At 63.8% G+C, this 57671-nt stretch carries 32 protein-coding genes, 1 other RNA gene and 3 pseudogenes (2 of these 36 running past the window's edge); 21 read left to right on the top strand and 15 right to left on the bottom strand.

Going from position 1 to position 57671, the window contains the following annotated elements:
* From NDY25_RS21130 to NDY25_RS21055, 16 genes and pseudogenes are all read left to right on the top strand, one after another.
* Window positions 1-2194, top strand: partial view of a methyl-accepting chemotaxis protein gene (locus NDY25_RS21130; RefSeq protein WP_168958814.1) — the 3' portion only. 608 nt of this gene lie to the left of the window's left edge; only the last 2194 of its 2802 coding nucleotides appear in the window; the start codon falls outside the window, past its left edge; its stop codon occupies window positions 2192-2194.
* A gap of 226 nt (window positions 2195-2420) precedes the next feature.
* Window positions 2421-4724, top strand: coding sequence for a methyl-accepting chemotaxis protein (locus tag NDY25_RS21125; RefSeq protein WP_256627658.1), 2304 nt, complete (start codon window positions 2421-2423; stop codon window positions 4722-4724).
* A 389-nt stretch (window positions 4725-5113) separates the two neighbouring features.
* The gene (locus tag NDY25_RS21120) at window positions 5114-7363 is read left to right on the top strand and encodes a methyl-accepting chemotaxis protein (protein ID WP_168958812.1); all 2250 of its coding nucleotides are present in this window, start codon (window positions 5114-5116) and stop codon (window positions 7361-7363) included.
* A gap of 89 nt (window positions 7364-7452) precedes the next feature.
* A pseudogene (locus NDY25_RS21115) lies at window positions 7453-9928 on the top strand (methyl-accepting chemotaxis protein).
* 470 nt (window positions 9929-10398) lie between these two features.
* A pseudogene (locus tag NDY25_RS21110) lies at window positions 10399-12656 on the top strand (methyl-accepting chemotaxis protein).
* A gap of 528 nt (window positions 12657-13184) precedes the next feature.
* The gene (locus NDY25_RS21105) at window positions 13185-15443 is read left to right on the top strand and encodes a methyl-accepting chemotaxis protein (protein WP_168958809.1); all 2259 of its coding nucleotides are present in this window, start codon (window positions 13185-13187) and stop codon (window positions 15441-15443) included.
* Between the two features lie 350 nt (window positions 15444-15793).
* Window positions 15794-18466, top strand: a complete 2673-nt coding sequence (locus NDY25_RS21100) for a methyl-accepting chemotaxis protein (RefSeq protein WP_168958808.1) — start codon at window positions 15794-15796, stop codon at window positions 18464-18466.
* Between the two features lie 1002 nt (window positions 18467-19468).
* Entirely contained in the window at window positions 19469-20254 is a 786-nt protein-coding gene (locus NDY25_RS21095) for a flagellar brake protein (RefSeq protein WP_043889772.1), read from the top strand.
* Between the two features lie 147 nt (window positions 20255-20401).
* Window positions 20402-20887: a chemotaxis protein CheW gene (locus NDY25_RS21090; protein WP_006451575.1), complete on the top strand. Its 486-nt coding sequence runs from the start codon at window positions 20402-20404 to the stop codon at window positions 20885-20887.
* Between the two features lie 312 nt (window positions 20888-21199).
* On the top strand, window positions 21200-21583 hold the full coding sequence (locus tag NDY25_RS21085; protein WP_005993867.1) for a hypothetical protein: 384 nt from the start codon (window positions 21200-21202) through the stop codon (window positions 21581-21583).
* Window positions 21584-21667: 84 nt separating this feature from the next.
* Complete coding sequence (locus tag NDY25_RS21080) at window positions 21668-24046, top strand: methyl-accepting chemotaxis protein (RefSeq protein ID WP_168958807.1); 2379 nt, start codon at window positions 21668-21670, stop codon at window positions 24044-24046.
* Window positions 24047-24287: 241 nt separating this feature from the next.
* A complete protein-coding gene (locus NDY25_RS21075; RefSeq protein WP_168958806.1) occupies window positions 24288-25151 on the top strand; it encodes a CheR family methyltransferase in 864 nt (287 codons plus the stop codon).
* The gene (cheD, locus tag NDY25_RS21070; RefSeq protein ID WP_006448345.1) at window positions 25148-25744 is read left to right on the top strand and encodes a chemoreceptor glutamine deamidase CheD; all 597 of its coding nucleotides are present in this window, start codon (window positions 25148-25150) and stop codon (window positions 25742-25744) included. The genes NDY25_RS21075 and cheD overlap by 4 nt, the downstream gene beginning before the upstream one ends.
* Window positions 25741-26817 (top strand): protein-glutamate methylesterase/protein-glutamine glutaminase, encoded by a 1077-nt coding sequence (locus NDY25_RS21065; RefSeq protein ID WP_168958805.1) that lies wholly within the window; start codon window positions 25741-25743, stop codon window positions 26815-26817. The genes cheD and NDY25_RS21065 overlap by 4 nt, the downstream gene beginning before the upstream one ends.
* A gap of 6 nt (window positions 26818-26823) precedes the next feature.
* Window positions 26824-29166, top strand: a complete 2343-nt coding sequence (locus tag NDY25_RS21060) for an EAL domain-containing protein (RefSeq protein WP_233366541.1) — start codon at window positions 26824-26826, stop codon at window positions 29164-29166.
* A 58-nt stretch (window positions 29167-29224) separates the two neighbouring features.
* A non-coding RNA gene (locus tag NDY25_RS21055) (sX9 sRNA) lies at window positions 29225-29301 on the top strand.
* A gap of 546 nt (window positions 29302-29847) precedes the next feature.
* Here NDY25_RS21055 and NDY25_RS21050 read toward each other — a convergent pair.
* The 4 genes and pseudogenes from NDY25_RS21050 to NDY25_RS21035 all read right to left on the bottom strand — a co-directional run bounded on the left by NDY25_RS21050 (window position 29848) and on the right by NDY25_RS21035 (window position 34214).
* Window positions 29848-30695 (bottom strand): annotated as a pseudogene (locus tag NDY25_RS21050) (alpha/beta fold hydrolase).
* A 196-nt stretch (window positions 30696-30891) separates the two neighbouring features.
* Window positions 30892-33483 carry a bifunctional aconitate hydratase 2/2-methylisocitrate dehydratase gene (gene acnB, locus NDY25_RS21045; protein WP_023903862.1) on the bottom strand — a complete coding sequence of 864 codons (2592 nt, stop codon included), beginning with the start codon at window positions 33481-33483 and terminating at the stop codon, window positions 30892-30894.
* Between the two features lie 75 nt (window positions 33484-33558).
* Window positions 33559-33969: a type II toxin-antitoxin system VapC family toxin gene (locus tag NDY25_RS21040; RefSeq protein ID WP_006451233.1), complete on the bottom strand. Its 411-nt coding sequence runs from the start codon at window positions 33967-33969 to the stop codon at window positions 33559-33561.
* Window positions 33966-34214 carry an AbrB/MazE/SpoVT family DNA-binding domain-containing protein gene (locus NDY25_RS21035; protein WP_002806474.1) on the bottom strand — a complete coding sequence of 83 codons (249 nt, stop codon included), beginning with the start codon at window positions 34212-34214 and terminating at the stop codon, window positions 33966-33968. The genes NDY25_RS21040 and NDY25_RS21035 overlap by 4 nt, the downstream gene beginning before the upstream one ends.
* Window positions 34215-34365: 151 nt before the next feature.
* Here NDY25_RS21035 and acnA point away from each other — a divergent pair, with 151 nt between their 5' ends.
* Window positions 34366-37134 (top strand): aconitate hydratase AcnA, encoded by a 2769-nt coding sequence (gene acnA, locus NDY25_RS21030; RefSeq protein ID WP_168959689.1) that lies wholly within the window; start codon window positions 34366-34368, stop codon window positions 37132-37134.
* A gap of 75 nt (window positions 37135-37209) precedes the next feature.
* Here the strand turns inward: acnA and NDY25_RS21025 are convergent, their stop codons facing one another.
* A complete protein-coding gene (locus NDY25_RS21025) occupies window positions 37210-37659 on the bottom strand; it encodes a YybH family protein (RefSeq protein WP_168959690.1) in 450 nt (149 codons plus the stop codon).
* A gap of 97 nt (window positions 37660-37756) precedes the next feature.
* Between NDY25_RS21025 and rpfB the strand changes: the two genes are divergently transcribed.
* Both rpfB and rpfF read left to right on the top strand, forming a co-directional pair.
* Window positions 37757-39439: a fatty acyl-CoA ligase RpfB gene (gene rpfB / locus NDY25_RS21020; protein WP_168959691.1), complete on the top strand. Its 1683-nt coding sequence runs from the start codon at window positions 37757-37759 to the stop codon at window positions 39437-39439.
* A 178-nt stretch (window positions 39440-39617) separates the two neighbouring features.
* Window positions 39618-40487 (top strand): diffusible signal factor synthase RpfF, encoded by an 870-nt coding sequence (gene rpfF, locus NDY25_RS21015; RefSeq protein WP_168959692.1) that lies wholly within the window; start codon window positions 39618-39620, stop codon window positions 40485-40487.
* 13 nt (window positions 40488-40500) lie between these two features.
* On the opposite strand, the gene rpfC is transcribed toward rpfF, so the two are convergent.
* The 6 genes from rpfC to NDY25_RS20985 form a co-directional block, all read right to left on the bottom strand.
* Complete coding sequence (rpfC, locus tag NDY25_RS21010; protein WP_168959693.1) at window positions 40501-42675, bottom strand: sensor histidine kinase RpfC; 2175 nt, start codon at window positions 42673-42675, stop codon at window positions 40501-40503.
* Window positions 42676-42682: 7 nt separating this feature from the next.
* On the bottom strand, window positions 42683-43300 hold the full coding sequence (locus NDY25_RS21005) for an RpfH protein (RefSeq protein WP_168959694.1): 618 nt from the start codon (window positions 43298-43300) through the stop codon (window positions 42683-42685).
* Between the two features lie 10 nt (window positions 43301-43310).
* Complete coding sequence (rpfG, locus tag NDY25_RS21000) at window positions 43311-44447, bottom strand: cyclic di-GMP phosphodiesterase response regulator RpfG (protein WP_006451240.1); 1137 nt, start codon at window positions 44445-44447, stop codon at window positions 43311-43313.
* Between the two features lie 138 nt (window positions 44448-44585).
* The gene (gene lysS / locus NDY25_RS20995; RefSeq protein WP_168959695.1) at window positions 44586-46103 is read right to left on the bottom strand and encodes a lysine--tRNA ligase; all 1518 of its coding nucleotides are present in this window, start codon (window positions 46101-46103) and stop codon (window positions 44586-44588) included.
* A gap of 220 nt (window positions 46104-46323) precedes the next feature.
* A protein-coding gene (gene prfB / locus NDY25_RS20990) for a peptide chain release factor 2 (protein ID WP_104591659.1) occupies window positions 46324-47449 on the bottom strand; the annotation gives its coding sequence in 2 pieces (ribosomal slippage) (window positions 46324-47373 and window positions 47375-47449; 1125 coding nt in all).
* A gap of 222 nt (window positions 47450-47671) precedes the next feature.
* Window positions 47672-48595 (bottom strand): LytTR family DNA-binding domain-containing protein, encoded by a 924-nt coding sequence (locus NDY25_RS20985; RefSeq protein WP_218974134.1) that lies wholly within the window; start codon window positions 48593-48595, stop codon window positions 47672-47674.
* A 151-nt stretch (window positions 48596-48746) separates the two neighbouring features.
* Here NDY25_RS20985 and NDY25_RS20980 point away from each other — a divergent pair, with 151 nt between their 5' ends.
* A complete protein-coding gene (locus NDY25_RS20980; protein ID WP_168959728.1) occupies window positions 48747-49961 on the top strand; it encodes an acyltransferase family protein in 1215 nt (404 codons plus the stop codon).
* A gap of 101 nt (window positions 49962-50062) precedes the next feature.
* Window positions 50063-51100: a DUF1176 domain-containing protein gene (locus NDY25_RS20975; protein ID WP_168959696.1), complete on the top strand. Its 1038-nt coding sequence runs from the start codon at window positions 50063-50065 to the stop codon at window positions 51098-51100.
* Between the two features lie 839 nt (window positions 51101-51939).
* Here the strand turns inward: NDY25_RS20975 and recJ are convergent.
* The 4 genes in view from recJ to carB are tightly spaced (at most 43 nt apart) and all read right to left on the bottom strand, a layout consistent with a single transcriptional unit that may run on beyond the window.
* A complete protein-coding gene (recJ, locus tag NDY25_RS20970; RefSeq protein ID WP_168959697.1) occupies window positions 51940-53679 on the bottom strand; it encodes a single-stranded-DNA-specific exonuclease RecJ in 1740 nt (579 codons plus the stop codon).
* Complete coding sequence (locus NDY25_RS20965) at window positions 53676-54596, bottom strand: phosphoglycerate mutase (protein ID WP_168959698.1); 921 nt, start codon at window positions 54594-54596, stop codon at window positions 53676-53678. The genes recJ and NDY25_RS20965 overlap by 4 nt, the downstream gene beginning before the upstream one ends.
* A gap of 43 nt (window positions 54597-54639) precedes the next feature.
* Window positions 54640-55104 (bottom strand): transcription elongation factor GreA, encoded by a 465-nt coding sequence (greA, locus tag NDY25_RS20960; RefSeq protein ID WP_172453391.1) that lies wholly within the window; start codon window positions 55102-55104, stop codon window positions 54640-54642.
* Between the two features lie 8 nt (window positions 55105-55112).
* A protein-coding gene (gene carB, locus NDY25_RS20955) for a carbamoyl-phosphate synthase large subunit (RefSeq protein ID WP_168959699.1) crosses the window boundary here: on the bottom strand, window positions 55113-57671 show its 3' portion. The gene runs 684 nt beyond the window's last position; 2559 of the gene's 3243 nt are visible here — the last part of the coding sequence; the start codon falls outside the window, past its right edge; its stop codon occupies window positions 55113-55115.

The following is a 57671-nucleotide window of genomic DNA, read 5'->3' as shown; positions in this document are numbered from 1 at the left end:
GCAGGACGGCACGTATCTGGGCGTGGTCTCGGTGGATATCGCGCTGGCCGCATTGCAGCAGCGCCTGAGCGCCCTGCACCCGATGGACGGCGGCTATGTGGAACTGCTGTCGCCCGGCGGCATCGTGCTGGCCTCGCGCGACACCGCCCGCATCGGCAAGCCGGCCAACGATGCACGCCACCGCGCCATGCTGGATGCGATCAAGGCCGGCAAGGACGCCATCGACTTCACCCCGGACAGCAACGGCGCGGTGAGCGCCTATGTACCGCTGCAGATCGGCCAGGCGCAGGAGCGCTTTGCGCTGGGCGTGGTGGTGCCGTATGCAACGATCATGCAGCAGGCGCATCGCCTGTTGTGGAGCATTCTGGCGGTTGGTCTGGGTTCGGCACTGGTGCTCAGCCTTGCGCTGCTGGCGCTATTGCGCCGTCAGGTGGTGCGCCCGCTCGATGCCGCTGCAAAAGTGGCCGATGCGATCGCGTCCGGCAAGCTGGACAACCAGATCGCCGTGCAGCGCCAGGACGAGGTCGGCCGCCTGATGGGCGCCATGCGCCGCATGCAGAGCGACCTGCGCCAGCGCATCGAGCGCGATGCGCAGATCGCCAACGAAAACCTGCGCATCCGCACCGCGCTGGAGCATTCGGAGATGGAAGTGCTGCTCGCCGACGAACAGCACAACGCGGTGTTCATCACCGAAGCGCTGCACACCTCGTTGAAATGCGGCGAAGCGGCGTTTCACGCAAAGGGCCAGCAGGGCTTCAGCGCCGATGCGGTGGTGGGCAAACCGCTGGACTATGTATTCGGCGCTGACGCCGACGGCAAGGCGCGCTCGCAACGCCTGCAGCACCTGCAGTCCACCACGCTGGAGCGTTACACCTTCGGTCCGGTCACGCTGGACCTGACCATGACCCCGCTGTATGCCGCCGACGGTCATCGCAGCGGCAGCATGTTGCTGTGGCGCAATGTCAGCGCCGAGGTCAGCACGCAACAAGAAGTCGCTGCAGTGGTGCAGTCCGCCTTGATGGGCGACTTCGGGCAGCGCCTCGCATTGGACGACAAGCACGGCTTCTATCTGGAATTCGGCCGTCAGCTCAATGGTTTGCTGGACACCACCTCGCAGGGACTGGAGCGTATTTCCAGCCTGCTCAGCGCGCTGGCCGAAGGCGACCTCAGCGTGCGCATGGATGGCGACTTCCAGGGTGTGTTTGCGCGCATGCGCGATGACGCCAATGCCACCGTGGCGCAGTTGACCGAGATCGTTTCCGGCATCCAGACCTCGGCCACGCAGATCAATGCAGCGGCCAGCGAAATTGCCGCCGGCAACAACGATCTGTCGCAACGCACCGAACAACAGGCGGCCAATCTGGAAGAAACCGCCGCATCGATGGAAGAACTCACCTCCACCGTCAAGCAGAACGCCGAGAGCGCACGTCAGGCCAACCAGCTGGCGATCGGCGCCGCCGATGTCGCCTCGCATGGCGGCGCGGTGGTGGCGCAGGTGGTCACCACCATGTCCGGCATTCAAGTGTCTTCGAAGAAGATCGCCGAGATCATCAGCGTCATCGACGGCATCGCGTTCCAGACCAATATCCTGGCCTTGAACGCGGCCGTGGAAGCGGCGCGTGCCGGCGAACAGGGCCGTGGTTTTGCGGTGGTCGCCTCCGAGGTGCGCACGCTCGCACAGCGTTCGGCCGGCGCTGCAAAAGAGATCAAGCACCTGATCGACGATTCGGTGAGCAAGGTCGCGCAGGGCGCGTCGCTGGTGCATCAGGCCGGCACCACCATGAGTGAAATCGTGGCCAGCGTGCAGCGCGTCACCGACATCATGGGCGAGATTTCCGCCGCCTCGCAGGAGCAATCCAGCGGGATCGAGCAGGTCAACCTTACCGTCACCCAGATGGACGAAGCCACCCAGCAGAACGCAGCGCTGGTGGAAGAAGCCACCGCTGCGGCACGTGCAATGGAAGAACAGGCCGGCCAGCTGACCGACGCGGTGGCGGTGTTCAAGCTCACGCCTGCAGCCAGGCCCAAGCCTGTTGCATCCACCGCCAAATCGAACGTCAAACCGGCCTTCAGCGCTGCGCCTTCTCCCAAACGTGCGCCAGTAGCCGGCAAGCATGTGGCAGCGCCGCAGCCTCACTCGGCAGGCAGGACGTCGAGCAACGCGGGCAACGACAGTCAGTGGCACGAATTCTGATACAGGCGTTCGCTGCGTGCGTACTGCAGCAGCCAGGCATCTTCACCCCTACGCATGACCTGCAACTGGCGTCCCCGCCCTGCCCGCCACGGCCGCTTCTCAAGCGGCTTGATCGCGGCCCACGCAAGCCGTTCGCCGCACCGTTCATCCTTCAAAGATAAAGAATCATCGCTCCAGGCCGTTAGCCACCAGGACAGCGTTCCTGCGTAATGCTCCGGAGTAACTGATGAACAAATTCAACGATTGGCCGATCCGTCGCAAACTGATGGCTGCCTTTTGCCTGAGCGCCGTGCTGACTGCCCTGCTGGGTGGACTCGGCTTTTCACGCATGAAGCAGATGCAGCAGGAAACCGACCTGATCAATCAGGACGTGGTGCCGGTGCTGAGCCGCCTGTCCGAGTTGCGTGGTTTCGCTGGCGAATTCCGCGTTTATGAAGTGGGCCAGTTCGTCAATCTCGACGATCCGGAACGCTATGCGATGTTCTTCAAGCGCATGGACGAGATCCAGGCCAAGTACGTCGAAACGCAGAAAATCCTGGATACCAAGATCGGCGCCGCTTCGCCGCTGAAGGCCGAGTACGCCAAGCTGACCGATGCCAGCGCACGCTACTTCGCGGCCAACCAGCAACTGCGCAAGCTCTACACAGACCCTGACCGCACCGCAGCGATGGAATTTTCGCGCAAGCAGTCCGGCGAGATCCGAAAGGAACTGTTCGCCTCGGTCGACAAGCTCTATGCACAGCAGTCCAAGGCACTGAGCGATATGGTCGCTGCCAGCGCATCCTCGTTCAAACTCACCAGCGCGGTGCTGTTGCTCGGCACGCTGCTGATGGCAGCGTTGTCGGTCACCTTCGGCTGGTTGATCGCACGCAGCATCACCACCCCGCTGTCCAAGGCACTGGGCGCGATCAAGGCGGTCTCGCGTGGCGATCTGAGCGTGCAGGTCAGCAAGACCAGCAACGACGAAATCGGCCAGATGCTGGAGGCCACCGGTGGCATGACGCAAATGCTGCGCCGCTTCAGCGACGAAACCGCGCGCATGTCGCATCTGCATGCGGCCGAAGACATCACCCACCGCATGCCGGAAGATTTCCCCGGCGTGTACGGCAACCTGGCCGGCGGCATCAACACGATGATCTTCGAGCATCTGGATGCCATCACCGATTCGGTGCGCATCCTCAATCAATACGCGCAAGGCGACCTGACCCAGGACGCACGCCGTCTGCCGGCCAGCCGCGCGATCCTGCATGAAGCGATGGATGCGGCCAAGGCCAGCCTGTTGTCGATCAACACCGAGATCAAGCAGCTGGCACAGGCCGCCGCCGCCGGCGATTTCAGCGCACGTGGCGATGCAGCACGCTTCAAGTACGACTTCGCGGTGATGGTGTCGGATCTGAACTCGATGATGGAAGTCAGCGACCGCAATCTGGGCAAGCTCTCGCAGTTGCTCGGTGCAGTGGCCGAGGGCGATCTCACCGCGCGTATGGATGGCGAGTTCCACGGCGTGTTCGCGCGCCTGCGCGACGATGCCAATGCCACCACCCAGCGCCTGACCGACATCGTCGGCCGCATCAAGCACTCCACCTTGGCTATCAACACCGCCGCGGGCGAAATCGCCGCCGGCAACCAGGACCTGTCGCAGCGCACCGAGCAGCAGGCGGCCAATCTGGAAGAAACCGCCGCCTCGATGGAAGAACTCACCTCCACCGTCAAGCAGAACGCCGAACACGCGCGCCAGGCCAATCAGCTGGCGATCGGCGCAGCCGGTGTGGCCTCACACGGTGGCAGCGTCGTCGGCCAGGTGGTCACCACCATGTCCGGCATCGAGACCTCGTCCAGAAAGATCGCCGAGATCATCAGCGTCATCGACGGTATCGCCTTCCAGACAAACATCCTCGCGTTGAATGCGGCGGTGGAAGCGGCGCGTGCCGGTGAGCAGGGCCGTGGATTTGCGGTGGTCGCCTCGGAAGTACGCACGCTGGCACAGCGTTCGGCCGGCGCAGCGAAGGAAATCAAGAGCCTGATCGACGACTCGGTGAGCAAGGTGGCCGAAGGCTCGGCGCTGGTCAATCAGGCCGGCAGCACCATGAGCGAGATCGTCTCTTCGGTGCAGCGCGTCACCGACATCATGAGCGAGATTTCCGCCGCCTCGCAGGAGCAGTCGGCCGGTATCGAACAGGTCAACCAGACCGTCACCCACATGGACGAAGCCACCCAGCAGAACGCCGCGCTGGTGGAAGAAGCCACCGCCGCCGCACGCTCGATGGAAGAGCAGGCGCAGCAGCTCACCGAAGCGGTCGCGCTGTTCCGGCTGTCGGCCGAGCTGGAAGCAGTGACACGCGCCACCCCGGTGGTGCGCCACATCACCGCCAAGCGTCCAGCCGCCAGCACTGCGCCTGCTGCCAAGACGCCCGCTGCCAGGTCATCGGTGTCCAAGCTGGCTGCCTCCAAGCCAGCTACCGCACGGTCGACCGCACGTACTGCCGCCGCAGCGGCGCCGTCCAACGAGTCGGATTGGGCGGAGTTCTAAACGCACTCATCGGCAGGCTGCAGGCCGGTGACATCGAAGCTGCGCTCTTTCGAGAGCGTGGCTTTTTTATTGTCGCAACGTTTCGAAAGCAGCCTCAGCAATGAGATAAGGATAAACGCATATATATAATAATATTTTACTTATGTATTAATTATTGATCGGTCCAGCTCGACATTATCGACACTCTGGAAATTTTAATGCGGATCGGAAAACGATTTATTTGTCTACGCCATTTTCACAAGCGTGACTCGACTTATATATTTCTGATATCGAGGTATTAAGTGATCAGCATGACGCGCCGTTACTGCGCATAGCGACGCGGCATACAGCAAGTGGTCGGCGCTACTCGGTCGCTCCTTTTCATCGCATAACGCCATCCAGGATCTGTCATGACCGCACTTTTCCAACGCTACAACGTCGGCCCTCGATTGGCGGCGGCTTTTGCCGTGCTGATCGTGTTGTCAGGCATCATCGCCTTCATCGGCTATCGCGGGCTGACCTCGGCACGTGTGCTTGTCGACCATCTGGTGCACCAGAATATGGTGAAGATCCGGCTGTCCAACGACATGATGAATGCCAATTACATCATTTCAATGCAGATTCGCAATGTCGTGCTGCCGACCTCCAACGAAGACAACCTCCGATTCATCGAGATCATCAAGGGTGCGCGCGCCGACTATCTCAAGGCGCGCGATGAGCTGTACAAGATTCCGCCATCCGAAGAAGGCAAGGCCATTCGGGCGGAGGTCGATCGTCGTCGCGCGGTTGCCAAGGAATTGAACGACAAGGTCATCGATCTGGTCATGACGAACCACAGCGACGAGGCACTGCCTTTGCTATTGACCAAGGCTGCACCTGCAATGCAGCAGTGGCAGGACAAGATCGCCGAAAACATCGCCTTGCAGGACAGGCTGTCTGCCGACGCATCCGCAGTGGCGCTGAAGTCCATGGACGACTCACGCAAGCTGCTGATCGGCGGTTCGCTGCTGGTGGTGCTGCTGAGCGGTACGCTGGGCCTGCTGATCACCCGCAGCCTCACCCAGCCGTTGAGCCGCGCCACCCGCGCCGCAGAAGCGATTGCCGGCGGCAACCTGGACAACGACGTCAACACGCAGGCCAATGACGAAGCCGGCCGCCTGCTCAAGGCCATGAGCAAGATGCAGCTGCAACTGCGCAACCTGCTCAGCGCGCAGACCGACATGGCCAAGCGTCACGACGACGGCCAGATCAGCTTCCGCATCGATGCGGCAGCCTTCCCCGGCGAGTACGGCCGCATGGCGCACGACACCAACAACCTGGTGGGCTCGCACATCGCGGTGAAGATGCGTCTGGCGCAGATCATGGGCCGCTACGCGATCGGTGATCTGTCCGAGGACATGGAAAAGCTGCCCGGCGAAAAGGCCGTGCTCAGCGACACCATGGCGCAGGTCAAGCTCAACCTCGGCGCGATGAATACCGAGATCAAGCACCTGGCCCAGTCGGCCGCCAATGGCGACTTCAGCGCCCGCGGCGATGCCGAGCGCTTCCAGTACGACTTCCGTGTGATGGTGGAAAGCCTCAATAACCTGATGTCCACCGCCGACGGCAACCTGCAGGCGTTGTCCGGCCTGTTGCAGTCGATCGCTGCCGGCGATCTCACCGCACGCATGAGCGGCGATTTCCGCGGCGTGTTCGCGCAGATGCGTGACGATGCCAATGCCACGGCCACGCAGCTGGCCGAGATCGTCAGCGGCATCAAGGAGTCGGCGATTTCGATCAAGGGCGCCGCCAGCGAGATCGCCGCCGGCAACCAGGATCTGTCGCAGCGCACCGAACAACAGGCCGCCAACCTGGAAGAAACCGCCGCCTCGATGGAAGAGCTCACCTCCACCGTCAAGCAGAATGCCGAAGGCGCACGCCAGGCCAACCAGCTCGCCATCGGCGCGGCCAGCGTGGCCTCGCAAGGCGGCGACGTGGTCCGCAAGGTGGTGCAGACCATGAGCGGCATCGAAGCCTCGTCCAAGAAGATCGCCGACATCATCTCCGTCATCGACGGCATCGCCTTCCAGACCAATATCCTGGCCTTGAACGCGGCGGTGGAAGCGGCACGTGCCGGCGAACAGGGCCGCGGGTTCGCGGTGGTGGCCTCGGAAGTGCGCACGCTGGCCCAGCGTTCGTCTGCGGCGGCCAAGGAGATCAAGGGCCTGATCGACGATTCGGTCGAGCGTGTCGCCGAAGGCTCGGCACTGGTGCACGCCGCCGGCAAGACCATGGGCGAAGTGGTGGCCAGCGTGCAGCGCGTGACCGACATCATGGGCGAGATTTCCGCCGCCTCGCAGGAACAGTCGGCCGGGATCGAACAGGTCAACCAGACCATCACCCAGATGGACGAAACCACCCAGCAGAACGCCGCGTTGGTGGAAGAAGCCACTGCCGCCGCACGTGCGCTGGAAGACCAGGCCACCCAGCTCACCGACGCCGTGGCGGTGTTCAAGACCGATGCCGCCTATGCCCAGGCACCGGTACGCGCTGCGGTGCTGCGCCCGGCAGTGACCACGGCCGTCAAGGCCAAGGTCGCCGCAGCCGGTCGCAGCGCCGTGTCCAAGCCGCGTGCCGTAGTCACCGCACCCAGCAACGACAGCAGCTGGCAGGAGTTTTGACTGAATGGAGCCGGCCGGCCATCGTGCCGGCCGGCTCAAGGCATAGCAGCTATTGGCCGATAGGTTGCGTACGCCTTCGAGACGCATCAATGACCACTTCGCCCGCGCTGTCGACTCAGACTGCCCACCCCTCCCCGCGCCGCTGGAGCAGCCGCTGGGACGATCTGGCAATCGCCAGAAAGCTCGGCATCATCGGTGTACTCGCCTTGGTCGGCATGGTCATCCCGGTGCTGCTCTACAGCGGCAAGCTCAATGAAAGCGTGTCCATCAGCAGCAACGAACTGCGCAGCTATGCCCCGCTCGGGCAGATGCTGGGCCTGATCACCGACCTGCATGCTGCACATGTGGATAGCGGCACCGCCGCCAGCACGGCCGCGCAACGCGCCGATCGCGATCTGCAACAGCTGCTCGCCACCACCGCGCGCATGCCCGGCTTCGAACGCAGCCAGAAAGAATTACTCGCCCTGCAAAAACGCCACATCGCTGGCGTTGCCGCAGACGGCTACGCCGCACTGAGCGAGCAGGCATTTGCCGCGCTGGATGCACTGCGCGACGACAGCCAACTGGTCTACACCCCGTATATCGAGAGCTACCACCTGGTGGTGGCCACGCTGATCTATAGCCCCGATGCCACCGAGTCGCTGACCCGGCTGGACGCCGCCACCGACCCCTCGCAGGCCGCCGACAGCCGCGCCAGTGCTGCGCGAGCAACTCAACCAGCTTGCACGCAACCACCTGCGCTTTCGGCATGAGCTGGACAAGGCGATGGGCTTGCTGGAACAACCGGACCCTGCCCTGGCCACTGCCGCCAAGACCGAATCGGCGCGTGCACGCACAGCGCTGGCCACACTCGGCAGTGCGCTGGAAGACAGCGACGCACAGGCAGATACGCACTGGAACGCCGCGCTCGATGCGCTTGGCCAGGCCATGCAGGATCTCAGTGGCGTGTCGTTGCAGGCATTGCAGCGGCAGTCCGAACGTCACCTGGTCCAAGCCCGTAACGCAATGTGGCAGGCGATCGCCGGCCTGTCGGTGCTGGCCGTGCTGATTGCCGCCCTTGGCTGGTACACCTTGTCCACACTGACCCGCAATGTGCGCCGCGCCGCCGCGGTGGCCGCCAACATCGCGCAAGGCCGGCTGGACGAACGCATCGTGCCACCCGGCCGCGACGAGACCGGCCAGTTGCTCGACAACATGCGCCAGATGCAGGACCAGTTGCAGGCCGTGCTGGCCGCACAGAGCGAGATGGCGCAGCGCCACGACGCCGGCCAAATCGGCTATCGCATGCAGGCCGAGAGCTTCCCCGGTGCCTACGCCACCATGGTGCGCGAGACCAACAGCCTGGTCGGCTCGCACATCGCGGTGATGATGCAGCTCGCACACATCATGTCGCGCTACGCGATCGGCGATCTGAGCCAGGACATGGATCGCCTGCCCGGCGAAAAGTCCGTGCTCAGCGACACCATGGATACCGTCAAGGCCAACCTGTCGGCGATGAACAGCGAGATCAAGTTGCTCGCGCAGGCTGCCGCCAACGGCGATTTCAGCGTGCGTGGCGATGCGCAGCGTTTTCAATACGACTTCCGCGCGATGGTGGACAGCCTCAATCAACTGATGGCCACCGCCGACGCCAATCTGACCTCGCTCTCCAGCGTGCTGCAGGCGATCGCCGCCGGCGATCTCACCACCCGCATGCACGGCGACTTCCATGGCGTGTTCGCACGCATGCGCGACGATGCCAATGCCACCGTTGCGCAGTTGGCCGACATCGTCGGGCGTATCCAGCACGCCACCGATGCGATCAACGAGGCCGCCAGCGAGATTGCTTCCGGCAACCAGGATCTGTCGCAGCGCACCGAGCAACAAGCGGCCAATCTGGAAGAAACCGCCGCCTCGATGGAAGAACTCACCTCCACCGTGCGCAACAACGCCGAGCACGCCCGCCGCGCCAATCAACTGGTGGTCGGTGCGGCCTCGGTGGCCTCGCAAGGTGGCGATGTGGTCGGGCAAGTGGTCGGCACCATGGCCGGCATCCAGGCCGCCTCCAAAAAGATCGCCGACATCATCGGCGTCATCGACGGCATCGCCTTCCAGACCAATATCCTGGCCTTGAATGCGGCGGTGGAAGCCGCGCGTGCCGGCGAACAGGGGCGCGGTTTCGCGGTGGTCGCCTCCGAGGTGCGCACGCTGGCACAACGTTCGGCCGGTGCTGCAAAAGAGATCAAGCAGCTGATCGACGACTCGGTGAGCCGGGTCGAACACGGCAACCAGCTGGTCGGCCAGGCCGGCCGCACCATGCAGGACATCGTCGACTCGGTGCGCAGCGTCACCGAGATCATGCACGAGATCAGCGAAGCCTCGCAGCAGCAGTCGCAAGGCATCGAGCAGGTGGGCCAGACCATCGCACAGATGGACCAGGCCACCCAGCAGAATGCCGCGCTGGTGGAAGAAGCCACCGCCGCCGCACGTTCGATGGAAGAACAGGCGCAGCAGTTGCGCGATGCTGTCTCGGTGTTTCAGTTACAGGCAGACGCCACACCCGCCCGGCTTGGTCGCGCCGCGTGACGGCGTGAGTCCATTGCACGCGGCCTTGCATCCATCGGTCTGATGCCGCACGCCAGTACGCCGAAACAGCTAGCGTGCATCCAGGCGTACTCGGTGGTTGTTACCCCGCCGTGCTCGAAGCGGCACCTTCGCAGTGCTTTTTAAAAGCGTGATCACGACGTGAATCCGCTGCCGTCGATGCGTGTCTAGGTATCCCCGCATCGAGGTTTGCGGGCAGTTTGTGCACATCCACGTCACTTCGATGACGGCCACCCATACGCGATGGGCCTGGCGAATCAAGCGGCAAGCAAGCCGGCCGTTACAGATCACAAGCATGCATACCTGCCCTGCACTCGGTCGCGTCGTGACGACGTATCACATGCACCGATGATCGGCTCGCTCCATGCCCAGCCCTGCGTTACCTCACCTAGTGCCCAACGCGTCCGCGCCGACGCGTCTTGTCCTTCTTGCCACTGCCTCGAGACCCCACAATGATCGCTCTTCTTCAACGGTATAACGTCGGCAAGCGCCTGACTTTCGCTTTCGGCACGCTGATCCTGTTGTCATGCGGGCTGGTCGCCGCCGGCCTCTACACGCTGGCGCAGGCGCGCGACCGCATGGACACCGTGGTGAACCGCCAGATCACGATGATGCAGTATCTGCAGGACATGACCAACGCGACATCGGTCGTCGCCCTGCAACTGCGCAACATCGTGTTGCCGACCACGCAGGAAGACAATCTGCGCTTTGCCGGAGTCATCAACGACCAGGTGAAAAGCTACGAAGACACCCGCAGCAAGCTGTACGTGTTTTCTGCATCGCCGGAAGCCACCGCAATCCGGCAGAAGATCGACCAGGCCAGCGAAGAGGCAAATAAAGCCAATGCCCGCGTCGCCGAGCTGGGTTTGAGTGGCAAGTCCGACGAAGCGCTTGCGCTGCTGCTGCAAAATCCGCGCCGGCCACCGAGCGGTGGCAGCAAGCATTGGCTGTGTATTCTGATCTACAGCGCCGCCGCGCTACCGAATCTTACGTAACAACCACTGCCGAGATGGTGCGCGGCCGTGCCATGTTGATCGGCGGCGGCGTGGCGGTGGTGCTGTTCAGCGGCCTGCTGGGCTTTCTGATCACCCGCAGCCTGGTGCGCCCGCTGACACAGGCCACCCGTGCTGCCGAGGCGATTGCCAACGGCAACCTCGACAACGACGTGCGCACGCAATCCAACGATGAAACCGGCCGCCTGTTGCACGCAATGGACCGCATGCAGAGCCAGGTACGCAATCTCATCAGCGCGCAGCTGGATATGGCCAAGCGCCATGACGAAGGTCAGATCAGCTTCCGTATGGATGCCGGTGCATTCCCCGGCGACTACGGCCGCATGGCCACCGACACCAACGAGCTGGTCGCCGCGCACATCAAGCTCGAGACGCAGACCATCCACCTGGTGGAGCGTTACGCGATCGGTGATCTGAGCGAAGACATGCCGCAATTGCCGGGCGAAAAGGCGGCGATCACCACGGCGATGAATCAGGTCAAGGTGAACCTGTCGACGATGAATGCGGAGATCAAGCATCTGGCGCAGGCCGCCGCCAACGGCGACTTCAGCGCACGCGGCAACGCCGAGCAGTTCCAGTTCGATTTCCGCATCATGGTGGAAAGCCTCAACCACCTGATGGCCACCGCCGACGGCAATCTGCAGTCGCTCTCGGGCCTGTTGCAGTCGATCGCTGCCGGCGATCTCACCGCCCGCATGACCGGCCAGTACCAGGGCGTGTTCGCCCAGATGCGCGACGACGCCAACGCCACCGCCGAACAACTGGCCGGCATCGTGGGCCGCATCCAGCTGGCCGCCAATGCGATTGGGTCGGCCTCGGGCGAAATCGCCTCCGGCAACCAGGATCTGTCGCAGCGTACCGAGCAACAGGCCGCCAATCTGGAAGAAACCGCCGCCTCGATGGAAGAACTCACTTCCACCGTCAAGCAGAACGCCGAACACGCAAGCCAAGCCAATCAGCTCGCCATCGGCGCCGCTGCCGTGGCCTCGCAAGGCGGCGATGTGGTGGCCAAGGTGGTCACCACCATGGCCGACATCCAGGGTTCGTCGAAGAAGATTGCCGAGATCATCAGCGTCATCGACGGCATCGCCTTCCAGACCAATATCCTGGCCTTGAATGCCGCGGTGGAAGCGGCGCGCGCCGGCGAGCAGGGCCGCGGGTTTGCGGTGGTGGCCTCCGAAGTGCGCACCCTGGCGCAGCGTTCGGCCGGTGCGGCGAAGGAGATCAAGCACCTGATCGACGACTCGGTCAGCAAGGTCACCCAGGGCGCCACCCTGGTCGACCAGGCCGGCACCACCATGGCCGAAATCGTCGCCAGCGTGCAGCGCGTGACCAACATCATGAGCGAGATCTCCTCGGCCTCGCAGGAGCAGTACGCAGGTATCGAGCAGGTCAACCAGACCGTGACCCAGATGGACGAAACCACCCAGCAGAACGCCGCACTGGTGGAAGAAGCCACTGCCGCCGCACGGGCGATGGAAGAACAGGCCCAGCAGCTCACCGAAGCGGTTGCGGTGTTCAAGGTCGCCGAGCAAACCGCCGTCACGCGTCAACTCTCGGCCATTGCCAAGGCACCGGCCAATGCCCGCTTCGCTGCGCGTCCGGCCGCACGTGCCGGCAGCATCGCTCCGCCGCGTCGCAGCGTGACTGGCGCCTCGGCAGCAGCGGCCGACCCGAGCGATTGGCAGGAGTTCTGATCCACGCCCCACCGCTGTCGGCAATGCGGTTTTAAGCACGCCTCAGTGCTTCCACATCGCGCTTGAGACGGTTGCGCCTTGCGCAATCGTCTCAAGCACGCGCTCACGCAAATCTGCATCTGCACCATCTGCATCTGCAAGATGTTCACCACGGCACCGCTCTTGCGGTGCCGTTTTGCGTTGTGCGCGACATCGCTGCCTGCACGCAACCCGCAGGCACTGCGGCAAGCGTGAAATCGCACTTCACATCGTGCACGTCACCCCGCGCCAAGCTGGGGTCAAAACCGCCATTTAGGGCCGCTTTTTCAGGATATTCCTGACACCTGCCCACCAATCCCCTACCCGCTCTACACATGGCCATCACGTGGCTGAGACCGGGCTTTACCAGCCAGTCCGGCTTGCCTCAATACAGCAGTTCTAACGCCGTTATCTGACCGATGCATCACACAAGGCATGACGTTGACGCAATGCTCCAGCGCTGCGTTGTATGTCCTGCCACCCCAACGGCACATCCGCTCAGGTCCCTCAATGAATTCCTTCCTGCACCGCTTCAACGTCGGCAAGCGCCTCTCGCTGGCCTTTGGCGTCTTGATCCTTCTCTCGTGCGCGCTGGTGGCCGCCGGCCTGTATACGCTCAGCCAGGCACGTGAGCGCCTGGACACCATCGTCAACCGCAACATGGCGATGATCCAGTACGCCACCGACATGCTGGACGCCAATGCCACCATCTCGTTGAATCTGCGCAACATCGTGCTGCCCACCACCGCCGAGCAGAACCAGCAGTTCGCTGAAGGGATCGACGCCCAGCGCATCCGCTACAAGGAACTGCGCGAGAAGCTCTACGCGTTTCCTGCCGATGCGCACGACCAGCAACTGCGCAACGCGCTGGATCTGACCCGCGAGCAGGCGCTGTCGCACAACCAGCAGGTCCGCGAGCTGGGGATGGCCGGCAAGGTCGACCAGGCCATGCCGATCCTGCTCGAACGCGCCGCGCCGGCCACCCAGCGCTGGCAGGATGCGATTCGTACCTACTCCAACGCGCAGCGCAAGAGCAGCCAGCTGGCCTACGACCAGGCCAATGCCTCGATGGCACGTGGCCGCAGCATGCTGATCGGCGGCGGCGTTGCCGTGGTACTGCTGAGCGCCCTGCTGGCCTGGATGATCACCCGCAGCCTCACCGGCCCGTTGAACCGCGCCACCCGCGCTGCCGAGGCGATTGCAGACGGCAAGCTCGACAACGCAGTGCACAGCGAGGCCAGCGACGAAACCGGCCGTCTGTTGCAGGCGATGGACAAGATGCAATCGCAGGTGCGTAACCTGATCACCGCGCAGCTGGACATGGCCAAGCGCCACGACAGCGGCCAGATCAGCTTCCGCATGGATGCCGGCGCATTCCCGGGCGACTATGGCCGTATGGCCGGCGACACCAACGCGCTGGTCGACAGCCACATCCAGCTCACGCAGCGCCTGGCGCAGATCATGGGCCGCTATGCGATCGGCGACCTCAGCCAGGACATGGACGCGCTGCCCGGCGAAAAAGCCATGCTGACCGACACCATGGCGCAGGTGAAAACCAACCTGGCGTCGATGAATCAGCAGATCAAGCAGCTGGCGCAGTCCGCCGCCAACGGCGATTTCAGTGCACGCGGCGATGCGGCGCAGTTCCAGTTCGATTTCCGCGTGATGGTCGAGAGCCTCAATCAGTTGATGGCCACCGCCGATGGCAGCCTGCAGTCGCTATCGGGCATCTTGCGGTCCATCGCCGCAGGCGATCTGACCGCGCGCATGGACGGCGATTTCAAGGGCGTGTTCGCCCAGATGCGTGACGATGCCAATGCCACCGCCACCCAGCTGGCCGGCATCGTCGGGCACATCCAGCACTCGGCGACCTCGATCAATGCCGCCGCCAGCGAGATCGCGGCCGGCAATCAGGATCTGTCGCAGCGTACCGAACAGCAGGCGGCCAATCTGGAAGAAACCGCCGCCTCAATGGAAGAACTCACCTCCACCGTCAAGCAGAACGCCGAAAGCGCACGCCAGGCCAATCAGCTCGCCATCGGCGCCGCAAGCGTGGCCTCACAGGGCGGCGCCGTGGTCAGCAAGGTGGTCGACACCATGAGCGGCATCGAAGCCTCGTCCAAGCGCATCGCCGACATCATCAGCGTCATCGACGGCATCTCGTTCCAGACCAATATCCTGGCCTTGAACGCGGCGGTGGAAGCGGCGCGTGCCGGCGACCAGGGCCGTGGCTTTGCGGTGGTGGCATCGGAAGTGCGTACGCTGGCACAGCGTTCGTCCGCCGCGGCCAAGGAGATCAAGAGCCTGATCGACGACTCGGTGCAGCGTGTGGCCGACGGCTCGCAGCTGGTGGACCAGGCCGGCAAGACCATGGCCGAGATCGTCGCCAGCGTGCAGCGCGTCACCAACATCATGGGCGAGATTTCCGCCGCCTCGCAGGAGCAGTCGGCCGGCATCGAACAGGTCAACCAGACCGTCACCCACATGGACGAAGCCACCCAGCAGAACGCTGCCTTGGTGGAAGAAGCCACCGCCGCCGCACGCGCGATGGAAGAACAGGCCCAGCAGCTCACCGAAGCGGTGGCCGTGTTCAAGATCGTCGAGCAAGCCCCGGTGGCACGTCCGCCATCGTCGATGGTCGCGGCGCCGGTCAATGCACGCTTCGCTGCGCGCCCGGCCGTCGGTGCCGCCAGCATCGCCCCGCCACGTCGCAGCGCCAACGGCACCGCGACAGCAGCGTCAGCGCCGAACGACTGGCAGGAGTTCTAAGACACACACACCGCAACCCGCAACAAACGCCGCATCCAAGAACACCATTCGAGAGTAGTTTGATTCGTGGTCAACGAATCTTGAGGGTCGCTTCCTTGCGAGGGAGGCGGCCCTTTTTTGTGCCGAAATATCCCCCTCAAATCAGCGCATGAACATCCTGGCTGCCGACGCTACCTGGCCGCAAAAACTCACCATTCCTTAACAAATAGCGATCTTGCAGCCCTGTTCTGAAACCAAGCGAACGCGACAATTTGTGCCTAATTCAACATAAAACATCAATTTTGAGCATAGACGGCCGCTATCGACTTCACGCATCTGTAACGCCCTCCCCCGGGCAAGGTCGATTCCTCATGCATTCCTTCAACCGGCTTTCCGTTGGCACCCGGCTCTCCGCGCTGCTGACCCTGGTCATCGCCATTTCGCTGGGCCTGCTGGCCCTGACCATCTACCGCCAGTCCGCTGGCGATATCGAATCCCAGGTCAAGGCCGAACTGCGCTCCAGCACCCGGCTGATGCAGCAGTCGGTGGCGATGTACGACGTCACCCTGACCGAAAGCACCCAGCGCCTGGGCAGCGTGTTCGACGACATGCTCCCCAGCGGCGCACGCACGCTCGATACCGCCAGCACCGTCACCATCGGCGAGCAGGCCACCCCGTCCCTGCGCGCCGGCAAGCAGGCGCTCAACCTCAATGTCAACGCGGTGGACCGCTTTGCGCAGGCCACCGGCGGTGTCGCCACGATCTTCGCGCGCACCGGCGAGGACTTCGTGCGTATCACCACCTCGCTGCGTAACAAGCAGAACGAACGTGTGATCGGCACCCTGCTCGACCGCAAGGGCAAGGCCTACGCCGCGTTGTCGCAAGGCAAGCCTTTCACCGGCCAGGCGCAGCTGTTCGGCGAGCAGTACATGACCCACTACCAGCCGCTGCGCAATGCCGCCGGCGAGGTGATCGGCGCGCTGTTCGTCGGTCGCAACTACACCCAGGGCCTGGCCGCGCTCAAGGCGCAGGTCGGCACCACCAAGCTCGGCCAGGATGGCTACTTCGTCATCGTCGACCTGGCCCCGGGCGAGCATCAGGGCCAGGTCATCGCCGCCCCGCCGGGTACGCCGGCCACCCTGGCGGCACTGGTGCCGGCCGAGCAGCAGGCGCTGTTGCAATCGGTGCTGGACGGCAAGCAGCCCAGCGCCAACCTGCAGTTGCGCGACGCCAAGGGCACTAGCCAGGCGTTCGAAGTCACCGCGCAGCGCTACGCGCCGTGGCAGTGGGCGGTGATCGGCACCCAGCCGCGCAGCGCCATCGACGGCCCGCTGGATGAGCTGATGGGCAGCATGCTGCTGTTCTCGCTGGTGGTGCTGGCGCTGTGCATCGCGGTGGTCTTTGTGGCGGCACGCAAGATGGTCACCCGCCCGTTGCTGGCGGTGGAGCGCGTGCTCGGCGATGTCGCGGCCGGCCGCCTGGACAACCCGATCGAGATCGATCGGCACGACGAACTCGGCCGCCTGCTGCTCAGCGCACGCACCATGCGCGACGACCTGCGCGCACGTCTGGAACGCGATCACCTGATTGCCAGCGAAGCGCTACGCGTGCGTACCGCACTGGACGACGTCAGCACCAACGTGATGATCGCCGACGCCGATCGCCGCATCATCTACGTCAATCGCCCGCTGCAGCGCATGCTCAAGAGCGTGCAGGACGAACTGCGCCGCGACCTGCCCCACTTCGATGCCGATGCCTTGATCAATGCCAGCATCGACCAGTTCCATCGCAAGCCCGAACACCAGGCACGCATGCTCGATCAACTCACCGGCACGCATACCGCGCAGATCCATGTCGGTGGCCGCACCATGCGGCTGGTGGTCAACCCGGTGCTGGGCGCGGCCGGCGAACGCATGGGCTTTGTAGTCGAGTGGGCCGACCGCACCCAGGAAGTACAGGTCGAAGAAGAAGTCGCGCGTATCGTGCGGGCCGCCGCCGCTGGCGATCTGAGCGAGCGCGTCGGCACCCAGGGCAAGCAGGGCTTCTTGCTGCTGCTTGCAGAACAACTCAACGTACTGCTGGACAACAATGCAGATGGCCTGTCGCGCGTGTCCGCGCTGCTGTCGTCGCTGTCGCAAGGCGATCTGACCGCGCGCATGCACGGCGACCTGCAAGGCGTGTTCGCCACCATCCGCGACGACGCCAATGCCACCGCCGACCAGTTGGCCGGCATCGTGCGCCGGATCAAGGACTCCTCGCTGGCGATCAACTCGGCCGCCAGCGAAATCGCCACCGGCAACAGCGACCTGTCGCGTCGCACCGAGCAACAAGCCGCCGCGCTGGAAGAAACCGCCGCCTCGATGGAAGAGCTCACCGCCACCGTCAAGCAGAACGCCGACAACGCCGACCAGGCCAACCGCCTGGTGCTGGACGCAGCCGGAGTGGCGGCAACGGGCGGCGATGTGGTCGGCCGCGTGGTCACCACCATGGCCGACATCGACACCTCGTCCAAGAAGATCGCCGAGATCATCAGCGTCATCGACGGCATCGCCTTCCAGACCAACATCCTGGCCTTGAACGCCGCAGTGGAAGCCGCACGTGCCGGCGAACAAGGCCGCGGCTTCGCAGTGGTCGCCTCCGAGGTGCGCAGCCTCGCCCAGCGCTCGGCCGGCGCCGCCAAGGAGATCAAGCACCTGATCGAAGACTCGGTTGCACGCATCGGTAGCGGTGCCGCACTCGCCTCCGAGGCCGGCAACACCATGCAGCAGGTGGTGGGCTCGGTGCAGCGCGTCACCGACATCATGGGCGAGATCACCAGCGCCTCGCGCGAGCAGGCCGCCGGCATCACCCAGGTCAACCAGACCGTCACCCAGATGGACGAAACCACCCAGCAGAACGCCGCACTGGTGGAAGAAGCCACCGCGGCCGCACGCGCGATGGAAGACCAGGCCGCACAGCTGGTGGACGCGGTGGCGGTGTTCCGTCTGGAACAGCAGGACCAACTGAGCACCTTGCTGGCCAACGCACGCCACGCCTACCACTGATGTAAGGCAAACGCTCGGTGAGTCGAGGGCGCGGTGCCCTCGCCGCTCAGCACGACCTGTCTGCACTGTCCAATCACTTAGCGAGACAACCAAAATTTCGAGTTGTGGCGGCGTCTAAATGCGCAGCCTAGTCAGTCGAGCGCGCGGCGCCCTCACCGCTCGCGGGACACGCCGCAAGTACGTCCATGTAGGCTCGGTGGCGGCATCCATGCCGCCACACGGTCCCGCAATCGGCGAGGACACCGCACCAGAAAATTAGTCGGTGGTCGCGCAAAAAACTGTTTGTCGCGCTATGTGCATCGGACGTTGAGCCGACGCTACATCATCGAACAACGCGGATCACGCACTGCTCTTAATCATGGGCACCGACCATCTCGACTGGTCCTTGCCCGCCCACCATCGCGGGACCTTACGCGGCATGGATGCCGCGTAAGAGCCTACACGGACGTACTTGCGGCGTGTCCCGCGATGGTGGGCGGGCAAGGCCCCTGCGGCCAAGCCACAGATCAGCCGCTCCGCAGCCAATGCATTCCGCACCGCTCAACAACTAAAAGACAACCGAGATTTCGCGTCGTTGAGTCGCGGTCAAAAGCTTAGTCAGTCGAGCGCGCGGTGCCCTCACCGCGCAAGAGAGTTTGCTGGTTGCTTTGTTGAAAACCATGCACACCGACCATCTCGACTGGTCCTTGTCCGACCACCGTCGCGGGACCTTATGCGGCATGGATGCCGCAGAAGAGCCTACACGGACGTACTTGCGGCGTGTCCCGCGACGGTGGGCGGGCAAGGGCCCTGCAGCCAGCCCGCAGATCCGCAGCGGTGAGGACATCGCACTTGCCAACGTAGTCGTGTGCTGTGGGTGAAGCAAAGGCCGGTTGCGCTACCTCGCGGCGAAGGCGTCCCAGTTTTGTCAGCCGCTGTTAAAGATTTGGTTTTGCCGCCGATATCAAGGCGACGCCGGGACAACCGTCCGGGCCCATTCCCGCATCCACTGTGCTGGTGCTCATGTCCCAAGGCGATACCTCAGAGCTGGACCACGACGCCGACCACCTTGCCGAAGGCGACGAGCGCTATCTGCTGCGCAACAAACGGCAGATCCGTGGCTTGCTGCGCCAGCTGCTCGACCAACGCGCCGTGGTGACCATGCACGTGGCCGGCCGCGACATGGCCGTGCCCACCGCCGTGCTCGAAGTGGACGAAGACGACGACTGCGTGATTCTGGACGGCAGCCATAACGAAGCTTCCAACCGCGCCATCGAAGATGCCAAGTATCTGCTGTGCTACGCGCAACTGGAACGGGTCAATATCCGTTTCCGTCTGGAAACGCCCGACCGGCTGGAACGCGACATCCACGTCGCTTTCCGCGCTGCATTGCCCGACGCCATGTATCACATGCAGCGCCGCGAATCGTACCGGCTGGAAACGCCGATCACCGATTCGCCCATCTGCACCATTCGTCAGGACGACGCACAGGGCGGCACTCTCAACTTGCAGCTGCGCGTGATCGACATCAGCAGCGGCGGCCTGGCGGTAGCGATCACGGACGGCATGCCGCTGCTCGAACCGCAACGCACCTACCGCAATTGCACGCTGCAATTGCCCGACACCGCGCCGATCACGCTACCGCTCACCGTCTGCAGCCAATATAAGCAGTCCCTGCCCAACGGCAGCGAAGGCTTCCGTGTCGGCATGCAGTTCAGCGATCTGCCGCGTGGCGCCGACGAAACCATTCAACGCTATATTTTTCGCGTCGACCGCCAGCGCAACGCGCGCAAGAGCGGCGTGTTCTGAACCCGCCCGTACCACGCACAGCGCACCGCTAAAGTTGCCGTGCGCTGCGCCGATGTTGCTAGGGCAACCTCTTCCACACTCTTTTTCGCACGCTTCTGCCGCATTTCTGCAGCAATCTGACACTCAGCCGCAACGCCCGGAGTTTTCATGAACGATAAAAGCACTGCCACCGGCACCGGTGGTGAATTCCTCAGCTTCGCCCTGGGCGAAGAACACTACGGCGTGGACATCCTGAAAGTGCAGGAAATCCGCGGCTACGATTCGGTCACCCGTCTGCCCGACGCTCCCGATTACATCAAGGGTGTGATCAACCTGCGCGGCACCATCGTGCCGGTGATCGACCTGCGCCTGAAGCTGCGGCTGAAAGAAGCGCGCTACGACGCCTTCACCGTGATGATCGTGCTCAATGTCGAAGACCGTGTGGTCGGCATCGTGGTGGACAGCGTCTCCGACGTGATCCCGCTCAACGACGACCAGATCCGCCCGACGCCGGAATTCGGCGCCGCCGTCGACACCCGTTTCATCTCGGGCATCGGTACCCAGGACGATCGCATGCTGATCCTGCTGGATATCGAGACCTTGCTGGACAGCGCCGAACTCGGTCAGCAGCAATTGGCCGAAGAAGCCGCCTGACCCATAGCCACTCGGGCACGTCCCAAGCGGTCGTTATGCAGGTATGGGCAGTGCACGAAAGCCGCCGTGTAGCGCAATGCACGATGACTTCAGGCACCGAGAGAATCCGCATGACGGCCGCATTGGTGCCGGCAGTCGCTGTTACGACCATCTGGTGTCGGGAGCATCCCGACACGAGACGCACGCCTGGATTGAAGTGAGATGGAAATCACGTTTTTGGGATTCAAGTTGAACGGCAGCTAGCCGATAGCTGAATAGAAGCCCGCGCACCTAAACGGGTCACCGTTCGACTTTTGATTCTGGAGAATCCCAATGAAGTTCCTGCTCTCGCTCCTCCCCGTCGCTGCTCTCGTCATCGTTGCTCCCACGCTTTCGGCTCAGTCGCAGGAAATGATTCCGCCGGAAATGGCCACCCGCTTCGTCGGCAAGGACGGCATGGTGTGCGGCAAGGTCGAAAAGGCCAAGTACGCGCAGAGCTCGGAAGGCGAACCCACCTTCCTGTACATGGGTGGCATGTTCCCGCGCCACACCTTCTCGGCCCGCATAGACGGCGCCAATCGCGGCAAGTTCAGCTTTGCTCCCGAATCCCTGGAAGGCAAGGACGTCTGTGTGCTCGGCAAGATCCAGCGCGACAGCTCGCGTGCCGAAATCGAAGTCAGCTCGCCGGCCAGCCTGAAGCTCGCCACCATCAAGTAATCGCCTCGCACATCGCCACGCCCTCGCGCGTGGCGATCTGCTGTTTGCGCTTATGCGGACTGACTTCTACGGGGAATCGTGTCAATGCAATGGATCAACAATCTGAAATTGATGCCCAAGCTGATGCTGGCATTCGGCATCGTGCTGCTGATCTTGCTGGTGCAGGGGATCATCGCTTATTCGGGTCTGGCCTCGCTCAACAACGTCACCAGTGACCTGGCCGGCAACACCATGTCCAGCGTGCGCGAAGCAGGCGACCTGCGCGGCATGCTCGGCGAATACCGTAATGCTTCTTATCAAAGTTTGGTGCGCGCAAGCGACGCGGTGAAGCAGGAAGCCAAGCTCCGCGCCAAGCGGCTCGATGGCGAAATCGAAGCGACGATCAAGGGCTATCCCCGCCTGATCGAAAGCCCGGAGCAGAAGAAGCTGTTTGCGAGCTTCGTAGCAGACTGGAAGAAGGCCTCGGCCTCCTACGCCAGCGTCAACGAAATGCTCGAACTCAATCTGCCCGACGATGCCGTCGACACCTTCGTCGGCGAAACCCGCACCCTGCACAACAAGGCCAAGGATTCGCTGGCCGCGTTGATCGTCGAAGACAACCGCCTGGCACAGGCGGCCAAGAGCAAGGCCGAGAAGGTCCACGCCACCTCGGTCACCTTGAGCATGGTGGTGTTGCTGCTCGGCATCGCCGGCGGCCTGGGCCTGGCGTTTCTGTTCGCCCGTTCCATCGTCAAGAGCATGCGCGGCGCCGTCTCGACTGCCACCGAAATCGCCGGCGGCAAACTCGATGGCCAGATCAACGTGCAGGGCCAGGACGAAGTGGGCGAACTGATGCGCTCCATGCAGCGCATGCAGCGCGATCTGAAGGAACGCATCGAACGCGACCAGAAGATTGCCGACGAAAACCTGCGCATTCGCACCGCGCTGGACAAGTCCTCCACCGCCACCTTCATCACCGATACCGATCGCATCATCATCTACGCCAACGAAGCGTTCATGAAGCTCGTCGCGCATTACGAAGGCAGCATCCGTCTGGCATCGTCGGATTTTGAAGCCAGCAAGATCATCGGTCAGCACATCAGTTATCTCGGCCTGCCCGAGACGACCGTGCGCAAGGCCATCGCCGCACTGGAACGCGACGGCATCACCAGCTTCGAAGAACGCTACGGCGAGTTCGTGATGATGCAGACCGTCACCGTCATCAAGAACGAGCAGGGCGAAAGCACCGGCGATGTCTGCGAATGGCGCGACCGCACCATCGAAGTCCAGGTCGAAGAAGAAGTCGCCCGTATCGTGCGTGCCGCTGCCAGCGGCGACATGAGCGGCCGGGTGGAAACCGAGGGCAAGCAGGGTTTCTTCCTGCAGCTGGCGCAGCAGCTCAACGGCCTGCTGGATGCCAACGCTGCCAGCCTGGAGCAGATTTCCTCGCTGCTGTCGGCGCTGTCGCGTGGCGATCTGACCGTGCGCATGCACGGCGAATTCAGCGGCGTGTTCGCGCAGATGCGTGACGATGCCAATGCCACCGCCGAGCAGCTGGCCGACATTGTCGGGCGCATCAAGGTCTCCTCCACCGCCATCAACTCGGCGGCTGGCGAGATCGCCTCGGGCAATCAGGATCTGTCGCATCGTACCGAGCAGCAGGCAGCGAATCTGGAAGAAACCGCCGCCTCCATGGAGGAGCTCACCTCCACCGTGAAGCAGAATGCCGAAAGCGCCCGTCAGGCCAACCAGCTTGCCATCGGCGCCACCGGTGTGGCCTCGCAAGGCGGTGAAGTGGTCTCGCAGGTGGTCGCCACCATGTCCGGTATCGAAGCCTCGTCCAAGAAGATCGCCGACATCATCTCCGTCATCGACGGCATCGCCTTCCAGACCAATATCCTCGCCTTGAACGCGGCGGTGGAAGCGGCACGTGCCGGCGAACAGGGCCGTGGCTTTGCCGTGGTCGCCTCGGAAGTGCGCACGCTGGCGCAGCGTTCGGCCGGTGCGGCCAAGGAGATCAAGGGACTGATCGACGACTCCGTGCACAAGGTCGCCGAAGGCTCGGCACTGGTGCGCAAGGCCGGTGCGACCATGGCCGACATCGTGGCCAGCGTGCAGCGCGTGACCGACATCATGGGCGAGATCTCTGCCGCTTCGCAGGAACAGTCCACCGGGATCGAACAGGTCAACCAGACCATCACCCAGATGGACGAAACCACCCAGCAGAACGCCGCACTGGTGGAAGAAGCCACTGCCGCCGCACGCTCGATGGAAGAGCAGGCCGGTCACCTGGCCGAAGCAGTCTCGGTGTTCAAGCTGGACGAGCCCGCCGCGCCGGTCGCGCGCGCGCGACCGGTTGCGGTTGCCTCACGTCCGCTCGCAGCCAAGACCGCTGCCAAACCGGCTGTGCGTGCAACGGCCGCGCCCTCGCGCCAGGCCAAGCCGCAGGCCGCCCTGGCCGACGGTAACTGGCAAGAGTTCTGATTCACCGCTGTCACCCACACCGCCCCGGCCAAGCCGGGGCGGTGTGTTTCTACGGTGTATTTCTGCCCTGTGTTGCGACGCGCATCTGCGCCGTCATCCCCAGCTGCCTGCGCCATGCCGCAGCGCCATGCTCGACAAAGCCTCGGCAACCAGCCCCAACCGCCCGCGACGGCGCAGATTGGTGCTTCAGTTGCATGACCACATGGCCGATATCCAGTACTAGCTAACGACGCGTACGGATATGACGACCACCTCGACCTCCGCTTCAGACACACGCGAATTTGATTTTGGCGACCGCGATTTCAAACGCGTTTGCGATCTGATCTATCAGCGTGTCGGCATTGCCCTGGCTCCGGCCAAGCGCGACATGGTGTATGGCCGGCTGTCGCGTCGTCTGCGCGTGCTCGGTCTGCGCTCTTTCCGCGACTACATCGACCAGCTCGAAGCAGGTAACGACGAGGAAGAATGGCAGGCGTTCACCAACGCGCTGACCACCAACCTGACCTCGTTCTTCCGCGAGCCGCATCATTTCGACAAGCTGCGCGAAGAACTGCAAAAGCGTGCCTCGCAGGCACCGCTGAAGATCTGGTCGTGTGCGGCCTCCACCGGCGAGGAACCCTACTCCATCGCCATCACCGCCTGCGAAGCCTTCGGCACGCTGACCCCGCCGGTGAGCATCGTGGCCACCGACGTCGACACCCAGGTGCTGGAAACCGCCTCGCGCGGCGTCTACGCCATCGACCGCGTCGCCTCGCTGGATGCATCGATCAAGCGCAAGTACTTCCAGCGCGGCAGCGGCCCCAACGAAGGCAAGTGCCGGGTCATTCCGGCGCTGCGCCAACTCATCGAATACAAGCAGTTGAATCTGCTGGCCCCGCGCTACGACGTCGGCGGCCCGTATGCGGCGCTGTTCTGCCGCAACGTGATGATCTATTTCGACAAGCCCACCCAGCGCGGCATCCTGTCGCGTCTGGTCAGCCACATGGGCGACGACGGCCTGCTCTATACCGGGCACTCGGAGAACTACCTGCACGCGGCCGACCTGATCCAGCCGTGCGGGCGCACGCTGTATCGGCGCGCTCCGCGCGCGGGAGCCGCTACATGAGTACCGCTGTGCAGGTCGACGATGTCATGCGCTACCGCGATTCGCGGTTCCAGACCATCACCGCCAAGCTGCTGCCCACCCAATACCTGGTGGTGGACGACGACACCGCGTTGACGACCACCTTGGGATCGTGCGTTGCGGCCTGTCTTCGCGACCCGGTGTTGAAGATCGGCGGCATGAACCATTTCCTGCTGCCGGAAGGCCAGGTTGGCGATGGCGCACCCGCGCGCTACGGCAGTTATGCGATGGAGTTGCTGATCAACGACATGCTCAAGCGCGGCGCGCATCGCAAGCGGATCGAAGCCAAGGTCTTCGGTGGCGCCAACGTGCTCAAGGGCTTCACCAGCAACCCGGTGGGCACCCGCAACGCCGAGTTCGTGCGCCAGTACTTGTTGGCCGAGCACATCCCCATCATTGCCGAAGATCTGTGCGGCATCCATCCGCGCAAGGTCTGGTTCTTCCCGACGACCGGACGCGTTGTCGTGCAGCGGTTGCCGCACGCCCACGAAGCCGAAGTCGCCGCTACCGAATCTGCCGTGCGCGCCCGTCTGTCCAAAGCACCGGTCACCGGTGGAGTGGAGTTGTTCGAATGACGCTGGAAACCCCTGTTCGCGTATTGATCGTCGACGACTCGGCGGTGGTGCGTCAGATGCTGACCGAGATCCTCTCGCGCGATGCCGGCATCGAAGTGATCGGCTCGGCCGCCGACCCGATCCTGGCGCGCGAAAAGATCAAACGCCTCAATCCGGACGTGATCACGCTGGATGTGGAAATGCCGCGCATGGACGGCCTGGTGTTCCTGGAAAACCTGATGCGCCTGCGCCCCACCCCGGTGGTGATGATTTCATCGCTGACCGAGCGTGGCGCCGACACCACCTTGCAGGCCTTGTCGCTGGGCGCGGTGGATTTCATCTCCAAGCCCAAGATCGATGTCGCACGCGGGCTGGAAGGCTATGCCGAAGAAATCGTCAGCAAGGTCAAGATGGCCTCCAAGGCCAAGGTCAGCGCGCTCAATCGCCCCAGCGCGCCCAAGGTCACCCTGGACATGCAGGCCGCGCCGGTGGCTGGCAGCGCCCTGCGCTTCCGCACCACCGACCGCCTGATCGCCATCGGCGCCTCGGCCGGCGGCACTGAAGCCCTGCGCGTGGTACTCGAACACATGCCCGCCGATGCACCGGCGGTGGTCATGACCCAGCACTTGCCGGCCAGCTTCAGCACCGCCTTTGCCGAGCGCCTCAATCGTCATTCGGCCATGTCGGTGCGCGAAGCCAGCGATGGCGAAGCGATCCTGCCCGGCCACGCCTACCTGCCGCCGGGCGGCCAGCATCTGCGCATCATCCGCGACGGTGCCCGCTGGCGCTGCCGCGTCGACGACGGCCCGCCGGTCAATCGCCACAAGCCGGCGGTGGACGTGCTGTTCCGCTCGGTCGCCGCCAACGCCGGCCCGAATGCGGTCGGTGCCATCCTCACCGGCATGGGCGACGACGGCGCACGCGGCCTGCTGGAAATGCTGCAGGCCGGCGCGCCCACGCTGGTGCAGGACGAAGCCAGCAGCGTGGTGTGGGGCATGCCCGGTGCCGCCTACAAGCTCGGCGCCGCGCAGGAAGTGGTGCCGCTGGATCGCGTTGCCGAGCGCTTGATCGCGCTGTCGGCGCAGGCACGTTGATCCGGCATGAGCGCCCTGCCCCCGTCTCCGACCGACCAGGCGGAGGTTCCCGGCGCACCGGGAACCACGCCGGTCGCTGCTGCGGATTCAACGGTAGATAGCGCGACAACACTTGGCGCACTCGACACACCGTCGATCAAGGCCGGCCCGGTCACTGCCGGCATGGTCAAACCCGACGAACGCCCCGATGCCACGCGCTCGCGCCTGTTGGCCGAAGCGCTGGATGGCAGCAGCAGTGCGATCCTGATCTGTGATCTGCAATCGCACCTGCTGTATGCCAACGACGGCTTCCAGCGCATGTTCGGCTATACCGAGGCCGAACTGGTCGGCAAGCGTCCCTCGGACGTGCTCACCCGCGCGCAAAGCGACCAGGACGAGGTGGCGCGCATCCGCGATCGCGCCGACGCCCTGCAGCAGACCCAGGCCGACCTGCTGGTGTATCGCAAGGACGGCACGCCGCTGTGGATCTCGCTCAACTTCAATCCGATCTACGATGCCAGGCATAACCCATCGCATTACGTGGCGGTGCTGACCGACATCACCGACACCAAGATGCACGAGGTGCTGCAGCACCGCGTGCTCGAGGCGCTGGTGCAGGAGCGCCCGCTGATCGACGTGATGACCTTGATCTGCACCGAGGTCGAACGCATCGCACCGGACGTGCTGGCCACGGTGATGAGCGCGGACAACCAGGGCTGCCTGCATTCGCTGGCCGCCCCCAGCCTGCCGCCCGAATACGCCGATGCGGTCAACGGGTTGAAGATCGCGCCCGGTGCAGGCGCCTGCGGCACCGCCGCCTGGCGTGGCCGCGCGGTCATGGTGGAAGACATCGCCACCGACCCGCTGTTCGCGCCGTACCGCGACCTGTTGCTGTCGATGGGCTTGCGCGCCTGCTGGAGCACGCCGATCCGCTCCAACAGCTCGCGCGTGCTCGGCACCTTCGCGCTGTATTACCGCAAGGCGCAACGTGCCGATGCCTGGCATGTGCGGCTCACCGATCTGTGCCAACAGTTGTGCACGCTGGCGCTGGAACGCGAACAGATCCGCCAACGCGTGCATCAACTCGCGTTCTACGATGCGCTGACCGGCCTGCCCAACCGCATCATGTTCAGCGCACGCGCCGAGCAGGCGCTGACGCAGGCCGAATACGCCAGCGAACCGGCCGCGTTGATGTTCATCAACATCGACCGCTTCAAGCTGATCAACGACAGCCAGGGCCATGCCGCAGGCGATGGCCTGTTGCGCGACATCGCATTACGCATCGGCGAACAACTCACCGCCACCGCCATGCTGGCGCGCTTGGCCGGCGACGAATTCGCGCTCGCCCTGCCGCAATGCAGTGCCGAACAGGCCAGTGCCGCCGCGGAGCGTCTGCTCTGCACCATCGCCGTGCCGTTGCCGGTCGGCCACATGACCGTGCATCCGTCTGCCAGCGTGGGCGTGGCGATGTTTCCAGAGGACGGTCGCGACATCAATATCCTGTTGCGGCATGCCGATCTGGCGATGAATCGCGCCAAGCAGGAAGGCGGCGGACGCTTCCGCTTCTTCAGCGCCGACATGAATCGCATGGCGCAGGAGCGCGTTGCGCTGGAAGCGGAGCTGCGCCAGGCCATCGGACGCGATCAGCTGCAACTGCACTATCAACCGCAGCTGCACAGCGCCGCGCCGCACGCGCTGTATGGCGTGGAAGCGCTGCTGCGCTGGAACCACCCGCAGCTCGGTGCGGTGTCGCCGGCACGGTTTCTGCCCGTGGCCGAAGAACAAGGCATGATGCCGCAGCTCAACGATTGGGTATTGCGCCGCGCCTGCCAGCAGGTCGCCGACTGGCGCCAACGCGGCGTGCCGGTGGCCCGTGTATCGGTGAATCTGTCGGCCAGCAGTTTCGAAAGTCCGCGCATGCTCAGCGACCTGCTCAGACTCATCGCCGACATGGGCGTGCTGCCCTCCGATCTCACATTGGAAATGACCGAAAGCGTGATGCTCTCGGGGCAACCCGGCGTGCTGGAAAACCTGCATGCCATCCGCGAAGCCGGCATCTCGTTGTCGCTGGACGACTTCGGCACCGGCTATTCCAGCCTGAGCCATCTGCACCGCCTGCCGATCGACGAACTCAAGCTGGACATGAGCTTCGTACGCGACATCGAACACAGCGAAGACGCTCGCGCGCTCACCACCTCGGTGTTGCGCATCGGCGAACATCTGCGCAAGCACGTGGTTGCCGAAGGGGTGGAAAATGAGGCGCAACGCTTGTTTTTAGCCGACCTGGGCTGCGAAGTGCTACAGGGCTATTTGTTCTCGCGGCCGCTGCCGGCTGCGGCGTTGGAAGCCTGGTTGGGCGCGCAGCCTTAGCGCGGCTGACACTGTACTTCGTAGCCATCAGACGGGCGCCGCTGTTGCTCGATGCGGCGTGTACCACGCGTACATGCCAGTTCTGAGTGCGCCGTCCACGCCCAGGTGCCCCGTGCTCGCGACGTTTTGTCAGCCACTTCAAGGCTGTGAGCTCTCGATTATCTTCGGACGCTTGGAAGCTATGCATGTGTAGGCTGCAGAGCGGTTGATCTGCGGCTTGGCTGCAGCGCCCTTGGCTTGCAGGGCCGTTGGCTTGCAGGGCCGTTGGCTTGCAGGGCCGTTGGCTGCAGGGCCCTTGCCCGCCCACCATCGCGGGACACGCCGCAAGTACGTCCGTGTAGGCTCTTACGCGGCATCCATGCCGCGTAAGGTCCCGCGACGGTGGGCGGGCAAGGACCAGTCGAGATGATCGGTGTGCGTGGTGCAAGCGATGCATGACGTGCGGTGTTCGGATAACGACGCGGCCGATCAGCTTCTCAATGCAAGCCAAGCAACGGACAAGATTTTAAGAAAACAACCGACCAACTCCCTGGTGCGGTGTCCTCACCGATTGCGGGACCGTGTGGCGGCATGGATGCCGCCACCGAGCCTCCACGCACGGATTCACGGCGTGTCCCGCAAGCGGTGGGGACACCGCGCGCCCGACCTACGTCGCTTGGGACCATCCTTCCGAGCGCTGCCTCAAGCGTAGCTCTCAGCAACCATGCCAACACCTTGCCCCACTGTCCGCTTCAACCACCCCAACAACTGCGCAGTGACGAAGGCAGGATTTTCCAGCGACGCGATATGTCCGGCATCGGGCACCAACTCGTAATCGCAGCCGATCACTTCGGCCATCAGCCATAGCTCTTCCGGCGGGCGCGGAATATCGTATTCGCCGCCCAGCAAGAACGTGTTTGCCGGATTTAGTGCCGACAACGCCTCCAACCGATCGGCACGCCCGAAGATCAACCTGCCCAGCGGCACCACCGATGCGCGCAGCTGCTCGGCCGACATCGCCGCCAATCGTTGTGCAAACGCAGCCGGCAACGCAGAGCTCAGATCGATACCGGGACGGAAAAAGATCGGCACGATCGCCTCGATCAACGCAGGCGTGATCTCCCCGCCGCCTCGATCGCATCCAGCAAGCCGAAATAGCGCATCTGAGTCGCCTGCGGTTCGGCGCCCAGAAACGTATCCATCAGCACCAGGCTGCGCACACGCTCCGGCGCAAGCAACGCAAGCTCTGCACCCCACATGCCACCGACCGACAAACCAACTACTGCGCATTGCGGCAGTTCCAGAGCATCCAGCAATAGCAGCATCTGCTCGGCAAGGTCGCCAACCGTCTGCGTGCCAGCCGGCAGCGCCGCCGATCGTCCATGTCCCCACAGCTCGGGAACGATGACCCGATAGTGCTGCGAGAGTGCGTGAATCTGCGGCTCCCACATGGCTGCGTCCCAGAGATAACTGTGGCCCAGCAGAACCGGAAAACCTTGACCGTGTTGCGCGTAGTGCAGCGTTTGACCAGCGATCGTGCAAATAGGCATTGGAAATCATGAGAGCCATGGGAGCGGCGCCACTCTAGTCCCCTGCACTTCAGATTTTTGTTGCAACGCGACAGGCGAGTTAACTGCTATTGGCTTTAACTTCCGGCATCGTGCAGGCAAAGCGAAGTGACCACCCGAATAACGAAAAACGCCCGGCATTGCCGAGCGTTTTCGAACACGAGATCAAGCAGCTGGATCAGGCAGCGACGGTATCGGCCACATCCTGATATTCCTGGATCTGATCGAAGTTCATGTAGCGGTAGATCTGGTCGCCACTGGTCTTGATCACGCCCACATCGGCCATGTACTCATCCTTGGTCGGGATGCGACCCAGACGCGAGCAGATCGCGGCCAACTCTGCCGAACCCAGATACACGTTGGTGTTGCGACCAAGGCGATTCGGGAAGTTACGCGTGGAGGTGGAGAACACCGTGGCGCCCTCGCGTGCCTGCGCCTGGTTGCCCATGCACAACGAGCAGCCCGGCATTTCCATGCGTGCGCCGGCTGCACCGAAGGTCCCGTAATGGCCTTCCTTGGTCAGCTCGGAGGCGTCCATCTTGGTTGGCGGCGCAACCCACAAACGGGTCGGGATATCGCGCTTGCCTTCCAGCAACTTGGCCGCCGCACGGAAGTGACCGATGTTGGTCATGCACGAACCGATGAAAACTTCGTCGATCGCCGCACCGGCAACTTCGGACAGCGTCTTGACGTCGTCCGGGTCGTTCGGGCATGCCACGATCGGCTCGTGGATGTCGGCCAGGTCGATCTCGATGACGGCGGCATATTCGGCGTCGGCATCGGGCTGCAGCAGCTGCGGGTCGGCCAGCCATTCTTCCATCTTCTTGATGCGACGGCCCAGCGTGCGCGCATCCGCGTAGCCTTCGGCAATCATCCAGCGCAGCAGGGTGATGTTGCTGGTCAGGTATTCGATGATCGGCGCCTTGTCCAGGTGCACGGTGCAACCGGCCGCCGAACGTTCGGCCGAGGCGTCGGACAGCTCGAACGCCTGTTCCACTTTCAGATTCGGCAAGCCTTCGATCTCCAGGATGCGGCCGGAGAAGATGTTCTTCTTGCCCTGCTTGGCCACGGTCAGCAGACCGTCCTTGATCGCGTACAGCGGGATCGCGTTGACCAGGTCACGCAGGGTCACGCCCGGCTGCATCTCACCCTTGAAACGCACCAGCACGCTCTCGGGCATGTCCAGCGGCATCACGCCGGTGGCGGCGGCAAAGGCCACCAGACCGGAACCGGCCGGGAACGAAATACCGATCGGGAAACGGGTGTGCGAGTCGCCGCCGGTGCCGACGGTGTCGGGCAGCAGCATGCGATTGAGCCAGCTGTGGATCACGCCATCGCCCGGACGCAGCGAAACGCCGCCACGGGTGGAGATGAACTCCGGCAAGGTGTGGTGGGTCTTGACGTCGACCGGCTTCGGATAAGCGGCGGTGTGGCAGAACGACTGCATCACCAGGTCGGCCGAGAAGCCCAGGCAGGCCAGGTCCTTCAGCTCGTCGCGGGTCATCGGGCCGGTGGTGTCCTGCGAGCCCACCGAGGTCATCTTCGGTTCGCAATAGGTGCCCGGGCGCATGCCCTCGCCTTCCGGCAAGCCACAGGCGCGGCCGACCATCTTCTGCGCCAGCGAGAAGCCCTTGCCGGTATCCGGCGGCACCATCGGCAGACGGAACAAGTCCGACGCCGGCAGGCCCAGGAATTCGCGTGCCTTGGCGGTGAGGCCGCGGCCCACGATCAGCGGAATGCGGCCACCGGCGCGCACTTCGTCGAACAGCACGTCCGACTTCATCGCGAACTCGGCGATCACCTGGCCGTTCTTCAGCGCCTTGCCGTCGTACGGACGCAGCTCGACCACATCGCCGTGCTCCATCTGCGACACGTCCAGCTCGATCGGCAATGCGCCGGCGTCTTCCATGGTGTTGTAGAAGATCGGCGCGATCTTCGCGCCCAGGCACACGCCACCGAAGCGCTTGTTCGGAATGAACGGAATGTCTTCGCCGGTCCACCACAGCACCGAGTTGGTCGCCGACTTGCGCGAAGAACCGGTACCGACCACATCGCCCACATAGGCGACCAGATGGCCCTTGTCCTTGAGATCGGCAATGGCCTGGATCGGGCCGCGCTTGCCGTCTTCTTCCGGCACAAAGGCCGCGCCGTCGCGCGCGTTCTTGAGCATTGCCAGCGCGTGCAGCGGGATGTCCGGGCGCGTGGTCGCATCCGGAGCCGGCGACAGGTCGTCGGTGTTGGTCTCGCCCGGCACCTTGAACACGGTGACGGTCAGGCTCTGCGGCACTTCCGGCTTGCTGGTGAACCACTCGCCCTCGGCCCAGCTCTGCAGCACGGCCTTGGCGTGCGCATTGCCGGCCTCGGCCTTTTCCTGCACGTCGTGGAACGCATCGAACACCAGCAAGGTGTGCTTGAGCGCTTCGGCGGCGGTGGCGCCCAGCTCGGCGTTGTCGAGCAGGTCGATCAGCGGCTGGATGTTGTAGCCGCCCAGCATGGTGCCGAGCAGCTCGGTGGCACGCGTGGGGTTGATCAGCGCGGTGGTTTCGGTGCCGAACGCCAGCGCGGCCAGGTACGAGGCCTTGACCTTGGCGGCGTCGTCGACGCCGGCCGGCACGCGCTGGCTGAGCAGCTCGACCAGGAACTCCGCTTCACCCGCAGGCGGGGCCTTGAGCAGCTCGATGACCTCGGCGGTCTGCTGCGCGGTCAGCGGCAGCGGCGGGATACCGAGCGCGGCGCGCTCTGCAACGTGGTGGCGATAGGCTTCCAACATGCGGATTCTCCGAAAAGACAACGAGTGAATGTGTAAAACGTGAATGTGTAATCGCGAAACGTGGATGCGTGCGGATCAGCTTGCGGGTTTGGGAACAACGATCTTCAAACCCTTGAAGTAGTCGCGGAAAAAGCCCTCGTCGCGGGTGATCAGCCCATCGCACTGGAGCATCGCGTGGGCGCCGATCAGAAAATCGGCCACCACCCGCTCGCGCTTGCCGCCGCGTGCGCGGAAGCGCTTGTTCATATGACCGGCGCGTACCGCTGCCGCTTCCTGGGTGGCTTCGTAACGCACCCCGATCGAGGCCAGCGTTTCCATCAGGTCGACCTGGGTATCGAGCATGGCCAGCACCTCGGCCACCACTGCATCGCAGACCACCACCTCGTCGCGCGCCAGCGCATCGCCGATGCAGATCTCCGACACCTCGCCGTAAACCGCATCGCCGATCAGGATGTCCAGCAGTACCGAGGAATCCAGGGCGATCATGGGTCGAACGGATCCCCGGGCGCGCGGCCACGGATGGCGCGCATGGCTTCGTCGGTGTTGGTCAGGCCGTCGACCAGCTTGAACTTGCCACGCACCTTGCGCAGCGCCTCGCTGACGTCCTTGCGCAGGATGATGCGGCCGCCGTCGAGCTCGATCTTCAGCGTGGTGCCCTTGGTCAGGCCCAGGGCATCGCGTACGGCTTTGGGCAGCGTGATCTGCCCGCGTTCGGCAACTGTGGCTTCCATGAAGGTGGCCCCGGCATAAAGTATGCAGCGATTCTACATACTTGACTTGTCGTACTCAAGGCCACATACCCAGTCTTGCAACCGAACGTACACACTGAATTAGTCACACTGTTCAGAAGAAACCTACAGCCTGCTGCCATAGGAGTGATGCATGAGCGATTCCTTTTCCACCCGCACCTCGCTTGAGGTCCACGGCAAGCGCTACGAGTACTACAGCCTGCCAAAGCTGGGCGAGCGCTTCGATATCGGCCACCTGCCCTATTCCATGAAGATCCTGCTGGAGAACCTGCTCCGGCATGAAGACGGCGGGGTCACCGTCGGCAAGGACCACATCGAGGCGGTCGCCAAGTGGGACCCCAAGGCCGAGCCCGATATCGAAATCGCCTTCATGCCCGCCCGCGTGGTGCTGCAGGACTTCACCGGCGTGCCGTGCGTGGTCGACCTGGCCGCGATGCGCGACGCGGTGGTCAAGCTCGGCGGCAACGCCGACCAGATCAACCCGCAGATTCCCTCCGAGCTGGTCATCGACCATTCCGTGCAGGTGGACGTGTTCGGGTCGGCCGATGCGCTCGACCTCAACGGCAAGATCGAATTCCAGCGCAATCAGGAACGCTACGGCTTCCTGCGTTGGGGCCAGAAGGCGTTCGAAAACTTCAAGGTGGTGCCGCCCAACACCGGCATCGTCCACCAGGTGAACCTGGAAAACCTGGCGCGCGTGGTGATGAGCGCGGACAAGGACGGGACGCAGATCGCCTATCCGGACACCGTGTTCGGCACCGACAGCCATACCACCATGATCAATGGCATCGGCGTACTGGGCTGGGGCGTTGGCGGGATCGAGGCCGAGGCGGCAATGCTGGGGCAACCGTCGTCCATGCTGATTCCACATGTGGTCGGCTTCAAGCTCAGCGGCAAGATGCCCGAAGGCGCCACCGCTACCGACCTGGTGCTCACCGTCACCCAGATGCTGCGCAAGGCCGGCGTGGTCGGCAAGTTCGTCGAGTTCTATGGCGAAGGCTTGCAGCATCTGCCGCTGGCCGACCGCGCCACCATCGGCAACATGGCACCGGAATACGGCGCCACCTGCGGCATCTTCCCGGTCGACGAAGAGTCGCTGACCTATCTGCGCCTGTCCGGCCGTAGCGAGGAGCAGATCGCGCTGGTCGAGGCTTATGCGAAGGCGCAGGGTTTGTGGCACGACGTGAACACTCCGCAGGCGCAGTACAGCGCCACGCTGGAGCTGGACATGGGCGAGGTCAAGCCGTCGCTGGCCGGCCCCAAGCGCCCGCAGGATCGCGTGCTGCTGGAAGACATGCAGACCAACTTCCGCGAGAGCCTTAAGCCCTTCGTCGATGCGCGCAGCAAGCGCCTGGGCGATATCAAACAGGAAGACCGCCTGAAGAACGAAGGCGGCGGCGGCACTGCAGTCGGCGCCAAAGCCTCGCAAGCCGAAGCCTCCAACGACAGCGGCGCCGGCTGGCAGCTACGCGATGGCTCGGTGGTGATCGCGGCGATCACGTCCTGCACCAACACCTCCAACCCGGCAGTGATGCTCGGCGCCGGCTTGCTGGCGCGTAACGCGGCCGCAAAGGGCCTGAAGGCACAGCCGTGGGTGAAGACCTCACTCGGGCCAGGCTCGCGCGTGGTCACCGATTATCTGAGCAAGGCCGGCGTGCTGGCCGATCTGGAAACGCTGGGTTTCTACGTGGTCGGCTATGGCTGCACCACCTGCATCGGCAACTCCGGCCCGCTGCCGGACGACGTCTCGGCGGCAATCGCCAAGGACGATCTGGTGGTCGCCTCAGTGTTGTCGGGCAACCGCAACTTCGAAGGCCGCGTGCATCCCGAAGTGAAGATGAACTATCTCGCTTCGCCGCCATTGGTGGTGGCTTACGCGATCGCCGGTACCACCGACATCGACCTGACCCGCGACCCGCTCGGCACCGGTAGCGACGGGCAGCCGGTCTACCTGCGCGACATCTGGCCGAGCAACAAGGAAATCGGCGACACCATCGCCGCCACCGTCGGCCCGGAGATGTTCAAGCAGAACTATGCCGACGTGTTCAAGGGCGACAGCCGCTGGAACACCATCGCCTCGCCGGATGGCGCGTTGTACGAATGGGATGCGGCCTCGACCTACATCAAGAACCCGCCCTACTTCGACGGCATGACCATGCAGGTCGGCCATGTCGAGGACGTGCATGGTGCGCGCATCATGGGCCTGTTCGGCGATTCGATCACCACCGACCACATCTCGCCGGCCGGCAACATCAAGAAGGATTCGCCGGCGGGTCGCTTCCTGCAGGAGCGCGGCGTGCAGCCGGCCGACTTCAATAGCTACGGCAGCCGTCGCGGCAACGACGATGTCATGGTGCGCGGCACCTTCGCCAACATTCGCATCAAGAACCTGATGTTCGGCGGCGAAGAAGGCGGCAACACGCTGTATTACCCCGCCGACGGTGGCCAGCCGGAAAAGCTGGCGATCTACGATGCGGCAGTGAAGTACAAGGCCGATGGCGTGCCGTTGGTGGTGCTGGCCGGCAAGGAATACGGCACCGGTTCTTCGCGCGACTGGGCCGCCAAGGGCACCAACCTGCTCGGCGTCAAGGCGGTGATCGCCGAGAGCTTCGAGCGCATCCATCGCTCCAACCTGGTCGGCATGGGCGTGCTGCCGCTGCAGTTCCTAGAGAACGAAAACGCGCAGACGCTGGGTCTGGATGGCTCCGAGGTCTTGGACATCACCGGCCTGCAAGATGGCGCCAGCCGTCGCGCTACCGTCGATGCCAAGAAGTCCGACGGCAGCGTCAAGCAGTTCCAGGTCAAGGTGCTGCTGCTCACGCCCAAGGAAGTGGAGTACTTCAAGCACGGTGGTTTGTTGCAGTACGTGCTACGCCAATTGGCTGCACGCAAGGCGGCCTGATCGCACAGCGCATTGCGCTTTACACGTTCAACGACACTCCCGCCGCTTGGCGGGAGTGTCGTTTCAGGCACGCGCTCAATGCCCGGTCGGTTCCCACTGCGCGTGATACAGCTGCCAGTCGCCGCCCTGCAATCGCCAGCCGGTGGTCACCTGATACGTCTGCGCCTGCTCGGGTAGCCAGCGCCCGCTGCCACCGGTCAGCAACGCAGTGAAACGCACGCTTGCGGTGTCACCGCGCAGCTGCACATCCACCGGCCCCAAGGTCACGCCGATCTTTTGATTGCCCAGCATCTGCAGCTGCATCAATCGCCGCAGACCGGCTACGTCCAATCCTTGTTCGCCGATAAAATCCTCGGCCACCGGCGCCATCGCATCGCCGATATCGCGTGCTTCGATCGCCTGATGCAGTTGCTCCAGCGTCGCGCGCAAGCGTTGTTCCGGCGCAGGCCGCGCGCAACCAATCAGCGCAAGCATGCACAGCACGGCGAGCCAATATCGCCATCGCAGTTGAATGCTGCCCTGCATCACACTTCGCCTTTTACATGCATGACGGTATGCTGCCACTTGCAGTCGTGCCGTGGAACACACCGCGTCACGCACCGAACACCCTGGAGGGGGGCAGATGAATCAGGCACGTCCTTGGTTACAGAGTTATCCGGCCGGCGTCGCTGCCGAGATCGATCTTGAGCAGTTCCGCACCGTTGCGGAGGTGTTCGCCACTTCGGTCGCGCGCTTCGCCGATCGCCCCGCGTATCACAGCTTCGGCAAGACCATCACCTACCGCGAAGCCGATCAGTTGGTGGAGCAATTCGCCGCCTATCTGCTTGGCGAATTGCAGTTGAAGAAAGGCGACCGCGTCGCCCTGATGATGCCCAACTGCCTGCAGTACCCGGTCGCCACGTTCGGCATCCTGCGTGCCGGTCTGACCGTGGTCAACGTCAACCCGCTGTACACCCCGCGCGAGCTCAAGCATCAGCTGATCGACTCCGGCGCCAGCGTACTGGTGGTCATCGACAACTTCGGTACCACTGTGCAGCAGGTCATCGCCGACACCCCGGTCAAGCAGGTGATCACCACCGGCCTGGGCGACATGCTCGGCTTCCCGAAAGCGGCGGTGGTCAACTTCGTCGTCAAGTACGTCAAGAAGCTGGTGCCGGAGTACCGCCTCAAGGGCGCGATCCGTTTCCGTGACGCGCTCGCGCTGGGCCGCAAGCACACAGTTCCGACGCTGCAGATCGAGCCCGACGACATCGCGTTCCTGCAATACACCGGCGGCACCACCGGCGTGGCCAAGGGCGCGATGCTCACCCACCGCAATCTGGTCGCCAACATGCAGCAGGCCCACCAGTGGCTTGCCGGCACCGGCAAGCTGGAAGAAGGCGCCGAGGTGGTGATCACCGCGCTGCCGCTGTATCACATCTTCGCACTGACCGCGAACGGCCTGGTCTTCATGAAGATCGGCGGCTGCAATCACCTGATCAGCAATCCGCGCGACATGCCCGGCTTCGTCAAGGAATTGAAGAAGACCCGCTTCACTGCCTTCACCGGCGTCAACACGCTGTTCAATGGCTTGCTCAATACGCCGGGGTTCGATCAGGTCGATTTCTCTTCGCTCAAGATGACCCTGGGCGGCGGCATGGCGGTGCAACGCTCAGTCGCCGAACGCTGGAAGAAGGTCACCGGCCTGACCCTGGTCGAGGCCTACGGCCTGACCGAGACCTCGCCGGCCGCCTGCATCAACCCGATGGATCTGAAGGACTACAACGGCTCGATCGGCCTGCCGATTCCGTCCACCGATGCCTGCATCAAGGACGACGCAGGCGCAGTGCTGCCGCAGGGCGAAATCGGCGAGCTGTGCATCAAGGGCCCGCAGGTGATGAAGGGCTATTGGAAGAAGCCTGAAGAAACCGCCAAGGTCATGGACGCCGAGGGCTGGCTGCACACCGGCGATATCGCCCGCATGGACGAGCAAGGCTTCGTCTACATCGTCGATCGCAAGAAGGACATGATTCTGGTCTCCGGCTTCAACGTCTACCCGAACGAGATCGAAGACGTGATCGCCGAGATGCCAGGCGTGCTGGAAGTGGCGGCCGTGGGCGTGCCGGACGAAAAGTCCGGCGAGATCGTCAAGGCCGTCATCGTGAAGAAGGACCCTGCCCTGACTGCCGACGCCGTGAAGGCGCATTGCCGCGCCAACCTGACCGGCTACAAGCAGCCGCGCGTGATCGAATTCCGCAAGGAACTGCCGAAAACCAACGTCGGCAAGATCCTGCGTCGCGAATTGCGGGATGCGCCGAAGGGGTAATCCTACCTGCCATCGCAGGATCGAGGCCGTTCAGCCATCATCTCGCGCCCGCAATGCCGCAAGGCCTTGCGGGCGCTTGCTTTTGCACGCATAGAATCAGCGGTCGGCGCACGCTCCTCGTTCCTCTCACTCTCCGTCCGTAAGGCGGCCGGCCGGACGGTCTTCACGGAGAACCACCATGTCTGCAGTTCAACCTTTTGTTCGCACCACGATCGGTTCCACCCTACGCGTCATCGAAGAACTGCAACGCGACGTCTACTGGATTCACATGCATGCCGATCTGGACATAAATCCAGGTCGCGCCTGCTTCTCTTCGCGCCTGGTCGACGACATCACCCGCTACCAGGTCGACCTCGGCCAGCGCCTTCTCCATGCCGGTGCGACGTCCCCACATGTGGTGTTGGCATCGGACAGCGACGTTTTCAACCTTGGCGGTGATCTGGCGCTGTTCTGCCAGTTGATTCGCGAAGGCGATCGCGCCCGCTTGCTCGACTACGCGCAGCGCTGCGTGCGCGGAGTGAACGCGTTTCACGTTGGCCTCGGCGCACGTGCGCACAGCATCGCTCTGGTCCAGGGCAATGCGCTGGGCGGCGGTTTCGAGGCGGCATTGAGCTGCCATACCATCATTGCCGAGGAAGGCGTGATGATGGGGCTACCCGAAGTCCTGTTCGATCTGTTCCCGGGCATGGGTGCCTACTCTTTCATGTGCCAGCGCGTCAGCCCGCAATTGGCGCAGCGGATCATGCTCAATGGCAATCTGTACTCGGCTGAAGAACTGCTCGCCATGGGGCTGATTGATCGCGTGGTCCCACGCGGCCAGGGTGTGGCTGCAGTGGAACAGGTGATCCGTGAGAGCAAGCGTACGCCGCACGCATGGGCAGCGATGCAGCAGGTACGCGAAATGACCACCGCCGTACCGCTGGAAGAGATGATGCGCATCACCGAGATCTGGGTAGATACAGCGATGCAGTTGGGCGAAAAATCGCTGCGCACGATGGACCGGCTGGTACGAGCGCAGTCGCGCCGCTCGGGACTCGATGCCGGCTGATGCGCCGGCCGCCCTATTCGCTATTACGGGGGGAGCACTCTTCGTCCTTGGCGCGCTTCACGCGTGCGTCGAGTGCGTCCTTTCCGGCCTGCAATTGGCCGCGCAACGCAGACAGCCGCTGCCGCCACTCTGCCTGCAATTGCCAGTCGGCCATGCGCATCAATTCGCCCCCGCTACCGGCAACCTGCGCCAGACCCAGGTTGCTGGCAACGCCACGCAATGCATGCGCGCTCTCACGCAACTGCTCCCAATCCGAACGGGTTCCATCACGCTCGATCGCACCGACGCAGTTCTGCGCATCTTCCAGGCACTGACGCACGAACTGGTGTTCGAACTCATCTCCCATACCCAGTGCAGCCAGCTCGTCCAGCACACTGGCATCGAGCACACCATCGAACATGTCCGGGATCTGCACACTTGTTGTCGGCGTGACCAAGGGCCGCGTACTGACAGCCAGATCGGCCAAGGTATCCAGCAACTTCGCTGCAACAACCGGCTTGGCCAAGAACGCACGCGCGCCGGCTTGTTCGCATGTACGAATCGCATCGGGTGTGACATCGGCACTCAATACCACAACCGGGGTGTAACGCATTCCGCTGGCCTGCATTACCCGTAATTGCTTGAGCATGTCCAGACCGCTCATGCCCGGCATATGCAGATCGACGATGACCGCATCGAAATCTTTTTCAGCCATTGCGTCCAGTACCTGCTCGGCGCCGTTGACGCACCTCACCTTGTGCCCGGCCTTTTCCAGCAACCGCTGCAACACCATGCGGTTTGCTTCGTGGTCGTCGGCCACCAGCATGCGCATGCTGCGCACGCGCGCGCGATGACGCAGAAACGGATTGGAGAACGCGATGACGTTGGAGGCTTCCAGTTCGTCTTGCGTTCCCACGAGTGCGCCGCCAGACACCTGTGCGGGTGCCGCCTGCACAGGTGCGCCGATCGCCATCGGCAGTTCGAACCAAAACACGCTACCGCTGGGCTGGTTCTCCTTGAACCCGATGCTGCCGCCCATTGCCTCCACCAACCCCTTGGCGATGGTGGTGCCAAGCCCGGTCCCCTCATAACGCCGCGACAGGCCAACGTCGGCCTGCTCGAACGCGTCGAACAGCCGCGAGCGCATATCCAGCGGCACCCCGATGCCGGTGTCTTCCACATCGAACCGCAGTCGCAGTGCGCTGCCGGCGGACACTCGCGTGATCCGCAGCAGCACATGGCCTTGCTCGGTGAATTTGACGGCATTGCCCACGATGTTGAGCAGTACCTGCCGCAGATGGCCAGTGTCACCCTTAAGCAAATCGGGAACGTCGGCAGCAACCTGGGTGCTGTAGTGCAAGCCTCGCGCCCTGGCCTGCGGCTGCAGGATCAGTCCAATCGCGCCGAGTAGCTCACGCAGCGAAAAATCGCGCTGGTCGATGCGAATCTTGCCGGCCTCGATCGCTGAAATGTCCAACACTTCTTCGACCAGCGACAGCAGGCTGCGTGCCGACGCCTGGATGGTGTTGACGCACTCCTTCTGCTCAGCATCAAGGCGCGTGGTTGCCAGCACTTCGGTCATGCCCGACAGCCCATTGAGCGGCGTGCGGAATTCGTGACTCATATTTGCCAGAAAACGGCTCTTGGCCTGATTGGCATGACGCGCCTCGCGCACCGCCCGTGTCATCGCACGCAACAGCGAATCGAAGTACAGCGGCACGGCGATCAGGCCCAGCAACAAGCCCCAGCTCAGGTATGGATTGGCTTTCCAATAGGGTGAAATCAGGATGGCGCTGAGGAAGCACAGGCTGCCCATTGCCGTAGCGGCGCGCAGATAGTTGCTGCCGTAGCGCAGACCGTTGCCGATGGTCACCCACATGCACACTGCGTACAACGGTGAGGCAGGCTCGCCCTGGATCGCCATGATGGCACCGGTGCAGGTGTAATCCAGCAGCATGCCGATCAGGCGCCGCGTGTGGGACACCTGCGGTCGCAGCAGGATCGCCACCATCAGGCCAAGCGACACCACCAGTTCGCCCACCAGGATCAACCAAGTGGCAACCAGCGTGTCGCCGTGCGTATGTTGGTAGCGCCAGCCCAGGTAAGAAATAAACAGGGTGGTGATGATGATACGGACCAGATTTTGCGCGTGTTCCGTGTCCGCCCGTCCTGACAGACGTTGCTTCAACCATGGCAGTGGAAACTTCATAGACGCCTCAGACGCGCGGTGGCGTCGATGGGGTTGGGATCCTTCCTTGCTGCGTCGCAGCGTCGATACCTGCAGCGGGCGGTGGCTCAATGATCGCTTGGTCGTGCTCGCGCAGCGTACGCAACAATGACATAGGAATGACGATCAACGCACCCAGCAGCGCGATCGCCAAGCCAAGCCGACCCTGCCAATAGCTACTGTTGGCCAGCGTTGAGCCGAAGCTGAGCGTGGCCATGGCCACTGCGTTGTGCAGAGCCTCGCTACCGAACCGCAGCCCATTGCCGATCGTTATCCAAAGCAACACGACATACAAGAATGCCATTGGCGCCCCCATCCAGGTCATCGCCAGCCCGATCAAGCCGTAATCGGACAGCATCCCTAGCGTGCGACGCAGATGCGAGCGCTGTGGGTTTGCAACAATCCAGCCAAAGAGCACCAGCGCCATCCCCTGACCGATTGCGATCAGGCAGAACAGCTGCTGCAGCTTGTGCCTGGAGACCTGCCACTGCTGAGCGAAGGTCAGCGCATAGACCAGCATCAGCAGAATCAACACGATGCGCACCAGCGCCTGACCATGCTCGCTGTCGGCACGCCGGGCGAGTCGAGCGCGCAGCTGGCCAAGCACCGCCTTCACTTCACACCCCGGGTCGTGCCGATGCGGTCGAGAACTCCCCGCAGATCTGATCCAGCTGCGCGCGGCCACGTAGCAGCGCATCCACGCAGCGCGGGTCGAACAGGCGGCCGCGTTGGGCGTACAGATACGCAAGCGCAGCGTCCATCGTCCAGGCCTCCTTGTACGGGCGCGGCGACAGCAGGGCGTCGAAGACGTCGGCCACTGCCACGATGCGCGCTTCCAGCGGAATCGCCTCGCCCACCAGTCCGTCCGGGTAGCCGGTGCCGTCGTAGCGTTCGTGGTGACGCAGTGCGATCAGGGCGCCGACCTGGATGAAACGGTTCTGGCTGCCGCTGAGCAGCTCGTAGCCGATGCGCGGATGCCGCTTCATGATGCTCATCTCGTCGTCGGTGAGCTTGCCCGGCTTGAGCAGCACCGAATCGGGAATGGCGATCTTGCCCATGTCGTGCAGCGGTGCGGCCATCTCGATGATGCGCACCTCCTCTTCCGACAAGCCGAGTTGCTCGGCGATCAGGCCGGCTACGTGCGACATGCGCTCCAGGAACGCGCTGGTCCCCGAGTCGCGGTACTCGATGGCGCGCGCCAGCCGCGACAAGGTTTCGCGTTCGCGCTCTTCGACCTCGTTCATGCTGGCCAGCAGGCGCTGTTCCAGCGACAGCGCGCGTTGCTTGACGCTTTCGCTCTGCTGACGCAGCTGCAGCAAATTGGCGCAGCGCGCGCGCAGTTCGCGCGGGCGGATCGGCTTGACCAGAAAGTCGATCACGCCGGCTTCCAGTGCGGCCTGACGAATCGGTTCGTCACCGACGATGGTGATCAGGATGATCGGAATATCGCGATGGCTTGGCAGCCGACGTAGCCGGCGTGCGAACTCCAGGCCGTCCATGCCCGGCATGCGATAGTCGAGCAGCAGCAGATCCACGCGTCCGGCTTCGCACCAGGCAAGCGCGTCGAGCGGGTCACCGAAGTCATAGACCTTCAACTCCGGTGCGATGTCTTCGATGACGTGACGCAGCATCGTCCGCGCAGACATCTGATCATCGACAATAACGATGTTCAATCCCAGATCCGCCTTTTCCGACCAGCTTCCCCATGTATCCGTCGACGATACACCGACCGGATTCCCTAAAACATCCTGCATAGCCGTTGCTCCTCTGTCTCGAGAACGGGAAAGCGATAACGCCGACGGTACTGCCGACTCCCCCGACGATACGCCATTCGGGGCTCCGCTCAAGCATATGCAGTATCTGTGCCGTCGGCGACCCGACGGCGCAGAGCATCAGGCTTCCGGACGCATATACGGGAACAGCAGCACATCGCGGATCGAGGTGCTGCCGGTCAGCAGCATCACCAGCCGGTCGATGCCGATGCCCAGACCACCGGTCGGCGCCATGCCGTACTCCAACGCACGGATGTAATCGGCGTCGTAATGCATCGCTTCGTCATCGCCACCATCCTTGGCCTGCACTTGCGCCTGGAAGCGCGCGGCCTGGTCTTCGGGGTCATTGAGCTCGGAGAAACCGTTGGCCAATTCCTTGCCGTTGATGAAAAGCTCGAAGCGATCGGTGTACCCCGGCTCGGTGTCGCTGGAACGCGCCAGCGGCGACACTTCGACCGGATGATCGGTGATGAAGGTCGGCTGCACCAAGGTGTGTTCCACGGTGGCTTCGAAGATTTCCAGCAGCAGCTTGCCCCAGCCGTACGATGGCTTGACCTTGATCTTCAGGCGCTCGCAATGGCGCAGCAGCGCATCGCGATCGGTGCAATCGGCCGCGCTGATGTCCGGATTGTGATGGCGAACGGCCTCATCCATGCGCCAGCGCCGGAAAGCCGGCGCCAGATCGATGTCGGCGCCATCCCAGTTCACCTGGGTGGTGCCCAGCACCGACTGCGCGGTATCGCGGATCACCTGCTCGGTCAGATCCATGATCTCGTGGTACGTGGCATAGGCCTCGTAGAGTTCGAGCATGGTGAACTCGGGGTTGTGCCGGGTCGACACGCCCTCGTTGCGGAAATTGCGGTTGATCTCGTAGACGCGTTCCAGCCCACCGACCACCAGCCGCTTGAGATACAGCTCCGGCGCCACGCGCAGGTACAGATCCAGATCCAGCGCATTGTGGTGGGTGGTGAACGGCTTGGCGGTGGCGCCACCGGGGATGTAATGCATCATCGGCGTTTCCACTTCCAGGAAGCGGCGCGCGTCCAGCCAGGCGCGCATGGCGCGGATGATCTTGGAGCGCTTGATGAAGACCTCGCGCGCTTCCGGGGTGACGATCAGATCGACATAACGCTGGCGATAGCGCTGCTCCACGTCCGACAGGCCATGCCACTTGTCCGGCAGCGGGCGCAGCGACTTGGTCAGCAGGCGCAACGCAGTGGCCTTGACCGACAGCTCGCCGGTCTTGGTGCGAGTCAACCCGCCCTCCACTGCGACGATGTCGCCAACGTCCCAGCCCTTGAACGCGGTGTAGGCATCGCCGAGCACATTGCCCTGCAGAAACAGCTGCACGCGCCCGGACTCGTCCTGGATCTGCGCAAAACTCGCCTTGCCCATCACCCGCTTGGCCATCAGGCGGCCGGCCATCTTGACCGTGCGAGCGCTGGCTTCCAACGCCTCGGGGGTCCAGGTCTCGGCATCGGCGAATTCGGCCTGCAGGTCGCCGGCGAACTGCTCGCGCACGAAATCGTTGGGATAGGCGATGCCCTGGCTGCGCAACGCGCCCAGTTTCGCGCGGCGCTCAGCGATGAGGCTGTTCTCGTCGGCGGGAGTCTGCGGCGCGGGGGTCTGCTCGGTCATGGCGGGAATCGATCTGCTGTGGGTCGGGCGCGTGCCCGGTGGGGAATGAGGAACCGGAGTGGCCGGAGCCTGCTTTGTTTTACGGTGGGACTGTGACGAATGCGCGGTGCAGCAGCGTCGACTGTTGCGCAATCTGCAGCCGCTGCACGATCAGGACGCATTGTGGCCGCAGGTAGCGCGAGGTCGATATGCGCGCAAGCACATCGACCTCGCACTGCGATCAGGCATCCAGGCGTTTGGAGCCTGCCGCCAGACCGGCCTTGAGGCTGGCCTCGACGAATTCGTCCAGATCGCCGTCGAGCACTTTCTGCGTATCGCTGCGTTCGATGCCGGTGCGCAGATCCTTGATGCGGCTCTGGTCGAGCACGTAGTTGCGGATCTGGCTGCCCCAGCCGATGTCGGACTTGGTGGCTTCCAGCGCGTCGCGTTCGACATTGCGCTTTTGCACTTCCAGCTCGTACAACTTGGCGGCCAACATCTTCATCGCGTTGTCGCGGTTCTGGTGCTGGCTGCGGCCGGTCTGACAGGCCACCACGGTGTTGGTCGGAATATGCGTGATACGCACCGCCGATTCGGTCTTGTTGACGTGCTGACCACCGGCGCCGGAGGAGCGATACACGTCGGTGCGCAGATCGGCCGGATTGATGTCGATCTCGATGTTGTCGTCCACTTCCGGCGACACGAATACCGAGGTGAAACTGGTATGCCGGCGATTGTCCGAATCGAACGGCGACTTGCGCACCAGCCGGTGCACGCCGATTTCGGTCTTCAACCAGCCATAGACAAACTCGCCTTCGATGCGGATGGTGGCCGACTTGATGCCCGCGACTTCGCCGCCGGACACTTCCATCAGCTCGGTCTTCCAGCCGCGCGACTCGGCCCAGCGCAGATACATGCGCAACAGGATTTCGGCCCAGTCCTGGGCCTCGGTACCACCGGCGCCAGCCTGGATGTCGACAAACGCGTTGGCGCCGTCCATCTGGCCGGAGAACATGCGCTGGAATTCCAGCTTCTCGACGTGCACCTGATACTTGTCCAGGTCGGCAAGCACCGCCACGGCGGTGTCTTCGTCCTGCTCGCTTTCGGCAAGCTCCAGCAGGTCGGCGGCGTCGGCCAGGCCGGCCAGCACGTCGGCAATGCCGATGACGGTCTTTTCCAGCATCGAGCGCTCGCGGCCCAGGGCCTGCGCGCGCTCGGAATCGTTCCACACATCGGGGTTTTCAAGCTCCCGGGTGACTTCCTCTAAACGCTCTTTCTTGACGTCGTAGTCAAAGATACCCCCTGAGCGAGAGCACGCGATCGTTGAGATCGGTGATGCGCTGGCGGATCGGATTGGTTTCGATCATGACGGACTTCCGGCAAACAAGCCCGGTAGTTTAGCAAGCGGGCGGCGGCGGCGGAACGCAGCGGTGGCCATGCCGGGTCGCAGCGTTCTGCGGGCACAGCTAGCATCAGGAAGCGCCGGTCGGTGCAGTCGGCAGCCGGGCCGGCGCACAGGTCAGGTGCCGGGGCGCTGACTGATCCAGGCCGGACAAAGGCGGCATTACATATGATCGGCGCTGCTCCACTCAGCCAGCCGGTGCAGCCTCGGCACGCTGCGCGACGGGCGCCTGCCCGGCCACTGTCCGCAACGCAGCCAGATATCGGCGGCTGCATGGCAATACCGTTGCATCGCACAGGTGCACGCGGGCATCGCCGGATTCCAGCGGTTCGATCGCCTGCACACGTGCCAGCTTCACCAGGTAGCTGCGGTGGATACGCACGAACACGGCCGGATCGAGCTTGGCCTCAATCGCGGCCATGGTGCTGCGCAGCGGGTAGTCGTGGCTGCGTACGTGCAGATTGACGTAGTTGCCCGAAGCCTGGACCCATTCGATATCGGCGGTGGCGACCAGGAAGTCACGGCCCAGCTTACGCACCAGAAAGCGTTGCGGGCGATCCAGCGGCTCCACCGGCGCGCCTTCGTCCGGCGCGGCCAGCAGATGCGCCTCGCCCTGCCGACGCCGCCCATACCAGGCCAGCGTGTGTTGCAGCGCCACCAGCAAGGCGAAGGTGCGCAGATCCTTGGAGAGTTCGTACACCCACTGCAAGCGCCAGCCACCGAAGTCGTAGTGCGCCCCCACCGCGAGATAGACCAGCTTGCGCAACAGCACCATGCCGCTGACGTGCAGCAACCACCAGACCAGCCCGGCCGCCATATAAAGCGGAATGCGCCGCCGCCAGACATCGGCATGCAACGGCCAGCGCCGGCATAGCCAGAGCAGCAGCGGCAGGAGCAATAACGAGGCGGTTGCGCTACTCAGCTCCCAGGTCAGCACCTGCCATAGCAGCAACGGCTGACCATCACGACGCGCCGCCAGCCATGCGGTCGCGGTGTTGCCGAGCGCACTGCCATAGAAAACCAGCAGCCAGATCAACGCCACCCAGCGCTTGCCTGCGCTGGCGTTGCTGCCGGTATCGGGTGGAATGGCCCCGGATGCTGGTGAATTCATCCGCGCATTCTAGGCAAACCGCCCGCCTGCCGTCCCCGGTTCGTCCCTGCAGTACCGCAACTGGTCACTCAGGGACGGCATTGCCGCCCTTGGCGCATCTGCATGGGCCGGATCTGCCGAGGATGCAGGCATGCCTTCTACCGACACCACCATGACCGAGCGCCGCCACGATATCGACGCCTTGCGCGTTTTCGCCTTTGCCTTGCTGATCCTCTATCACGTGGGCATGGCCTATGTGGCCGACTGGGATTTCCACCTCAAGAGCGTGCACACGGCGCAGTGGTTGCAGTGGCCGATGATCGTGCTCAATCGGTGGCGGATGCCGTTGCTGTTCATGATCTCCGGCATCGCGATCGGGCTGGCGCGGCCGCAGGCCAGGCCCTGGCGTTTCGCGCTGCAGCGCTGCAGGCGGTTGCTGCCGCCGTTGCTGTTCGGCATGTTCGTGGTGGTTGCGGTGCAGGCGTATTGCCAGGGCGTGAGCAACGGCAAGGTCAGCCCGGGCTTCGGTAACTTCCTGTTGCGCTATTGGCAGGTTCGGCCGTGGCCGGCCGATAGTTTCGATGGCTGGGAGCACGGCATCACCTGGAACCATCTGTGGTATCTAGCCTATCTGCTGCCCTACACCGTCGCGTTGATGGCGCTGGTGGCGCTGACAACGCGGCTGCGGTTGGCCGCGTTGCCTCGCTTGCCCGCTGCGCTGGCGGTGCCGGCACTGCTGCTGTTGCCGATCCAGTGGGAAGCGTTCTGCGTGATGTGGGTGATGCCGCGCCACCCGCCGACCCACGCGCTGGTCGGCGACTGGTTCGTGCATGCCGAATCGTTCCCGCTGTTTGTGCTGGGGTACCTGCTGGCACGTCGCGAGCGCTTCTGGGCTTGGGCGGTGCGGCTGCGCTGGATCACCCTGGGCTCTGCGGTGTTGGCGATCAGCACCGAACTGGCAGTCCGTTATGTCGGCGTCCATGGACAACCGGCGCAACTGGGTGCAACGCTGGCTGCGCTGCCGTGGGAGACGATCGAACACAGCGTACGTGCCGCCTACACCTGGCTGGCGCTGCTGACGATTCTTGGCTGGGCCAGGCACCGTTTGAACCGTCCGTTCCGCTGGCTGCCTTACTGCACCGAGGCAGTGTTCCCGTGGTACATCCTGCATCAGAGCCTGATCATCGTGGTGCTTTACTGGCTGATGCCGTTGCACTTGAATGCCTGGCTGGAACCGGCGCTGGTGATTGCCGCTACCGTGATCGGCTGTCTGGCACTGCATGAATATGCGATCCGCCGCGTGCGCTGGCTGCGCCCGTTGTTCGGATTACGTGGGCGCACGCAGCGTTCGGCGAGGCAGGTCGACGTCATGCCGATGCCGTCATGAACGCATTGCGCACCGATGGCGCTGTTTAGCGCGCGATTCACTGGACGGCCTATCCGCAGCAACGCAAGATGCGCGCCGGACACGCTCTTTCGAAGAACACCATGCGCCCCACCCTGCTTGCCGCCGCCTTGTTGCTGACGCCCGTCGCCGCCCTTGCCGAGGCCCCGGTCGGCATCGCCTTCGACCATGAAGACTGGACCATCGCCTGCGACAACACCCGCACCTGCCGCGCTGCCGGTTACCAGCAGGATGAAGGCGACAGCACGCCGGTGTCGGTGCTGTTGACCCGCAAGGCCGGGGCCGGGCAAGCGGTGACCGCTGAGCTGATGCTGGGCCAGTACGACGAGGTCAAGATGCCGGCGTCGCTCACATTGCGCATCGACCAGCGCGATCTGGGCAAGCTGGCGCTCAATCGCGACAGCGGCACCGCGCCGCTGACCAACGCGCAGGTCACTGCACTGCTGGCCGCGCTGACCCGCAGCAGCACGATCGTGGCGGTGGGCAACGATGGTCGCCGCTGGCAGCTGTCCGATCGCGGCGCCGCGGCGGTGCTGCTGAAGATGGATGAATTCCAGGGCCGGCTGGGCACGCGCGGCGCACTGGTGCGCAAGGGCGATCGCGACGAAACCGCCGTGCTGCCGGCCGTGCCGGTACCGCAGATACGTGAAGCCAAACTCGCAGCAACGCAAGCCGCCGATGCGCGCCTGGGCAAACTGCCGGCGCTCTATCAGGCGCTGCGTGCCAGCTTGCCGGCCAACGACGAATGCAAGGGGCTGGACGCAAGCACTGCGCCGGAACCGCTGACGATCACCCGGCTCAGCAGCGACAAATTATTGGTCTCGACCGATTGCTGGATGGGCGCCTACAACGTCGGCACCGGCTACTGGGTCATCAACGCACGCGCGCCGTTCGCGCCCACCTTGATCACCACCCAGGCCAGCGGTCTGGATGAGGCGACCATCCTCGCATCGCACAAGGGGCGAGGTCTGGGAGATTGCTACAGCCAGGCGAGCTGGACCTGGGACGGCCGCCGGTTTGTGCCGACCTCCAAATCCACCTCCGGCCTGTGCCGGCTGGTGGCCGCGGGCGGCGCATGGGAATTGCCGACGCTGGTGACCGAGGTCAAGAAGTCACCTTGATCGAGGAGAGGACAGTGCGAGTGAGTGCTAGCGCCAGTGCGCGCTTGCACTGTCTTGCAAGACGCTTTGAGCGGCGAATGAAACTACTTTGCGGCCATCAGGCGTGCGGCCGCTAGGGCATGTACCACCGCGCAAATGCCGCTTGTGAGTGCGCCGTCAAGTGCAGAGCGGCTGAGCTGCAGCTTGGCTGCAAGGTCCTTGCCCGCCCACCATCGCGGGACACGCCGCAAGTACGTCCGTGTAGGCTCTTACGCGGCATCCATGCCGCGTAAGGTCCCGCGACGGTGGGCGGGCAAGGACCATCGAAGATGGTCGGTGTGCGTGGTTGCTAGCAGAGCATGACGTGTGTTTCTCGGATCACGGCGCGTCCGATCTGCTTCCCAGCACACGCCGAACAACACAGGCCTTCAAGAAGGCACCGGCAGACTTGTCATCGCGAATTACGTGGGTCACTGGAAAACAAGATGACGAATCGGCTTGCCTTGATCAGGTCATGGAGACGACAAGCCTAGGCGGCAGCGTGGCCGGGGATTGGCGGAGAGCGGCACTCGGATGTGCCGCGGCGGCGAGTCAGACAGGATGTCTGACCGAGCCGAGGAGCCGATCCCCGGCCGCGCTGCCGCCCCTACCGAAGCCAGCGGCTGCCGCCCCTACCGAGGCCAGCGACTGACAGCCGCGCGCTTAGAACCGTACCCTCAGCGCCCTACACGGACGGATTCACGGCGTGTCCCGCGAGCGGTGAGGTGAGGACACCGCGCCCTCGACCAACGCGGCTTGGAAACATCCAGATGAGGCCAGGTGCAGCCAACAAAACGTAGAAAGAACGCTGGGCCCGCAGATCAGCCAGTGACGGTTGCCGGCTCGCAATGCTCGACGATCAATTGCACCGCGGTTCCGCCGCGATAATTGTCGCTGACCAGGCGGTAGGCCAGCCGCACCATGCGACCCGGCTCGCTGCCGCGCCAGCCGTTGAAGTGGATCGCATTGAGCGGCTCGGCGCGTCCGGGGCAACGCAGTGTCAACTTGAGATGGCGCTCCTTGAGCACGCGGCACTGCAACACCTCGAACTGACCATCGAACAGCGGTTCGGGAAAGCCCTGCCCCCACGGCCCGGCCACGCGCAGTGCTTCGGCATGCAGGTGATCGAGTTCGTGCGCGGCCAGTTCACCATCGCTGTGCAGTTCGGCGTGCAGCAGCGAGGCATCCACCATCGATTGCACTTGCGACCGGAATGCCTGTTCAAACGTGGCCAGCGCGGCGTGATCCATGCTCAACCCGGCCGCCATCGCATGCCCGCCGAACTTATGGATCAGACCCGGGTGGCGCGCATCCACCGCCGCCAGCACATCGCGGATATGCAGGCCGGGAATCGACCGCGCCGAGCCGCGCAACAGGCTGCTGCCCGGCTCGGCCGGCGCCAGCGCGATCACCGGCCGATGCAGGCGGTCCTTGAGTTTGGAAGCGACCAATCCAATGACGCCGGGATGCCACTCGGCATCGAACAGGCAGGCCGCGATCGGCAACGCACCATCGGCATCCAGCACCACCTTGGTGACGGCTTGCTCGGCGTCATCGGTCATCAACTGCTGCACCGCGCGGCGCTCGGCGTTGATCTCCTCCAGGGTGCCGGCGATCTCGCGTGCGCGGCTCCAGTCTTCGCTGAGCAACAGTTCGATGCCCAAGGCCATGTCTTCGAGCCGGCCCGCGGCATTGAGGCGTGGAGCGAGCGCGAATCCGATGTCGCTGGCGCTCAGGCGCGCCACATCGCGACCGCTGGCATCGATCAGGGCGCGCAGTCCAATGCAGCCCCTGCCCTCGCGCAGGCGGCGCAAGCCGGCCGAGACCAGCGCACGGTTGTTGGTATCCAGCGGCACCAGATCGGCGACGGTGCCGACCGCGACCAGATCCAGCAACACCGACAGATCCGGTTCGGCGCGGTCGGCAAATGCGCCGCGCGCGCGCAACACGCTGCGCAGCGCCAGCAGCACGTAAAAGATCACCCCGACGCCGGCCAACGACTTGCTCGGGAAGGTGTCGTTGGCCAGATTCGGATCCACGATCGCATCGGCAGGCGGCAACACCTCGCCGGGCAAGTGATGATCGGTGACCAGCACGGTCCAGCCGCGCGCCTTGGCTGCGGCCACACCGGCGTGACAGGCGATGCCGTGATCGACGGTAACCAGTAGATCCGGCTGCAACGCGGCCAATTCGTCCACCAGCGCAGGCGACAGGCCGTAGCCGTGCACCATGCGATTGGGCACCGCGTGATGCACATCCAGCGCGCCGAGCATGCGCAAGCCACGCACGCCAACCGCGCAGGCGGTGGCGCCATCGCAATCGAAATCGCCCACCACCAGGATGCGGCGCTGGTGTGCGATCGCATCGGCCAGCAGCTCGGCAGCAACGTCGCTGTTGTGCAGCAACTCCGGCGACAGCAGTTGCCCCAACCGCGGATGCGCGCCTTGCGTATCGGTGACACCGCGCGCGGCATAGATGCGGCGCAACAGCGGCAACATGGAATCGGGCCAACTGCCGGCCTGCCCGGGCGGGCGCCGGACGATCTGCGGAGTGGACGTCATTGCGCCAGCTGTAAGCGCGGCTTGCGCCAGAAACGCCAGCGTTGCGCGTGCGTTAGCGAGACGGTTTGCCCGTCCTGGAAATCCAGCACCAGCCGATCCAGCTCGCCACGCGCCATTGCCGCCAGCAACGGCGCAACCGCATCGTCGCTGAATTGCTGCAGCGACCGCAGATGGCGCAAATCCACCAAGGCATCCACGCGTTGTTCGCCCTGCGCATCCGCACCGGCCGCCAGGGCCAGTGCACGCAGCAGCGACTCGCGGCTGCGTATTTGCCGATGCGGCGAACTCACCGCATGCGGCAGCACACCGCCGCCCCAGAACCACAGCGAATTGATCGCCGGTTTGCCACTGGCCACGCGGCCCTCGTTCCAGGGATGTTGATGCAGCAGCACCTGCGCTTCGGTCAACAGCGCGCGCCAGCGCCGGCCGACATCGCCGGCGGGAAGATGCTCGAACAAGTCATCGCCGATCGCCAGATCCGGCGGCGCGAATTCCGGCAGCTTGGCATCCGGCGACAGCCGCAGATACCAGCGCGAGGGCGTTGGCGCATCCAGCAGAAACCCGGCATCGCCGAACATCGGCTTGAGGATGGGCAACAACACCTCCAGATCTTCTGCCGTGGGACCAAGCGCCTCGCCATACCCCATCAACCGCGCGCCCTGCATGTCGGGCACCACATAGGCCGGATCGGCACGTACCCAGGTCGCACCGGCGGCATCGCCGGCGTCGAGCTGCCGGGTCAGCGCGGCCACCGGCCACTGCGCAGGCGTCAAGCTGAAGTGGCGTTGCAACTGCGCCACTTCGCCGGACTCGGTGCTTTGCTGGTCGGCACGCGCAAGCGCACGCGCCACCGGCGTGTCGCCCAACTCGCCGGGTAGACGGCGTGTTTCCGGCAGCAGCAGCGTTGCGGTCGTCATCGGTCGGTGGCGTCGATCAATGGCAGTCGATCAGTCCAGGCAATCAATCTAGATAGGCAACGCTGACGACTTCGTACTCGCGCTGGCCGGCCGGCGCGTCGATGGTGACTGAATCGCCCTCCAGCTTGCCGATCAACGCACGTGCCAATGGCGAGGAGATCGCGATCATGCCCAGCTTGATGTCCGCTTCCAGATCGCCAACGATCTGGTAGCGCTTCTCTTCGTCGGTCTCGGTGTCGGCCAGCGTCACGGTGGCGCCGAACACGATCTTGTTGCCGGCCGACAACTTGGTGATGTCGATGATCTCGGCATGCGAGAGCTCGCCTTCCAGCTGCTTGATGCGGCCTTCGATAAAGCTCTGCTGCTCGCGCGCGGCGTGGTACTCGGCGTTTTCCTTCAGATCGCCGTGCGCACGCGCTTCGGCGATCGCGCTGATCACCGCCGGGCGCTTGACCGACTTCAGCTGATCGAGTTCTTCGCGCAGACGCTGGGCGCCCTTCGCGGTCATGGGTGCTCTCATGCTTGCAGCTCCTTGTGCAGTTCCTGCAGCGACCACACAGGGCCGGTGCCGCGGAATTCCAGCGAATGCACCAGCGCCTTGGCGCCGGCGACAGTGGTCGAATAGGTCACGCGATGCTGCAGCGCTTCACGCCGGATCGAGAACGAATCGGAGATGGCGGCGCGACCTTCGGTGGTGTTGACGATGTACACGATCTCGCCGTTCTTGATCGAATCGACGATATGCGGACGCCCTTCGGCGACCTTGTTGACAATTTCGCAGCTCAACCCGTTTTCCTGCAGCCAGGCGCCGGTGCCACGTGTGGCGACCAACGTATAGCCACGCTCCACCAGCGCCTGCGCCACCGGCAGCACGCGCTTCTTGTCCGGGTCGCGCACCGACACGAACGCTTTGCCCACCGGCGGCGCCTTAATGCCGCCGGCTTCCTGCGCGCGCGCGAACGCGGCGCTGAAGCTGCGGCCCACGCCCATCACCTCACCGGTGGAGCGCATCTCCGGCCCGAGGATCGGGTCCACGCCCTGGAACTTGGCGAACGGGAAGATCGCTTCTTTGACCGAGTAGTAGTCCGGCACGATTTCCTTGGTGGCGCCCTGCTCGGCCAGCGTCTTGCCGGCCATGCAGCGTGCGGCGATCTTGGCCAGCTGCATGCCGGTGGCCTTGGACACGAACGGCACGGTGCGCGAGGCACGCGGGTTCACTTCCAGCAAAAACACCACATCGTCGCCGGCCTCATCGACCTGCACCGCGAACTGCGTGTTCATCAGCCCGACCACGTTCAAGCCTTCGGCCAGCATGACGACCTGACGGCGCAGCTCGGCCTGGGTCTTGGGTGAGAGCGAATACGGCGGCAGCGAGCACGACGAATCGCCCGAATGCACGCCGGCTTCTTCGATGTGCTCCATCAAGCCGCCGATCAGCACGTTGCCGTCCTTGTCGGCAATGATGTCCACGTCCACCTCCACCGCGTTATCGAGGAAGCGGTCCAGCAGCACCGGCGAATCGTTGGAGACCTTGACCGCATCGCGCACGTAGCGCGCCAGATCGGATTCGCCGTAAACAATCTCCATCGCGCGACCGCCGAGCACATAGCTCGGGCGCACCACCAGCGGATAGCCGATTTCACGCGCCAGCACCAAGGCCTCTTCGGAGTTGCGCGCGATGCGGTTCGGCGGCTGCTTCAGGCCCAGCTTGTCGACCAACTGCTGGAAACGCTCGCGGTCTTCGGCCAGATCGATCGAATCGGGCGAGGTGCCAATCACCGGCACGCCATTGGCTTCCAGCGCACGCGCCAGCTTCAGCGGCGTCTGGCCGCCGTACTGCACGATCACGCCCTTGGGTTTTTCCAGCTCGACGATTTCCAGCACGTCTTCCAGCGTCAACGGCTCGAAGTACAGTCGGTCGGAGGTGTCGTAATCGGTAGAGACGGTTTCCGGGTTGCAGTTGACCATGATGGTCTCGTAACCGTCATCGCGCAGCGCCAGCGCCGCATGCACGCAGCAGTAGTCGAACTCGATGCCCTGGCCGATGCGGTTGGGGCCACCGCCCAGGATCATGATCTTGTCGCGATCGGTCGGCAGCGCTTCGCATTCGTCCTCGTAGGTCGAATACAGATAGGCGGTGCTGGTGGCGAATTCGGCCGCGCACGAATCCACGCGTTTGTAGACCGGGCGCACCTTGAGCGCGCGACGCAGCGTGCGCACCGATTCTTCATTGGTGCCGGTCAACTCGGCCAGACGCGCATCGGAGAAACCGGCGCGCTTGAGCGTGCGCAGACGCGCGGCATCCAGCGAGGCCATACCGTCGTCGGCGAGCTGCTGTTCGTGGCTGATCAGTTCTTCGATCTGATCCAGGAACCACGGATCGATAAACGACAGCGCGTAGATATCGGCCACGCTCATGCCGGCGCGGAACGCATCGGCCACATAGAACAAACGCTCCGGGCCCGGCGCCTTGAGCTCGCGCTTGAGCGCGGCGATGTCGTCTTCGCTGCTCAGATCCAGGCCGGTCGGGTCCAGCCCGATCTTGCCGGTTTCCAGGCCACGCAGCGCTTTCTGCAGCGATTCCTGGAAGGTGCGGCCCATCGCCATCACCTCGCCCACCGACTTCATCTGCGTGGTCAAACGCGCATCAGCCTGCGGGAATTTCTCGAAGGCAAAGCGCGGAATTTTGGTGACCACGTAGTCGATCGACGGCTCGAACGAGGCCGGGGTCAAACCGCCGGTGATCTCGTTCTTCAACTCGTCCAACGTGTAGCCCACCGCCAGCTTGGCGGCAACCTTGGCGATCGGGAAGCCGGTGGCCTTGGAGGCCAGCGCCGACGAACGCGACACACGCGGATTCATTTCGATCACCACCACCCGGCCGTTGGTCGGGCTGATGCCGAACTGCACGTTGGAGCCGCCGGTATCCACACCGATCTTGCGCAGCACCGCGATCGAGGCATCGCGCAGGCGCTGATATTCCTTGTCGGTGAGGGTCTGCGCAGGAGCGACGGTGATCGAGTCGCCGGTGTGCACGCCCATCGGATCGAGGTTTTCGATCGCGCAGACGATGAT

It is taken from the genome of Xanthomonas hortorum pv. pelargonii (genome assembly GCF_024499015.1).
GTDB classification, from domain to species: domain Bacteria; phylum Pseudomonadota; class Gammaproteobacteria; order Xanthomonadales; family Xanthomonadaceae; genus Xanthomonas; species Xanthomonas hortorum_B.
The sequence above is the reverse complement of the archived record's forward strand: the minus strand, read 5'-3'. Positions and strand labels throughout refer to the sequence as shown.

Excerpts from the sequence above, each read along its gene's own strand:
- NDY25_RS21065 (WP_168958805.1), top strand. The coding sequence starts at position 25,741 with ATGACGCTGGAAACCCCTGTTCGCGTATTGATCGTCGACGACTCGGCG.
- acnB (WP_023903862.1), bottom strand. The coding sequence starts at position 33,483 with ATGTTGGAAGCCTATCGCCACCACGTTGCAGAGCGCGCCGCGCTCGGT.
- NDY25_RS21025 (WP_168959690.1), bottom strand. The coding sequence starts at position 37,659 with ATGCAGGGCAGCATTCAACTGCGATGGCGATATTGGCTCGCCGTGCTG.
- lysS (WP_168959695.1), bottom strand. The coding sequence starts at position 46,103 with ATGACCGAGCAGACCCCCGCGCCGCAGACTCCCGCCGACGAGAACAGC.
- NDY25_RS21075 (WP_168958806.1), top strand. The coding sequence starts at position 24,288 with ATGACGACCACCTCGACCTCCGCTTCAGACACACGCGAATTTGATTTT.
- NDY25_RS21085 (WP_005993867.1), top strand. The coding sequence starts at position 21,200 with ATGAAGTTCCTGCTCTCGCTCCTCCCCGTCGCTGCTCTCGTCATCGTT.
- rpfB (WP_168959691.1), top strand. The coding sequence starts at position 37,757 with ATGAATCAGGCACGTCCTTGGTTACAGAGTTATCCGGCCGGCGTCGCT.
- NDY25_RS21040 (WP_006451233.1), bottom strand. The coding sequence starts at position 33,969 with ATGATCGCCCTGGATTCCTCGGTACTGCTGGACATCCTGATCGGCGAT.
- NDY25_RS21080 (WP_168958807.1), top strand. The coding sequence starts at position 21,668 with ATGCAATGGATCAACAATCTGAAATTGATGCCCAAGCTGATGCTGGCA.
- NDY25_RS21100 (WP_168958808.1), top strand. The coding sequence starts at position 15,794 with ATGCATTCCTTCAACCGGCTTTCCGTTGGCACCCGGCTCTCCGCGCTG.
- NDY25_RS20975 (WP_168959696.1), top strand. The coding sequence starts at position 50,063 with ATGCGCCCCACCCTGCTTGCCGCCGCCTTGTTGCTGACGCCCGTCGCC.
- NDY25_RS21035 (WP_002806474.1), bottom strand. The coding sequence starts at position 34,214 with ATGGAAGCCACAGTTGCCGAACGCGGGCAGATCACGCTGCCCAAAGCC.
- acnA (WP_168959689.1), top strand. The coding sequence starts at position 34,366 with ATGAGCGATTCCTTTTCCACCCGCACCTCGCTTGAGGTCCACGGCAAG.
- NDY25_RS21125 (WP_256627658.1), top strand. The coding sequence starts at position 2,421 with ATGAACAAATTCAACGATTGGCCGATCCGTCGCAAACTGATGGCTGCC.
- rpfG (WP_006451240.1), bottom strand. The coding sequence starts at position 44,447 with ATGCAGGATGTTTTAGGGAATCCGGTCGGTGTATCGTCGACGGATACA.
- NDY25_RS21120 (WP_168958812.1), top strand. The coding sequence starts at position 5,114 with ATGACCGCACTTTTCCAACGCTACAACGTCGGCCCTCGATTGGCGGCG.
- NDY25_RS20985 (WP_218974134.1), bottom strand. The coding sequence starts at position 48,595 with ATGAATTCACCAGCATCCGGGGCCATTCCACCCGATACCGGCAGCAAC.
- rpfF (WP_168959692.1), top strand. The coding sequence starts at position 39,618 with ATGTCTGCAGTTCAACCTTTTGTTCGCACCACGATCGGTTCCACCCTA.
- NDY25_RS21095 (WP_043889772.1), top strand. The coding sequence starts at position 19,469 with ATGTCCCAAGGCGATACCTCAGAGCTGGACCACGACGCCGACCACCTT.
- greA (WP_172453391.1), bottom strand. The coding sequence starts at position 55,104 with ATGACCGCGAAGGGCGCCCAGCGTCTGCGCGAAGAACTCGATCAGCTG.
- NDY25_RS21105 (WP_168958809.1), top strand. The coding sequence starts at position 13,185 with ATGAATTCCTTCCTGCACCGCTTCAACGTCGGCAAGCGCCTCTCGCTG.
- recJ (WP_168959697.1), bottom strand. The coding sequence starts at position 53,679 with ATGACGTCCACTCCGCAGATCGTCCGGCGCCCGCCCGGGCAGGCCGGC.
- rpfC (WP_168959693.1), bottom strand. The coding sequence starts at position 42,675 with ATGAAGTTTCCACTGCCATGGTTGAAGCAACGTCTGTCAGGACGGGCG.
- NDY25_RS20980 (WP_168959728.1), top strand. The coding sequence starts at position 48,747 with ATGACCGAGCGCCGCCACGATATCGACGCCTTGCGCGTTTTCGCCTTT.
- NDY25_RS21060 (WP_233366541.1), top strand. The coding sequence starts at position 26,824 with ATGAGCGCCCTGCCCCCGTCTCCGACCGACCAGGCGGAGGTTCCCGGC.
- cheD (WP_006448345.1), top strand. The coding sequence starts at position 25,148 with ATGAGTACCGCTGTGCAGGTCGACGATGTCATGCGCTACCGCGATTCG.
- NDY25_RS20965 (WP_168959698.1), bottom strand. The coding sequence starts at position 54,596 with ATGACGACCGCAACGCTGCTGCTGCCGGAAACACGCCGTCTACCCGGC.
- NDY25_RS21090 (WP_006451575.1), top strand. The coding sequence starts at position 20,402 with ATGAACGATAAAAGCACTGCCACCGGCACCGGTGGTGAATTCCTCAGC.